The sequence below is a fragment of the Streptomyces sp. NPDC002588 genome, assembly GCF_040295925.1.
Lineage (GTDB): Bacteria > Actinomycetota > Actinomycetes > Streptomycetales > Streptomycetaceae > Streptomyces.
This window is the reverse complement of the sequence record NZ_JBEOWF010000013.1, coordinates 57672-114527: the sequence shown is the minus strand read 5'-3', so window position 1 is coordinate 114527 and position 56856 is coordinate 57672. Positions and strand designations below refer to the sequence as shown.

The 56856-nt window shown below is 71.0% G+C and carries 49 protein-coding genes, 1 tRNA gene and 1 other RNA gene (2 of these 51 running past the window's edge); 13 read left to right on the top strand and 38 right to left on the bottom strand.

The features are described from left to right. Window positions 1-311, top strand: the 3' portion of a protein-coding gene (locus ABT057_RS17010; RefSeq protein WP_352343824.1) for an ArsR/SmtB family transcription factor. Its footprint begins 283 nt before the window's first position; the window shows 311 of its 594 coding nt (coding positions 284-594); its start codon lies off the left edge, out of view; its stop codon occupies window positions 309-311. Then, entirely contained in the window at window positions 311-526 is a 216-nt protein-coding gene (locus ABT057_RS17005; RefSeq protein WP_352343948.1) for a hypothetical protein, read from the top strand. The genes ABT057_RS17010 and ABT057_RS17005 overlap by 1 nt, the downstream gene beginning before the upstream one ends. 168 nt (window positions 527-694) lie before the next feature. On the opposite strand, the gene ABT057_RS17000 is transcribed toward ABT057_RS17005, so the two are convergent. The 6 genes from ABT057_RS17000 to ABT057_RS16975 all read right to left on the bottom strand — a co-directional run bounded on the left by ABT057_RS17000 (window position 695) and on the right by ABT057_RS16975 (window position 6550). Continuing rightward, window positions 695-1495 (bottom strand): YlbL family protein, encoded by an 801-nt coding sequence (locus ABT057_RS17000; protein WP_352343823.1) that lies wholly within the window; start codon window positions 1493-1495, stop codon window positions 695-697. Between the two features lie 46 nt (window positions 1496-1541). Then, window positions 1542-2183, bottom strand: coding sequence for an IclR family transcriptional regulator (locus ABT057_RS16995; protein ID WP_352343821.1), 642 nt, complete (start codon window positions 2181-2183; stop codon window positions 1542-1544). Window positions 2184-2484: 301 nt separating this feature from the next. Then, window positions 2485-4284, bottom strand: a complete 1800-nt coding sequence (locus ABT057_RS16990) for a DEAD/DEAH box helicase (protein WP_352343819.1) — start codon at window positions 4282-4284, stop codon at window positions 2485-2487. Between the two features lie 188 nt (window positions 4285-4472). Beyond that, window positions 4473-4847: a type II toxin-antitoxin system death-on-curing family toxin gene (locus ABT057_RS16985; RefSeq protein WP_352343818.1), complete on the bottom strand. Its 375-nt coding sequence runs from the start codon at window positions 4845-4847 to the stop codon at window positions 4473-4475. After that, window positions 4844-5038: a hypothetical protein gene (locus ABT057_RS16980; RefSeq protein WP_352343816.1), complete on the bottom strand. Its 195-nt coding sequence runs from the start codon at window positions 5036-5038 to the stop codon at window positions 4844-4846. The genes ABT057_RS16985 and ABT057_RS16980 overlap by 4 nt, the downstream gene beginning before the upstream one ends. A gap of 42 nt (window positions 5039-5080) precedes the next feature. Beyond that, complete coding sequence (locus ABT057_RS16975; RefSeq protein WP_352343815.1) at window positions 5081-6550, bottom strand: MFS transporter; 1470 nt, start codon at window positions 6548-6550, stop codon at window positions 5081-5083. Window positions 6551-6771: 221 nt separating this feature from the next. Between ABT057_RS16975 and ABT057_RS16970 the strand changes: the two genes are divergently transcribed. Next, window positions 6772-6846, top strand: a tRNA-Cys gene (locus ABT057_RS16970). 76 nt (window positions 6847-6922) lie between these two features. Here the strand turns inward: ABT057_RS16970 and ABT057_RS16965 are convergent. Then, window positions 6923-8080, bottom strand: coding sequence for a DMT family transporter (locus ABT057_RS16965; protein ID WP_352343813.1), 1158 nt, complete (start codon window positions 8078-8080; stop codon window positions 6923-6925). Between the two features lie 168 nt (window positions 8081-8248). Between ABT057_RS16965 and ABT057_RS16960 the strand changes: the two genes are divergently transcribed. Then, window positions 8249-8560 carry a dsRBD fold-containing protein gene (locus ABT057_RS16960; RefSeq protein WP_352343812.1) on the top strand — a complete coding sequence of 104 codons (312 nt, stop codon included), beginning with the start codon at window positions 8249-8251 and terminating at the stop codon, window positions 8558-8560. On the opposite strand, the gene ABT057_RS16955 is transcribed toward ABT057_RS16960, so the two are convergent. Further along, window positions 8557-8781, bottom strand: coding sequence for an RICIN domain-containing protein (locus tag ABT057_RS16955; RefSeq protein ID WP_352343961.1), 225 nt, complete (start codon window positions 8779-8781; stop codon window positions 8557-8559). The genes ABT057_RS16960 and ABT057_RS16955 overlap by 4 nt on opposite strands. A 442-nt stretch (window positions 8782-9223) precedes the next feature. Here ABT057_RS16955 and ABT057_RS16950 point away from each other — a divergent pair, with 442 nt between their 5' ends. After that, window positions 9224-11650, top strand: coding sequence for a DUF8508 domain-containing protein (locus tag ABT057_RS16950; RefSeq protein ID WP_352343811.1), 2427 nt, complete (start codon window positions 9224-9226; stop codon window positions 11648-11650). 172 nt (window positions 11651-11822) lie between these two features. Here the strand turns inward: ABT057_RS16950 and ABT057_RS16945 are convergent, their stop codons facing one another. From ABT057_RS16945 to ABT057_RS16895, 11 genes are all read right to left on the bottom strand, one after another. Beyond that, a complete protein-coding gene (locus tag ABT057_RS16945; protein ID WP_352343810.1) occupies window positions 11823-13016 on the bottom strand; it encodes an SUKH-4 family immunity protein in 1194 nt (397 codons plus the stop codon). A gap of 466 nt (window positions 13017-13482) precedes the next feature. Continuing rightward, window positions 13483-15792 (bottom strand): xanthine dehydrogenase family protein molybdopterin-binding subunit, encoded by a 2310-nt coding sequence (locus ABT057_RS16940; protein WP_352343809.1) that lies wholly within the window; start codon window positions 15790-15792, stop codon window positions 13483-13485. Next, entirely contained in the window at window positions 15789-17597 is a 1809-nt protein-coding gene (locus ABT057_RS16935; protein WP_352343808.1) for a 2Fe-2S iron-sulfur cluster-binding protein, read from the bottom strand. Before ABT057_RS16935 ends, ABT057_RS16940 begins: the two co-directional genes overlap by 4 nt. After that, complete coding sequence (locus ABT057_RS16930) at window positions 17594-18487, bottom strand: FAD binding domain-containing protein (RefSeq protein ID WP_352343807.1); 894 nt, start codon at window positions 18485-18487, stop codon at window positions 17594-17596. The genes ABT057_RS16935 and ABT057_RS16930 overlap by 4 nt, the downstream gene beginning before the upstream one ends. A 274-nt stretch (window positions 18488-18761) precedes the next feature. Next, window positions 18762-20393: a beta-N-acetylhexosaminidase gene (locus tag ABT057_RS16925; RefSeq protein WP_352343806.1), complete on the bottom strand. Its 1632-nt coding sequence runs from the start codon at window positions 20391-20393 to the stop codon at window positions 18762-18764. A gap of 4 nt (window positions 20394-20397) precedes the next feature. Beyond that, the gene (locus tag ABT057_RS16920) at window positions 20398-21222 is read right to left on the bottom strand and encodes a carbohydrate ABC transporter permease (RefSeq protein ID WP_352343805.1); all 825 of its coding nucleotides are present in this window, start codon (window positions 21220-21222) and stop codon (window positions 20398-20400) included. After that, window positions 21219-22151 carry a carbohydrate ABC transporter permease gene (locus ABT057_RS16915; protein WP_502973933.1) on the bottom strand — a complete coding sequence of 311 codons (933 nt, stop codon included), beginning with the start codon at window positions 22149-22151 and terminating at the stop codon, window positions 21219-21221. The genes ABT057_RS16920 and ABT057_RS16915 overlap by 4 nt, the downstream gene beginning before the upstream one ends. 14 nt (window positions 22152-22165) lie before the next feature. Next, complete coding sequence (locus ABT057_RS16910; RefSeq protein WP_352343804.1) at window positions 22166-23458, bottom strand: extracellular solute-binding protein; 1293 nt, start codon at window positions 23456-23458, stop codon at window positions 22166-22168. A 224-nt stretch (window positions 23459-23682) separates the two neighbouring features. After that, window positions 23683-24291: a DJ-1/PfpI family protein gene (locus ABT057_RS16905; protein WP_352343803.1), complete on the bottom strand. Its 609-nt coding sequence runs from the start codon at window positions 24289-24291 to the stop codon at window positions 23683-23685. Window positions 24292-24326: 35 nt separating this feature from the next. After that, complete coding sequence (locus ABT057_RS16900) at window positions 24327-24608, bottom strand: DUF3039 domain-containing protein (protein WP_352343802.1); 282 nt, start codon at window positions 24606-24608, stop codon at window positions 24327-24329. Between the two features lie 29 nt (window positions 24609-24637). Further along, window positions 24638-25210, bottom strand: coding sequence for a YqgE/AlgH family protein (locus ABT057_RS16895; RefSeq protein ID WP_352343800.1), 573 nt, complete (start codon window positions 25208-25210; stop codon window positions 24638-24640). Window positions 25211-25497: 287 nt separating this feature from the next. Here ABT057_RS16895 and murA point away from each other — a divergent pair, with 287 nt between their 5' ends. Next, window positions 25498-26844 (top strand): UDP-N-acetylglucosamine 1-carboxyvinyltransferase, encoded by a 1347-nt coding sequence (murA, locus tag ABT057_RS16890; protein ID WP_352343798.1) that lies wholly within the window; start codon window positions 25498-25500, stop codon window positions 26842-26844. A gap of 291 nt (window positions 26845-27135) precedes the next feature. Here murA and ABT057_RS16885 read toward each other — a convergent pair whose 3' ends face one another. The 12 genes from ABT057_RS16885 to ABT057_RS16830 all read right to left on the bottom strand — a co-directional run bounded on the left by ABT057_RS16885 (window position 27136) and on the right by ABT057_RS16830 (window position 42955). After that, window positions 27136-27417 (bottom strand): HU family DNA-binding protein, encoded by a 282-nt coding sequence (locus ABT057_RS16885; RefSeq protein WP_004000874.1) that lies wholly within the window; start codon window positions 27415-27417, stop codon window positions 27136-27138. Between the two features lie 318 nt (window positions 27418-27735). Then, a complete protein-coding gene (locus ABT057_RS16880; protein WP_352343796.1) occupies window positions 27736-29154 on the bottom strand; it encodes an NAD-dependent malic enzyme in 1419 nt (472 codons plus the stop codon). 317 nt (window positions 29155-29471) lie between these two features. Continuing rightward, a complete protein-coding gene (locus ABT057_RS16875) occupies window positions 29472-31871 on the bottom strand; it encodes a HelD family protein (RefSeq protein ID WP_352343794.1) in 2400 nt (799 codons plus the stop codon). A gap of 250 nt (window positions 31872-32121) precedes the next feature. Then, window positions 32122-32901 carry an anti-sigma factor family protein gene (locus ABT057_RS16870; protein ID WP_352343792.1) on the bottom strand — a complete coding sequence of 260 codons (780 nt, stop codon included), beginning with the start codon at window positions 32899-32901 and terminating at the stop codon, window positions 32122-32124. A gap of 50 nt (window positions 32902-32951) precedes the next feature. Continuing rightward, the gene (locus ABT057_RS16865; RefSeq protein ID WP_010039908.1) at window positions 32952-33473 is read right to left on the bottom strand and encodes a sigma-70 family RNA polymerase sigma factor; all 522 of its coding nucleotides are present in this window, start codon (window positions 33471-33473) and stop codon (window positions 32952-32954) included. A gap of 337 nt (window positions 33474-33810) precedes the next feature. Next, window positions 33811-34431: a CGNR zinc finger domain-containing protein gene (locus tag ABT057_RS16860; protein ID WP_352343791.1), complete on the bottom strand. Its 621-nt coding sequence runs from the start codon at window positions 34429-34431 to the stop codon at window positions 33811-33813. A gap of 120 nt (window positions 34432-34551) precedes the next feature. Then, window positions 34552-35703, bottom strand: a complete 1152-nt coding sequence (locus ABT057_RS16855) for a uroporphyrinogen-III synthase (RefSeq protein ID WP_352343790.1) — start codon at window positions 35701-35703, stop codon at window positions 34552-34554. A gap of 127 nt (window positions 35704-35830) precedes the next feature. After that, window positions 35831-37237, bottom strand: coding sequence for a nitrate/nitrite transporter (locus ABT057_RS16850; RefSeq protein WP_352343789.1), 1407 nt, complete (start codon window positions 37235-37237; stop codon window positions 35831-35833). Between the two features lie 121 nt (window positions 37238-37358). Continuing rightward, entirely contained in the window at window positions 37359-38552 is a 1194-nt protein-coding gene (locus ABT057_RS16845) for an acyltransferase family protein (RefSeq protein WP_352343787.1), read from the bottom strand. Then, window positions 38549-40630 (bottom strand): bifunctional polysaccharide deacetylase/glycosyltransferase family 2 protein, encoded by a 2082-nt coding sequence (locus ABT057_RS16840; protein ID WP_352343946.1) that lies wholly within the window; start codon window positions 40628-40630, stop codon window positions 38549-38551. The genes ABT057_RS16845 and ABT057_RS16840 overlap by 4 nt, the downstream gene beginning before the upstream one ends. A 364-nt stretch (window positions 40631-40994) precedes the next feature. Further along, on the bottom strand, window positions 40995-41597 hold the full coding sequence (locus ABT057_RS16835) for a hypothetical protein (protein WP_352343785.1): 603 nt from the start codon (window positions 41595-41597) through the stop codon (window positions 40995-40997). A 392-nt stretch (window positions 41598-41989) separates the two neighbouring features. Then, entirely contained in the window at window positions 41990-42955 is a 966-nt protein-coding gene (locus tag ABT057_RS16830; RefSeq protein ID WP_352343784.1) for a LysR family transcriptional regulator, read from the bottom strand. A 111-nt stretch (window positions 42956-43066) separates the two neighbouring features. Between ABT057_RS16830 and ABT057_RS16825 the strand changes: the two genes are divergently transcribed. The 6 genes from ABT057_RS16825 (at window position 43067) to ABT057_RS16800 (ending at window position 50815) form a co-directional block, all read left to right on the top strand. Further along, window positions 43067-44341 carry an MFS transporter gene (locus ABT057_RS16825; protein WP_352343782.1) on the top strand — a complete coding sequence of 425 codons (1275 nt, stop codon included), beginning with the start codon at window positions 43067-43069 and terminating at the stop codon, window positions 44339-44341. A gap of 139 nt (window positions 44342-44480) precedes the next feature. Further along, window positions 44481-45779 carry an ABC transporter substrate-binding protein gene (locus ABT057_RS16820; RefSeq protein ID WP_352343781.1) on the top strand — a complete coding sequence of 433 codons (1299 nt, stop codon included), beginning with the start codon at window positions 44481-44483 and terminating at the stop codon, window positions 45777-45779. After that, window positions 45776-46723: a carbohydrate ABC transporter permease gene (locus ABT057_RS16815; protein WP_352343779.1), complete on the top strand. Its 948-nt coding sequence runs from the start codon at window positions 45776-45778 to the stop codon at window positions 46721-46723. Before ABT057_RS16820 ends, ABT057_RS16815 begins: the two co-directional genes overlap by 4 nt. Next, window positions 46720-47541: a carbohydrate ABC transporter permease gene (locus ABT057_RS16810; protein WP_352343778.1), complete on the top strand. Its 822-nt coding sequence runs from the start codon at window positions 46720-46722 to the stop codon at window positions 47539-47541. The genes ABT057_RS16815 and ABT057_RS16810 overlap by 4 nt, the downstream gene beginning before the upstream one ends. Window positions 47542-47549: 8 nt before the next feature. After that, window positions 47550-49814 (top strand): alpha-xylosidase, encoded by a 2265-nt coding sequence (yicI, locus tag ABT057_RS16805; protein ID WP_352343777.1) that lies wholly within the window; start codon window positions 47550-47552, stop codon window positions 49812-49814. Continuing rightward, complete coding sequence (locus ABT057_RS16800; RefSeq protein WP_352343775.1) at window positions 49814-50815, top strand: LacI family DNA-binding transcriptional regulator; 1002 nt, start codon at window positions 49814-49816, stop codon at window positions 50813-50815. Before yicI ends, ABT057_RS16800 begins: the two co-directional genes overlap by 1 nt. A gap of 198 nt (window positions 50816-51013) precedes the next feature. Here the strand turns inward: ABT057_RS16800 and ssrA are convergent. The 5 genes from ssrA to ftsE all read right to left on the bottom strand — a co-directional run bounded on the left by ssrA (window position 51014) and on the right by ftsE (window position 55019). Continuing rightward, window positions 51014-51408: a transfer-messenger RNA gene (gene ssrA / locus ABT057_RS16795) on the bottom strand. Between the two features lie 98 nt (window positions 51409-51506). Further along, a complete protein-coding gene (smpB, locus tag ABT057_RS16790) occupies window positions 51507-52049 on the bottom strand; it encodes an SsrA-binding protein SmpB (protein WP_352343945.1) in 543 nt (180 codons plus the stop codon). 86 nt (window positions 52050-52135) lie between these two features. After that, window positions 52136-53302: a S41 family peptidase gene (locus tag ABT057_RS16785; RefSeq protein ID WP_352343773.1), complete on the bottom strand. Its 1167-nt coding sequence runs from the start codon at window positions 53300-53302 to the stop codon at window positions 52136-52138. Window positions 53303-53369: 67 nt separating this feature from the next. After that, a complete protein-coding gene (gene ftsX, locus ABT057_RS16780; RefSeq protein ID WP_352343772.1) occupies window positions 53370-54287 on the bottom strand; it encodes a permease-like cell division protein FtsX in 918 nt (305 codons plus the stop codon). 42 nt (window positions 54288-54329) lie between these two features. Continuing rightward, complete coding sequence (gene ftsE, locus ABT057_RS16775; protein WP_057574412.1) at window positions 54330-55019, bottom strand: cell division ATP-binding protein FtsE; 690 nt, start codon at window positions 55017-55019, stop codon at window positions 54330-54332. Between the two features lie 235 nt (window positions 55020-55254). Here ftsE and ABT057_RS16770 point away from each other — a divergent pair, with 235 nt between their 5' ends. After that, window positions 55255-55449 (top strand): hypothetical protein, encoded by a 195-nt coding sequence (locus ABT057_RS16770; RefSeq protein WP_352343771.1) that lies wholly within the window; start codon window positions 55255-55257, stop codon window positions 55447-55449. Between the two features lie 100 nt (window positions 55450-55549). Here the strand turns inward: ABT057_RS16770 and ABT057_RS16765 are convergent, their stop codons facing one another. Next, the gene (locus ABT057_RS16765; RefSeq protein ID WP_352343769.1) at window positions 55550-56407 is read right to left on the bottom strand and encodes a hypothetical protein; all 858 of its coding nucleotides are present in this window, start codon (window positions 56405-56407) and stop codon (window positions 55550-55552) included. 268 nt (window positions 56408-56675) lie between these two features. Then, window positions 56676-56856: the 3' end of a peptide chain release factor 2 gene (gene prfB, locus ABT057_RS16760; protein ID WP_352343768.1), read on the bottom strand. It continues 926 nt past the right edge of the window; 181 of the gene's 1107 nt are visible here — the last part of the coding sequence; its start codon lies off the right edge, out of view; the stop codon is at window positions 56676-56678.

Genomic DNA, 56856 nt, shown 5'->3' with positions numbered 1-56856 from the left:
TCACGGACACCGACCCGACCGTACGCGGAGCGGCGGACATGTACCTGCACGAGGTCGCGACCACCCAGACCCGGGACCTGTCGACCTGGCTGGGCAACCGCGCCTCCTGGCCCGACGAATGGAACAGCGTCTGGGACATGAGCAGCGCCACGCTACGGCTTACTCCGGAGCTCACCCGCGAACTCATCGAGAAGATGCACGCGTTGATCGACTTCTACCGCGACCGTGCCACCGACTCCGACGACGCGGCGCAGGTCCGCCTGCACACCCGTGCCTTCCCGCTCCGGACAGATCAAGAGAGGCCCCAGTGATCACCCCCGAGACCCACCTCGCCCTGCACCACGCCCGCACCGCCGAGCTCCAGGCCTTAGCCGACGCCCGTCGTCTCGCCGTGGCCGCCGCCGGAGACCGTCGGGACATCCGGACCCGCCTCGGCTGGACCCTCGTGGAAGTGGGACTGCGGCTCGCCACCACGAAGCGGGCCGTGCTCGTGCCCAGTGCCGCGGCAGGCAACGTTTGCCCGTAAAGGACGGCGTCCGGCGCGTGCTCCCGGCGTGCCGGGTGCACGCCCTCGTACTGGATGTACTTGGGCTTGTGCCCGGTGCGGCGGTGGGGGCCCCTCCCGCTCGAGCGAAGTCGAGAGTGGGGGAGCGTGCCGGGCGTCGCGACGGGGCGAACGTTGCCTGCCGCGGCACTAGCAGCTAGGCACGTCGCCCTTCCCGCTCCCCAACGCCGTCAGCGCGCTCACCGCGCCCTTGAGCGTGGTCACCGGGACCAGCCGCAGCCCCTTGGGCAACTCGGACCTGGCGTCGGAGCACTCCGCCCTCGGCACGAGGAAGACGGTCGCCCCGTCACGGCGGGCGGCCTGTGTCTTCAGGGCGACTCCCCCGACCGCGCCGACCGTCCCGTCCACCCCGATGGTCCCCGTACCGGCGATGGTGCGGCCGCCGGTGAGGTCGCCGCCGTCGCCGTTGCCGTCGAGCTTGTCGACGATGCCCAGCGAGAACAGCAGGCCGGCACTGGGACCGCCCACGTCGGCCAGCTTCAGGGTGACCTTGATGCCTTCGTCCCTGCGGTCGAGGTACCGCAGCGCGGCCTCGGTCGCCGCGTCCTGGGACTCCTCCATCTGCTCGGTGTTGTGCTGCTCGATCTCCTTGGTGGTCTGCCCGCTGGGGTAGACCGAGTCGCGCGGCATGATCGCCTGGTCGGTGCGGAACCAGCCGTCGATCACGTCGGAGAGCGTGATCTGCGCGTCCGGACCGGTCGCCTCGATCGTCGTCATCCGCAGCTGCCCGGCGGTGTCCCGGGTGGGCGCGCCGGAGATGGTGATGACCTGGGTGCCCTGGTTCTCGCCGAGGACGTTCGCCGTCATGCCGGGCTGCGCCACCGAGAACGGCAACGGCGCGAACACCGCCGTCGCGAGCAGACCCACGAAGGGCACGGCGCAGACCCCGACAGCCTGGAGGCGGGTGAGACGAGAGAGGCGAGAGAGCACGAGGTCAATGTAACCGGCCCCGAGGTGCGGCCCTCGTGGAGGTGGCTCAGCGCAGGGCTTCCGCGACCTCCCGCGCCGCGTCCATCACCCTCGGCCCCACCCGCTCGGGCACCGCGTCGGCCAGCATGACCACCCCCACGCTGCCCTCGACGCCGGTGACCCCCAGCAGCGGCGCCGCGGCCCCGCTGGCACCCGCCTCCAGTTCGCCGTGCGTCAGCGTGTACCCCGGCTCGCCCGGCAGCTTCTGCCGCGCGGCGAGGATCGCCCGGCCGGCGGCGCCCCGCTCCAGCGGATGCCGGAACCCGGCCCGGTACGCCACGTGGTAGTCCGTCCAGGTCGGCTCGACGACGGCCACGGCCAGCGCCTCCGCGCCGTCCACCAGGGTCAGATGGGCGGTCGCCCCTATGTCCTCGGCCAGCGACCGCAGCGCGGGCAGGGCGGCCTCCCGTACCAGCGGATGCACCTGGCGACCCAGCCGCAGCACTCCGAGCCCGACCCGGGCCCGCCCGCCGAGGTCACGCCGTACGAGCGCGTGCTGCTCCAGCGTGGCGAGCAACCGGTACACGACGGTCCGGTTCACGCCCAGCTTGTGGGAAAGCTCGGTGACGGTCAGACCGTGGTCCGTGTCGGCCAGCAACTTGAGGACACGCAGTCCCCGGTCGAGCGTCTGGGAGGTCTCCGCGGTCACGACGCCCACTCCTTAGTGGTGAGGTCGGCAGCCCCCGTCGCGGCGGATGCATCACCGAGTCCCGTCAGTGACGCGCTTCCAGAGGCCGCCGATCGGCAGACGGGCCCGGCTTGTCCGGGTCCTGTCGCTTCACGGCTGCGCTCCGCGGCGGCGCTGCCACGGGGCGTGTGCGTAGCGGGACAGTAGCGAAACGGGTTCGCTGAGCGGAAGAGAACGTCCAGAATCCGGTCATGGACCGGTACGGACTACTAGGATTTGCCGCGCTTTTGCCCTGATACGTCACAGCACCTCGGGGGTGGTGTCACTTCATCCGGGTCGCCCACTCCTGCACCTTGGCGATGCGCTGTCGCAACTGCCCCGCCGTCGCCTCCGCGCTCGCCGGCCCGCCGCACACCCGCCGCAGCTCGGTGTGGACGACCCCGTGCGGTTTGCCGCTCTGGTGGACGTACGCGCCGACCATCGTGTTGAGCTGCCGGCGCAGCTCCATCATCTCCTTGTGCGAGACGACGGGCCGCCGCTCGGCCGGCACCTCCAGCAGGTCCGCCTCGCTGTCGGGCTTCTTCCTGCTGTGCGCGATCTGCTTGGCCTGACGCTTCTGCAGCAGCAACTGCACCTGGTCGGGCTCCAGCAGCCCCGGGATGCCGAGGTAGTCCTGCTCCTCCTCGCTGCCCGGGTGGGCCTGCATGCCGAACTCGGCGCCGTTGTACATGACCCGGTCGAAGACGGCCTCGGACTCGAGGGCCTCGAAGGCGAACTGCTCCTGCTCGCCGGTGTCCTCGTCCTGCTGTTTCTCCGCCTCCTGGAGAAGCTTCTCCTCCTCGGCGTACGGGTCCTCCTCGCCCTCCTTCTTGGGCTTGTCGAGGACGTGATCGCGCTCCCGCTCCATCTCGCCCGCGAAGCCGAGCAGGTCGGGCACGGTCGGCAGGAACACGGAAGCGGTCTCGCCGCGCCGCCGCGACCGCACGAAGCGGCCGACGGCCTGCGCGAAGAAGAGCGGCGTGGAGATGGTCGTCGCGTACACCCCGACGGCCAGCCGCGGCACGTCGACGCCCTCCGACACCATGCGCACCGCGACCATCCACCGGTCGTTGTTGCCGCTGAACGCGTCGATGCGGTCGGACGCGCCGGTGTCGTCGGAGAGGACCAGGGTCGCCTTGTCCCCGGTGATCTCCCGGATCAGCTTGGCGTACGCACGCGCCGAGTCCTGATCGGAGGCGATGACGAGCGCCCCCGCGTCCGGGATCGCCTTCCTGACCTCCGTGAGCCGCTGGTCGGCGGCGCGCAGCACGCTCGGCATCCACTCACCGCGCGGATCCAGGGCCGTACGCCACGCCTGACTGATCGCGTCCTTGGTCATCGGCTCGCCGAGCCGGGCGGCGATCTCGTCACCGGCCTTGGTCCGCCAGCGCATGTTGCCGCTGTAGTTCAGGAAGATGACCGGGCGGACGACGTTGTCGGCGAGCGCCGACCCGTATCCGTACGTGTAGTCGGCGGAGGACCGCCGGATCCCGTCGGCCCCCTCCTCGTACGTCACGAAAGGGATCGGGTTGGTGTCGGACCGGAACGGGGTGCCCGTGAGCGCGAGTCGCCGCGTGGCCGGTTCGAAGGCCTCGAGGCACGCCTCGCCCCAAGACTTGGAGTCGCCCGCGTGGTGGATCTCGTCGAGGATGACCAGGGTCTTGCGCTGTTCGGACCGGTTGCGGTGGAGCATGGGCCGTACGCCGACGCCCGCGTACGTCACGGCGACACCGTGGTAGTCCTTGCTGAGCGGTCCGGCGCTGTACTCCGGATCGAGCCGGATCCCTATCCGCGCGGCCGCCTCCGCCCACTGTTTCTTCAGATGCTCGGTCGGCGCGACCACGGTCACCTGCTGCACGACATGGTGGTGCAGCAGCCAGGAGGCGAGGGTCAGCGCGAAGGTCGTCTTGCCGGCGCCGGGGGTGGCGACGGCGAGGAAGTCGCGCGGCTGCTCCTGGATGTACTTCTCCATGGCCCCCTCCTGCCAGGCCCGCAGCTTGCTGGCGGTACCCCACGGGGCGCGGCCGGGGAAGGCGGGAGAGAGGTGGTGGGAGTGGGAGGAGGTGGCGGCGGTGGTAGTCACGGTCTCCGGGTTCGGGGTCGAATCGGGGGGCCGCGCGCAGCGCGTCCGGCAGGGCGGTGGTGGGCGACGGGTGGGTGGCTCGGCTGGTGATCAGGACTCGGGTACGTATGACAACCGGGCCACCCTACCGGCGGCCCCGGACCGTCGACGCGCCAACCAGGCCGGGTCGCCGCCGGTTGGGATCCACGTCACAGCGCCCGCAGCCGCTCCGCGATCACCCCGATGTCCGACTCCGCACCGGACGCGACCTCGATGACCAGGTCGTACGCCGCGTCCTGGTCGCAGCCCGCAAGGTCCACTCCGTGCAGCGCGAGAAAGGTCACGGCGGCGAGCCACGCGGTCCGCTTGTTGCCGTCCACGAAGGGGTGGTTCGCGGCGATGGCGTGCAGCAGCGCGGCGGCCTGCTCGTGGAGGTCGTCGTAGGCAGCCCTACCGAACATCCGGGCCCGCGGCCGGTACACGGCGGAGACCAGCAGTTCCGGGGCCCGCTCCTCGGGCGGTCGTCCGCCGAAGGCGATCCGCGCGATGCCGGTGACGTCGGCGACGGTGAGGTGGCGGGTCATTCGCCGAGCCTCCGCAACAGCTCGCCGTGGGCCCCCGCAAGCCGCTCGGCGGTGTCCCGCACCCGTGTCTCCTCCTCCCGCAGCCGCGCGCGTACGGCGTCCAGCGCGATGTCCTCCGGAAGGCGGCCGGTGGCATCGGCGAGGTCGGCGAGGGATTCGCCGAGGTCGGGGGGAAGGCTGAAGGACCGCATGGGAAAAGAGGTTAGGAGCGAGCCGTCCGGCGGGCCAGCGGTTTACGGCTTCCGCTCCCGCAAGCGGGTGGTCACCCAGGCCCCGACCAGGGCCACGGCGGTCATCGGCAGGAAGACGGCGGCGAAGGCCGCCGGATCCGGAGCCGCCCCACCCGCCGTACCGGCGCCATGCGCCACGCTCCCCCCGCCGAACGCCGCGAACGCGGCACCCCCGGCGGCCAGCAGCAGCACATTGGACAGGCCGTCGGAGATCTGCAGGGCGGCGGAGTTGGTCCCCGCTTCCTCCGGAGCGGACAACTGCAGCATGAGCACGCTCGTGGAGGAGATGACGAGCCCCATCCCGAAACAGCCGAACCCCCAGGCGACGGCCACGGTCCAGACCGGCACGGAGTGGATCAGCACACTGGGCACGGTGGCGATGGCCGCGGCCACGAGCACCATCCCCACGGTCATCAGCCGCTCCCGGTACGGCTCGACCCGCGGCCGCGCCTGCACCCACGACCCCAGCGTCCAGGTCCCCCCGCTGGCCGCGAGCGAGAACCCGGCGAGGGTCGGGCTCAGCCCCCTCTCCGTCACCAGCATCAGCGGCACGAACGACTCCGCGGAGATGAAGGCACCCGCGGCCACCCCGCGCAGCAGCACGACGGAGGGCAGCCCCCGGGCCGCCCGCCAGGTTCCGCGCGGCAGCAGCCCGAGCACGGCGGGCCCGAGCAGCGCGAGCCCGGCGAGGGCGGGCAGCGCGGAGAGCGGCCGCAGATCCTGGGCGGCGTACTGCAACAGACCGGCGCCGGCGGAAATCCCGAGCGCGAGCCGGATCCGCCGCCGGTCGAAGGAGGGCGCGTGGCCGTCGGCGCTGTGCACGGGCCCGCCGGCCCGCCGCCGTATCCGAGGCAGGGCGAGCACCAGCGGCAGCAGAACGAGTACGGGCATCCCGAGGAACACCCACCGCCACCCGAGGCGCTCGGTCACCACGCCCGCGGCGAGCGGCCCGACGATGGTCGGCACGATCCAGGCGGCGGCGAAGGCAGCCATGATCGCGGGCCGCAGCCGCTCCGGATAAGCGCGCCCCACCACCACGTACAGGGCGACGATGACCAGCCCGCCTCCCAGCCCCTGCACGGCCCGCCCGAAGATGAACACCCACATGTTCCCGGCACTGCCGGCCAGGACCAGTCCCGCCCCGAAGGCCCCGATCCCGCAGCTCAACGCCCCGAGCGGCCCCCGCCGATCCGACCACTGCCCGGCGAACACCATGCCGAACAGGCTGGTGGTGAAGTACCCGGAGAAGGCGAAGGCGTACAGGGACAGCCCGCCCAGCTCCCGGGCCGCCACCGGCATGGCGGTCCCCACCGCGGTCGCCTCGAAGGCGATGAGCAGCACGACGGAGACGATCCCGACGGTCAGCGCAAGAAACTCCCGTCCGAGGACGGTCTCCTCGGCGGCCGAACGAGGACTCTCCTGCCCGACCGCCTCCTCTGCGACACCGGTGTCACGGGGTTCCAGAGCAGCCATGCCCGCCAGAGTAAGGTCCACCACTGACATTGACCCCTGTCAGGAGTCGGATCTCCCTCTGAGCCTTTGGTCGTACGCCCCACCGCCGCCGCCTCCGCCTTCACCGCTTTCATGAACGGCGTATGGCAGTCCCGTTGCACCCCACCCGATGTGCTTGAGCCTGCCTCCACCAGGCCCGTACGGTCGTTCCACCGGTTCAGAGCGAACAGAACCCGGTGAACGGCCGTGTGCCCGAGTGGTTCAGGGGCTCGCCTGCAAAGCGAGTTACGTGGGTTCGATTCCCGCCACGGCCTCCAGTGGTCTCGGTTCCCGTCTCACCCCGCGTCCTGGGCGTGAGCGAGTCGGGTTCCCGCAAGCACCGCATCCACCGGGCTACGGCCGCCCGGGCTCCTCGTTCCGCGCGGGCCGCGGCCGACGCAAGGTCAGGGTGTCGAAGGCTCCCGCGCCGTGATAGGTGAGCGTGATCGTCGGAGTCTCGCTCTCGGAGTACCTCGACCAGATCACTCTGGGATCCCGTGCGGGACTGCGGCGGAGCGTCAAGGTATCGGATGGGAAGTGCGGTAGGGGTATGGACGGCGCGTATGCCGGATACGGCGGTATGACCACGCGGGGGTCGTACTGACGTTCCCCGCTGCCGCTCGTCACCGCCACCGTGACGCCGATGATGATCAGCGCGAGCCCCGGTATGGTCCCCGGCTTGATGCCCTGGTCCATCAGCCACCACGCGGCGAGCGCGGCCACGGGCGTCTCCAGCAGGAGGAGGACGCTCGTCGTCGTCGCCGATGTCCTGCCGAGGACGAAGTTCAGCGAACCGAGCCCCAAGATCTGGGGAAGGATGAGCAGCCCGAGCAGCGACAGCTGGGTGGATCTGTCGAAACCCGTCAGCGGGATGCCGGCCAGCCAGCAGACACCGAGGAGCTGTACACCGCAGACCAGTGACGTGAACGCCGAGTACAGGGGTGTGCTCACGTCCGCGCGGGACTTCTCACTCAGGGCCGTGTACCCGGCCTGCGAGATCGCCCCGAGGAGGGCGAGCAGGTCTCCCACCAGTGCCGTACCGCCGGACCGGATGTCGAGCCCCGCGGCGGCGGCAGCCCCCACCACGGCGAGCGTGAGCCCCACCCGGGCCCTGCGGGCCGTCCGGACGCCCTGAACCGAGGCGATGAGGGCCTGCCAGACGGGCTGCGTGGCCACCAGGGCCGTGGACATGGCGACCGAGGTCAGCCGGGTGCTCGTCATGAAGGATGCGAAGTGGAGGGTGAGCGAGGTCGCCGCGAGGAAGCCGAACACCAGGGGCCGCCACTGCTCCCGGCGCAGGACGCCGCGCTCACCGCGCGCGACCCGCGCCACCTCGCGGCGGCGCAGCAGCAGCAGGAACGGCCCGAGCACTGCGAAGCCCAGGCAGTTGCGCCAGAAGGCCATGGCCAGCGGCGAGGCGGAGGCGTATGCAGTGAGGGGGGCCGTCGCCGAGATGGCGACGATCGTGACCGTCATGGCCGCTGCGGCGAGCGGATCGAACCTTGATCTCAACGTACTCATAACATCGTTTGCGCTGTGGGTTTTGGCCTCAACTCCAGTGGCTCGTACGGCATTCGGCAAGATCTCAGCGACTGATGAGCCTCGCAGGACAGGAATCGTGCCCCGCAGGTCCGTGGTGGTGCCCCCACCCTGGAAGCAGATCTTCCGAAGGTGTCCGTCATGACGGACACCGTTCTGGGACAGCACGTCGAGGTCGAGTCCCAGGAGGGCAACCGGCGTACCCGGGCTGCCACGCCGGTGCGGCTGCCCGAGGGCACGGAGGTACGCACGCACGGACACACCAGCCGCCGCCGCGTCGACGTGAACCAGCCGAAGACCGGGCCCAAGTACCGAGGGTTCGCCAGGACATCGGCGCGGGGATCTCGTTCTGACAGCGCGCCGCGGCCGGCCACTCGTGGGGTGGCCGGCCGGGCGGTCTTTCTGCTGCGCCGGCGGGGAGTGGACGTCGCGGCGGGTGAACGGGCGGGCTAGGTGTATTGACCCGCAGGGTTGTTGACACGGGTGATCGGTGGCTGGCCGCCGAGTGCGGTGTGGGAGCGGTGGGGGTTGGTGGCGACCCTCTGGTACTCCCAGCCCTGCGCGATGCCGCCGTCGCAGGGCTTCTGGACGATCGCCGCGAACAGATCGGTGGATCCGTTCTCCGGCTGGAGGCACATGTTGCTGCCGACGTTCTTGCGCAAGGTGAGACGCATGATGTCGAGTACTCCTTCGGGATTGGGGACCGGACCAACAGCCGTGAGCCCTGGCGCGGTACCAGTGACGTCCGGTGGAGCGTTTTCCGGGCTCCTGGCCCGTAGGTCCCTACGAGAGTCCCCCGGCCGTGGCGCCCTGGCGTGAGTAATCGGTACTCAACCGTTCATCCCGGCCGATGTCGGACAGGTCCTGACGCTGCGGCGGCCACTCCTGCTCCAGGCCGTGTCCGCGGCTTCCGTGGTCATGCCACAAGGTGAACGGCGCGGACCCGGGGGCCGGCGGGCCGGGCCGCCCTCGCCCGGAAAGAGCGTCAATCGCCGTTCTGTTCCCCGGAATTAACCTGCGACCTCTTGGCGAGCCCATCTCTACGCGCGTAACTTGAGGCGGCCTCCCCCCACACCGACCCGGCCGTACATCACGACGTACGAGGAGACCGCCAGCGTGTCCAGACCCGCAGGTAGCAGAGCCCGCCGTACCGCCTACGCCCTGATCGCCACCGGTGTGGCGAGCGCGTTCGCCATCACCTCACTGCCCGCCGCGTACGCGACACCGTCGGCCTCGGTGGTGATCTCCGAGGTGTACGGCGGTGGCGGTAACTCGGGGGCGACCCTCACCCGGGACTTCGTCGAGCTCGGCAACGCGGGATCGGCGGCCTATGACCTGGCCGGGTACAGCGTGCAGTATCTGCCGGGTTCGCCGTCGTCCTCCTCGACCTGGCAGGTGACCGCGCTGAGCGGGTCCGTCGCCTCCGGCGGGCGGTACCTGGTGGCCGAGGCGGCGGGGACGGGAGGTACGACCGCTCTGCCCACCCCGGACGCCACCGGCTCCATCGCGATGAGCGCCACCACCGGCACCATCGCCCTCGTTTCCGGCACCACCGCCCTGACCTGCAAGACCGCCGCCGACTGCGCGGCCGACAGCCGGATAGTGGACCTGGTGGGGTACGGCACGGCCGTCGTGCGGGAGGGCAGCGGGCCGGTCACCGGGGCCTCCAACACCGCTTCCGTGGCGCGTGGTCCGGCTCTCTCCGACACCGACGACAACGCCGCCGACCTCGCCTCCGGCACGCCGTCCCCCGTCAACTCGGCCGGTGAGAGCCCCGGTTCGGGCGACGGCGGCGGCGACGGGGGCGGTGACCCCACCGAGCCCGGTACCGTCCGCGTCCACGACATCCAGGGCACCACCCGTCTCTCCCCGCTCGCCGGACAGACCGTCACCCGGGTCCCGGGCATCGTCACCGGTGTGCGGACGTCCGGGTCGAAGGGGTACTGGATCCAGGACCCGTCGGCCGACGCCGACCCGCGCACCAGCGAAGGCGTCTTCGTGTACACCGGGTCCGTCACGCCCACCGTGGCGGTCGGGGACTCGGTGCTGGTCAGCGGCAAGGTCAGCGAGTACTACCCGAGCAGCACCAGCCAGTCCGTCACCGAGCTGACCGGGCCGACGGCGACCGTGCTGTCCAGCGGGAACGCCCTGCCGGCCGCCGTCACCGTGGCCGCGAGCAGCGTTCCGGACGCCTACATTCCCACCGCCGGCGGCGGCAGCATCGAGTCCCTTCCGCTCGAACCGACCGTGTACGCCCAGGACTTCTACGAGGCGAACGAGGGCATGCGGGTCGCGTTCTCCGACGCGCGGGTCGTCGGCGCGTCCAACTCGTACGGCGAGACCTGGGTGACCGTCAAGCCCGACGAGAACCCGACCCCGCGCGGCGGCACGCTGTACTCGTCCTACGACCAGCCCAACACCGGCCGTCTCGAGCTCGTCCCCCTCGACGGCTCCTCCCCCGCCGCCAACGTCGGCGACGAGCTGTCCGGCGCCACCGCCGGCCCGCTCGACTACTCCCTCTACGGCGGCTACGTCGTCCAGGCCACCCAGCTCGGCACCCGCGTCGACAACGGGCTGAAGCAGGAGGTGACGCGCCGCCAGAAGGGCGACGAGCTGGCGGTCGCCACCTACAACGTGGAGAACCTGGACGCGCTGGACGACCAGGAGAAGTTCGACCGGCTCGCCCAGGGCGTCGCGGTCAACCTCAGCTCCCCCGACATCGTCGCCCTGGAGGAGATCCAGGACGACAACGGCGCCACCGACGACGGCACGGTCACCTCGGAGGCCACGCTGAAGCGGTTCACGGACGCCGTCCGCGCGGCCGGCGGGCCCCGCTACCAGTGGCGCTACATCTCCCCGGCCAACGACCAGGACGGCGGCGAGCCCGGCGGCAACATCCGCCAGGTGTTCCTGTTCAACCCGAAGCGGGTGTCGTTCACCGACCGGGCCGGCGGGGACGCCACCACGGCCACCAGCGTCGTGAAGTCCCGGAAGGGGGTGCGGCTGAGCTACTCCCCCGGCCGGATCGACCCGACCGGCGACGCCTGGGACAACAGCCGCAAGCCGCTGGTCGGTGAGTTCGTCTTCCAGGGCGAGAGCGTCTTCGTGATCGCCAACCACTTCACCTCCAAGGGCGGCGACCAGCCCCTGCACGGCCGCTACCAGCCGCCGGCCCGCAGCTCCGAGACCCAGCGTCAGGCGCAGGCCGCCGAGGTGAACACCTTCGTGAAGTCGCTGCTCGCGGCGGACAAGAACGCCAAGGCCGTGGTGCTGGGCGACCTCAACGACTACGAGTTCTCCCAGACGGTGACGACACTCACCGCCGACAAGGTCCTCACACCGCTGATCACCACCCTGCCGGCCGACCAGCGCTACACCTACGTCTACGACGGGAACTCGCAGACGCTGGACCACATCCTCACGAGCCCGTCCGTCACCCGCTTCGACTACGACGTGGTGCACCTGAACGCCGAGTTCGCCGACCAGGCCAGCGACCACGACCCGCAGATCGTGCGGATCGACGTCGGCAGGTGCCGGCGCTAGTGCCGCGGCAGGCAACGTTCGCCCCGTCGCGACGCCCGGCACGCACTCTCGCCGCACCGGGCACAAGCCCAAGTACATCCAGTACGAGGGCTTGCACCCGGCACGCCGGGAGCACGCGCCGGACGCCGCTCCTTGACGGGCAAACGTTGCCTGCCGCGGCGCTAGGACCCGGCTAGAAGTCGGCGCACAGTCCGCCGCCCGGCTCGTCCTCGAACATCCCCGGCCAGTAGCGCCAGCCGTCGTCGGTGGGGGTGTTCGGGGTCGGGTCGCAGGCTACGGGGTCGACCGCGGCCAGGGTCCGGGACATCGTCTCGGCCAGCTGGTCGTAGGCCTCGGTCAGTTCGAGCACCGCGTCCAGCGCCCGCTCGCGGCGTATCAGCCAGAGGGTGAACGCCAGGGTCGACACGTCGGCGTTGAGCGGGCGCAGACAGAGGTCGGGCTCGCTCCAGCTCAGCACGGCTCCGGTGGCGCCGTCCACGACGAGGCTGGTGTCCTCCAGCAGGTGGCCCAGGCGGATCAGGCTGTCCGCGTTCGCCGGGAGCTGCTCCCGGGTGAAGACTCCCTCGCGGGCGTCCGCGCAGTACTCGGCGAGGGTCTGCAGGGGCATGTCCGTCTCCAGCGCGAACCAGACGACCTCCTCCGGCAGGCCCACCTCGCGCAGGAAGCGACGGGTCGCGGCGTGGGTGAGCGCCTTGGGGCAGTCGACGTCCTCGAAGCGGACGACCTCGCCGGTGCCGAACTCGTCCTCCAGGAGGCGGGACGGCAGGTCCAGGGCCAGACCGGAGAGGGTGCCGGGGCCGGCGACCAGGGCGAGCGGGCGGATCACCGCGGCCAGCTTCCAGAAGAGCTCCGCCTCGCCGTCGGCAGCACCGTCCTCGAACACGGCGAGCAGCTGACGGCTCGCCTCGGCGACCGCCTGCGGGCCCAGCCGGCCGGCGTAGGAGGCGAACTGGCCGCGCAGGGCCGCCAGTTCATCGACCGCCGTCGCGCAGCGCACCAGCTTCTCCAGGGAGGGCGCCAGCGGGCGGGTGTCCATCAGGTCGGGGCGGTCGTGCAGGAAGTACGTCGTCGAGATCTCGCCCGTCCTGCCGTCCAGCAGGACGGACTCGCGCTCCTGGCCGTCCGTGCCCAGGATGCCGCCTATCACCAGGCGGTCGCGCAGCTCCGCCGCGAGCCGGCCCTCCGGGTCGCCGGTGGAGTCGCCGACCGTGCGCAGGCCGTCCGTGCGCAGGGCCTCGAAGGTCAGCAGGCCGCCCTCGACCGGCAGTCCGGGGCCGGTCAGCCAGCGGCGTGTCGGGGCGTGCGTGATGTACGGGCTCAACTCGGCCTCGGTGAGAATGATCGTGGTGGTCCTGGTCGTGCTCATCGGTCCCCCGTGCGTGAAAAGTGCCTGCGCCGTCCCACTGCTTCGCAGCCTACGCGGCACCACTGACAACGGCTCCGACCTGCGACGACGCCCGGCGGCACCAGCCGCCCACTGAGGAAAGACGTCAAAACGGTCTCGCGCGTTGCCTTCCCGCGAGGATCGCCTCCACCGTCTGCCCCACCGTCAGCTCCGTCGCCACAGTCCGAGGCGCGGGTACGTGTCCGGGTACGGCCGATCATCCGGCGGAACACGTCCCCACGCACGTGGGGACGCCGAGGGCGGCCGCTCGGCGGGTGCCTGCGCGACCGTCGGCTTCCCGGACGCCCTGATTCCCGTGACGAGGACGACACCCCTCACGTCAGATAGACGCCGCCCACCACCACAGCCAGTGCCGCCAGCACGAACAGCAGGATCCACAGCAGCAGTTTGCCCGCGCTCGGCGGGGGTTCGTAGCGCTCGGGCCCGCTCACTGCGAGGTCACCACCGCGGCCTGGGGGCGGATCGGCAGCCGGTTGACGGGGCGGCCGGTCGCGGCGCGCACGGCGGAGGCGATCGCCGCCGGGGACGTCACCACCGGGACCGCGCTGGCCGCCTTCGCCCCGAAGGGGGCGACCACGTCGCGTTCCTCGACCAGTTTGACGATCCGGATGTCCGGGGCGTCCAGGGCGGTCGGGAGGGCGTAACCCGTGAGGTCGGGGTGGCGGACCAGGCCGCGCGGGGTGCGGAGGTTCTCGGTGAGGGCGATGCCGACCCCCTGGGTGACGCCCGCCTCGATACGGGCCGTCAGCTGTGCCGGGTTGAGGACGCGGCCGACGTCCTGGGCGATCGCCAGTTCCACCACCCGGACCGAGCCCAGTTCGATGTCGACGTCGACCACCGCGCGGATCGCGCAGAAGGCGAGGCCGACGAAGGCGTCGCCCTGGCCGGAGGAGTCGAGCGGCTCGGTCGGGTGCGGGCGGCACTGTGCCGTCGCCCACAGCTCCTTGCCGTGCAGTTCCTCGGTGACCGTGGTCGACAGGACTCCGTCGTACGAGGTGATCTTGCCGTCGGTGATCTGGAGCAGCTCGGTGGACATGCCGAACTTGTGCGCCAGCGGCTGCAGGAGCTGGGTGCGGACCATCTTCGCCGCGCGCTCCACCGCCCCGCCCGAGACCCAGGTGTGCCGGCCCCGGCAGCCCGCGCCGGCGGGCGGCTGGTCGGTGTCCACGGGCGCCACGTGCACCTCGTCGACGCCGAGCGTCTCCTGGACGATCTGGCGGGCCAGAGTGGTGAAGCCCTGGCCGGTCTCCACCGCCGCGCACAGGACGGTCGCCACGCCGTCCAGGACCTTCACGGTCGCCGTGGAGACCTCGTCGGCGCCCTCCGCGCCGAGCATGTGCACCATGCCCAGGCCGTAGCCGACGCCGCGGCGCACCGCGCCCGGTTCGCCCGCGCCCTCGGGGCCGCCGGGCAGCAGCCACTCGTCCTCGGAGGTGTCCTTGGGCAGCGGGGGGAGCGGGAACTCCTGGACGGCCTGGAGGAGTTCGGCGACCGGCGCGGGGCAGGTCACCGTCTGGCCGGTGGGCAGGACGTCACCGGTCGCCATGACGTTGCGCAGGCGCAGTTCGGCGGGGTCGAGGCCGAGTTTCTTGGCGAGTTTGTCCATCTGCGCCTCGTAGGCGGCGCAGACCTGCATCGCGCCCTCGCCGCGGACGTGGCCCGACGGGGGGTTGTTGGTGCGGACGGCCCAGCCCTCGATGAAGGCGTTGGGGACGACGTAGGGGCCGCAGGCGAAGGAGACGGCGGCGGCGAGGGCCTCGGCGGAGGTGTCGGCGTAGGGGCCCGCGTCCAGCAGGATCTGGGCCTCGACCTTGACGAGGCGGCCCTCGGCGTCGGCGTGGTGGCGGTAGCGCAGCAGCGTGGGATGTCTGTGGCCGTGGCCGAGGAAGGACTCCTCGCGGGTCGCCGTCAGTTTCACCGGGCAGCCGGTCTTGAGCGCCAGCAGGCCGAGCGGGAGCTGGAAGCCCTGGTCCTCGCGGTCGGCGGTGGCGCCGGGCACACCGGTGACGACGATCTTCACGCGGTCGGGCGCGAGGCCGAAGACGGCGGCGGCCGTGTCGCGGTCGGCGTGCGGGTCGGTGGAGGCCAGGTAGAGCTCCACGCCGCCGTCGGGCCGGGGCACGGCGAGACCGGCCTCGGCACCGATGGGGGCCGGGTCGGCGCGGCCGATGCGGTACTGGCCCTCGACGACGATCTCGCCGGCCGCGGACGGGTCGCCGTGGTGCAGCGGGATGTGCCGGATCAGGTTGCCCTCGGGGTGCAGGGCGTCCGCCTCGAAGGCCTGTTCGGGGTCGGTCACCGGTTCGAGCACCTCGTACTCGACGATGACGGCCGCGGCGGCCATCCGCGCGGTGTCCGGGTGGTCGGCGGCGACGGCCGCGATGGGCTCGCCGTGGTGGCGTACGACCTCGGAGGCGAACACCGGGCGGTCTGCCTTGCCGCGGCCGTGCAGCGGGCTGCCGGGGACGTCCTCGTGGGTGACGACGGCGCGCACGCCGGGCATCTCACGCGCGTGCGACGTGTCGATCGACACGATGCGCGCGCGGGGGTGCGGTGAGCGCAGGACTGCCGCCCAGAGCAGGCCCTCGGCCCACAGGTCGGCCGCGTAGGGGAAGGTGCCCTCGGTCTTCGCGCGCGCGTCGGCGGGCTGCAACGACGCGCCGAGGCCGTGCGGGATCGGCTCGGGGGCCGGGGCGGCCTCCGCGGTGGTCGTCGCGGTGGCTGCTTCGTTGGTCACGCCTGGCCTCCGTCCTGGCCCTGTCCGTACACCGGGTCGTGCGGGTGGGGCTGTGCCGGGTTCTCGAACGCGGACGAGTGGACGCCGCCGGCGCCCGGGCCCGCCTGGTGCGGGATACGGGCCTCGTCGCCGTCCGCCTCGGCGTCCGCGGCGGCCTGGGCCTCGCGTTCGGCGACGACGTCCCTGACGGCCCGCAGGACGCCCTTGTAGCCGGAGCAGCGGCACAGGTTGCCGCACAGGGCCTGGCGGGCCTCCAGCTCGGTGGGGGCGGGGTTGCCCTCGAGCAGGTCGTGCACGGTCATCGCCATGCCGGGCACGCAGAAACCGCACTGCACCGCCCCGCACCGGGCGAGTGCCCGCTGCACGTCCGAGGGCTGCCCGTCGACGGCGAGGCCCTCGACGGTGCGGATCTCGCTGCCGGCGGTGGTGACCGACGGGACGAGGCAGGAGGCGACGAGCCGGCCGTCGACCTGGACGTTGCAGGCGCCGCACTCGCCCTGTGAGCAGCCGTCCTTGGCGCCGGCGAGGCCGAGGCGCTCGCGCAGCACGTAGAGCAGCGACTCGCCGATCCAGGCGTCGGTGACGGGGCGGTCGGAGCCGTTGACCCGCAGGACGTAGGAGGCGAGCGGGTGTTCCTCCGCCGGCGGCGGGGGAAGTTCGTCGGGGGCGGGGGTCTCCTCCGCCTGGGCGGCCTCTTCGGTTCCCTCGGCGGCCTCGTCCTCCACCCGCGCGTGGTCGGGCGTGTCGGCCGGGGCGGAGGGCGCCGGTTCGGTCGGATGTGCGGTGGGGGTCCCGGCGCGCCCGTGAACGGCCTCAGCGGCCTCGTGGGCGCCTTGCGCGTTCCGGGCGGCCCCATCGGCCCCGGAGGCGCGCTCGGCCGCCTCCGGGCCTTCCACGGCCTCTGTGGCCGGTGTTTCCGCGAGTGCCACCCCGTACGCGGGCGTGCCGTCGTGTCCGTGCGCGGACGATCCGTGAGCGGCCGAGAAGTCGGTGTCGTGCGTCGGCGTGTCGTGCGTCGGCGTGCCGTCCGACCCGCGGGCCGACGTGAAGTCGGTCCCGTGCGCGGGGGTGTGGTCGAAGGTGTGCGCCGTCTCGTGCGCCGTGCCGTGCTCCGGCGCCCGGTCGTACCCGGGCGCGTCCTGCGCCGGTCGGGCACCGGTGGGTGCCGGCGGGTGCCCGGTTCCGGTCGGGTCGTGGACACCGGGGTGCGCCACGCCGGTCGCGCCGGACGCCTCCGCCTGCTGCGCCCAGGACTGGCCCGCGCCGTTCGTGCCGCCGGTCGCCCAGGGCGCGGGCGCGCCGCCCGGCAGGGTGGCCGGCGGGGTACCGCCCCACTGTTCGACCAGGGCCGAGGTGGTGAACTCACCCGACTCGTCGGGCAGGTCGCCGCCCGCGACCGGGATGGACCACTGCCCGGTCACGTCGTGGCCGGGGGCGGGCGCGCCGCCCCCGTGGCCCGCGGAGTTGTCGGTGAAGGCCCACTGGCCGGTCGCGCCCGGGTGGTACGTGAACCGGTCGCCCCCGGAGGTCTCCGGCGGCAGCTGCGGGGCGGGCCACTCGGCGCCGCCCGCCGGGGCCGCCCACGTCCCGGTGCCGTCCGGCGCGGGGGGCGCGGCCGCGATCTGCGGCGGCACGTACCCGTGGCCGGGCGCGGCGAGCGGGGTGTCGCCGGCCAGGAGGGCGTCGATGCCGCCCTCGGGGAGCTTGACGAAGGCGGTCGCACCGTCGTCGTAGTCGCCCTGGGGCAGCGGGTCCCAGCGGCCGCCGCTCTGGGGTGTTCCCTCTCCGTGCTGGTCGTCGGTCACGACAGCGCCCTCCCCAGTGCTCGTCGGGCCAGCGCGGCGACGGTGCGCCGCAGGTGCAGTACGGCGGGCGGGAGCTCGGGGACCGAGCCGTCCACCCCCGGGGTCGGGTCGGGGATGCAGGCCGCGGCGACGTACTCGCCGAAGGCGCTCAGCGCCTCGGGGACGATCGCGCGGTTGTTGTCCCAGTCGATGAGCCGGGCCACCCACTGTTCCGCGTCCAGGGGCCGCAGCGGCATCGGCGCTATGGCGCCCACGGCGCATCTCACTCCGCGCCGGGCGGGGTCGAGGACCACGGCGACGGAGGCGACGGCGCGCCCGGGGCCGGTGCGGCCGGTCGCCTTCAGGAAGACCTGGGGGGCGTGCAGCAGCGGCACGCGCACGTACCCGATGAGTTCGCCGCCGCGCAGCATGTCCACACCGGCCAGCAGGTGCGACACCGGGATCTCCCGGCGGGCGCCGCCCGGGCCCGCGATGATCAGCGTCGCCTCCAGGGCGGCCAGCACGGGCAGCGCGTCCCCGGTGGGGGCGGCCGTGGCGATGTTGCCGCCCAGGGTGCCCGCGTTGCGGATCTGCGGCGGCCCCGCCGCGCGGGCGGCGGCGGCGAGCGCCGGGATGAGGGCGGCGAAGTCGGGGCGGCCCATGCGGGCGTGGGTGAGTCCGGCACCGAGCAGGGCGTGGCCGTCCTGGTACTGCCAGCCGCGGATCTCGCTGATCCGGCCGAGTCCGACCAGACCGGCGGGCCTGAGCTGTCCGGAGTTGACGGCGGCCATCAGGTCGGTGCCGCCGGCCACGGGCACGGCGGCGGGCATGGCCGCGAGGGCCGCCACCGCCTCCTCCAGCGTTGTGGGCAGCGTGACGGCCTGCGCCGCCTGCGGTGCGTGCGTGCTCAAAACCGGCTGCCCCTTCCCGCTGCCCCACCTGGTCCCACGTGGTCCCGCCTGTGCTGCCGTACGGTACGTGCTGACAGGGCGGACGTGGCAACTCTGGCACATGTTCGCAACGCCCGAAGACGGGGGTCCGCTAGGAGGCATTCGCCCACCTCACCCAGGAGATGTTCCGTTTTCGTACGGCTTCACCGGTGCGCGCGAATTGCCACTCTTTGGTGACCCTGCCGGGTTTTTTCCGTGACGCGCGCACCGGCCGCCGTACGCCTGCCGCCGCGGGCTACCGGTTCGGCGGCACGCCGTCGATCGGGCGCCCGAGGACACCCGGCCGCCGCTGCCACGGGCGCGGCCCCTCCGGCGGGCGGTAGCCGACGCCCAGGGCGTCCAGCCGGCGGTAGTGGGCCGCCATCCGTCGTTCGAAGCCGGCGAAGTCCCGCTCCGCGGGGGCGGGCAGGCCGCTCCAGGCGATCTCGGCGAAGGCGGCGAGCCGCGGGAAGGCCTGGTAGTCCACGCGCGCGGAGTCCTCCATCACCTCGGTCCACAGGTTGGCCTGGGTGCCGAGCACACGGCCGGCCTCCTCGGGCGTCAACTCCGCGGGAACGGGCTCGAACCGGTAGACGTCCTCCAGGGTGCGGACGTAGCCGATGGGCACGGGCTCGTCCGGGCCGCCGTCCTGCCGGTGGTCGAAGTACACCCGCTGCTCGGGGCACATGACGACGTCGTGGCCCGCGCGCGCGGCGGCGATCCCGCCCGCGTAGCCGCGCCAGGACGACACGGCCGCGCCCTCCGCGAGCCCGCCTTCGAGGATCTCGTCCCAGCCGATGAGCCGACGCCCGCGCGCGGAGAGCCACTTGTCGAAGTGCCGGATGAACCACGACTGCAGTTCGTCCTCGTCGGCGAGCCCCAGTTCCTTGATGCGGGCCTGCGCGGCGGCCGACTCCCGCCACTGGTCCTTGGGACATTCGTCACCCCCGACGTGAATGAACGCCGAGAACGCGCCCGCGTCCGCGGGGAACAACTCGAGGACTTCCTCGAACACCCCCTCGTAGAAGCGCAGGGTGTTGTCGGTGGGGGCGAGTACGTTGGGGTTGATCCCCCAGGTGTCCCAGACGGAGAGGCGGGTGGTGTCGATGACGTCGGTGTTGCCGAGTTCCGGATACGCGGCGATCGCGGCCTGCGAGTGGCCCGGTACGTCGATTTCGGGGACCACGGAGATATGCCGCTCGGCGGCGTAGGCGACGATCTCGCGGATGTCGTCCTGGGTGTAGAAGCCACCGTGCGGCTTCTCGTCCCACAGGGGTGAGGCACGGTGGCCGAATTTCGTGCGGGCCCGCCAGGCGCCGACCTCGGTCAGCCGCGGGTACCGCTCGATCTCGATCCGCCAGCCCTGGTCGTCCGTCAGATGGAAGTGGAAGACGTTCAGTTTGTGCGCGGCCATCAGGTCCAGGTAGCGCAGGACGCCTTCCTTGGGCATGAAGTGCCGGGCGACGTCGAGCATGAGGCCGCGCCAGCGGAAGCGGGGTGAGTCCTCGACGGAGAGCACCGGCACGTCCCACTCCCGGCGCGGTCGCAGGGGAGCCCTGCGGAAGGCGTCGGGGCCGAGGAGCTGCCGGAAGGTCTGCGCGCCCCAGAAGACGCCTGCCGCGCCGCCGCCCTGAATACGCATCGCTTGTCCGTCGGCCACGAGCCGGTAGCCCTCGGGGGGCAGTTCCGGATCGATGCTCAGCACGATGCGGTTGTCGGCGTTGTCACCCTCGCGCAGGGGGAGTCCGGTGGCCGCGCCGACGGTCGCCCGCAGCCAGCGGGCGACGCCCTCGGTGCCCGGGCCGGTCTCCAGCTGGGTCTCCTCGTCCAGCACGTCCCGGCCGGGCGAGTTCGGGAAGATGCGCCTTGGCGCCGGAATGAGTTCCATCACGTCAGTCCTTCACCGCTCCGCCGAGGCCGGAGACAAGTCGTCGTTGTACGAGTACGAAGAACACGAGCACCGGAATCGTCATGACCGTCGAACCCGCCATCACGCCGCCCCAGTCGGGATCGTCCGGCTTGTAGAAGACCAGCAGCGCCATGGGGAGGGTCGACTGGGATGTGTCGCTGATGATGAAGGACTTGGCGAACAGGAAGTCGTTCCAGGCCGAGATGAAGGAAAACACGCTGGTGGCCACGAGACCCGGAAGGACGAGCGGAAAAAGGATCTGCCACAGAAAGCGTGTACGGCTCGCTCCGTCGAGGTGGGCGGCCTCCTCCAGGGCCTCCGGGACGCCTTTCACGAACCCCCTCAGCATCCAGATCGCGAACGGCAGCGAGAAGGCGATGTGGGGCAGGATCAGGGAACCCAGGGTGTTCAGCTGGCCGAAGTCCCGCATGAGGAAGAACAAGGGGATCGTCAGCGCCTCCACGGGCACCATCTGGGCCACCAGGAACATGATCAGCAAGGTGGTCCGGAAGCGGAACCGGAATCGTGTCACGGCGGTCGCGGCGAGAAACGCGATCAGCCCGGAGGCGATCACCACCACGCCCGCGACGACAACGCTGTTGAGGAAGTAACGGCCGAATTCCTGCTGCCCGAACACCCGCCGGAAGGAATCCAGAGAAGGGGCGAGAGTCCATGGCCTCGGCTCGCTCGACTCGATCTCCCCGGCCGGTCTGAAGGCGCTCAGCACCATCCAGTAGAGCGGAAAGGCGACCACCGCGGCGACGAGCAGCGCCACCGCGTCGGGCAGCCGGCGTCGCAGGACGTTCACAGCTCCTCCTCCCCCTGCCGCCGGAGCAGTCGCAGGTACACCAGGGTGACGGCGAGCAGGATCAGCAGCATCACGACGCCGATCGCGGCGCCCAGGCCGTACTGGGAGGACGCGAAGGCCTCCTGGTAGGCGTACACGTTCAGGACCAGGTTCTGCCCGGCGATCCCGCCGCCGTTCGTCATGACGTAGATCTGGGTGAACACCTTGAAGTCCCAGATGACCGACTGGATGGTGACGACGGTCAGGATCGGCCGCAGCATCGGCGCGAGCACGGACCGCCAGATCCGCCACTGCGAGGCACCGTCCAGGGCGGCCGCCTCCAGCACCTCGGAGGGCACGGCGCGGATCCCCGCGTAGACGGTGACCATCACGAACGGGAAGGAACACCAGACCACTTCGAGGAGGACGAGGAAGAAGGCGCTGTAGCGCCCGTACGTCCAGGAGTGGTCGCCGATCCCCAGGATCCGGTTCACCGGGCCGAAGTCGGGGTCGAACAGGAACAGCCAGACCGTGGAGCCGGTGACCGCCGGGGTGGCCCAGGCGCCCAGCGCGGCCAGCATCAGGGCGAGCCGGGGCAGCGCACGCACACGCGTGAGGAGCACGGCGAGCGCGCAGCCGACGGCGAGCGTGGAGAGCACACAGGCCGCCGCGAACACGACCGTGGACAGCAGCACCTGCCAGAACCGGCTGTCGGCGAAGACGTCGGCGTAGTTGCCGAAGCCCCTGAAGACGGTCGGTTCGCCACCGCTGACCTGGGCCTGGGTGTAACGGAACAGGGAGATCAGGCCGAGCTGGTAGACGGGGTAGGCGAGCAGCGCGGCGAGGACGACGAGAGCGGGGGCGAGGTAGAGCCAGGGCGTCCAGCCGCCCCGGTTCCGCCTCCTGGGGGGCGGGGTCGTGGAGAGCGGGGATCCCTTCTCCACGACCACCGTGTCGGTCACGGTCACCCGGCGGAGCCGAACGCGTCGTCCATCTTCTTGGCCGCCTCCTCCGAGGCCGCCGCCACGTTCTTCTTGCCGCTGATGACCTCCTGGAACATGGTCGGCAGGACCAGCTGGGAGTCGATCTGGGACCAGGCGGGCGAGGCGGGCACGAACTTGGTGCCGGAGGCCAGGGTCTGCACGAAGGGCTTCACGAACGGCTCCTTCGCGGCGGCCTGGTCACGGACGTCCGTGAAGGTCGGCAGGAAGCCCATCGCGTCGAAGAGCCGCGCCTGCGTCTTCTTCGAGGCCAGGGCCTCCATCAGCTGGATCGCGAGCGTGCGGTGCGAGGTGCTCTTCAGGACGCCGAGGTTGTTGCCGCCCGCGAAGGCCGGTGCGATCGAGCCGGAGGTGACGCCGGGCAGCGGGACGACGGCGTACTCGCCCTTGACCTTGCCGGCCTCCACGGCGGTGTGGCTGAAGTCGCCGCCGATCGCCATGCCCGCCTTGCCGGCCGCGAACGCGGTGACGGTGTCGTTGCCGCCCATCCCCGCGCACTTCGCGGCCGGACAGTTGTCGTCGGAGAAGAGGGAGGTGTACGCCTTGATGCCCTTCTGGGCGGCCGCGCTGTCGATCTCGGCGGCGTACGAGCCGCTCTTGCCGGTGGCGATCTCGCCGCCGTTGGCCCAGACGAACGGCATCGCGCCGTAGGTGTAGGCGCCGCCGACGGCCAGGCCGTACAGGTCGGGCTTCGCGGCGCGGATCCTGCGGGCCGTGGACGCGAGTTCGTCCATGGTCTTCGGGACCGCGAGGCCGAGTTCCTTGAACACGTCCGTGCGGTAGTAGAGGGCGCGGACGCCGACGTAGAAGGGGGCGCCGTACATCTTGCCGTCGACGGTGACCGACTGCTTGGCCGTGGGGTCGGTGTCCTTGGCCTCGTTCCAGTCGCGGAAGTCCTTGGTGACGTCGAGGAGTCCGCCGTCGTGGACGTAGCCGGCCGTGTCGGTGTTGCCGTACTCCATGAGGTCGGGGGCGGACTTGGGGTCGTTGAAGGCGGCCTTGACTCGCTGGGCGCGGGTGTCGACCGGGATGTACTCGACGTCGACCTTGGTGTCGTCGTGCGCCTTCTCGAAGGCGGCCACGACGGAGTCGACGACCTTCTGTTTCGGCGTGTTGCCGACTTCCTGGAAGAGCCAGACCCGCAGGGTGCCGCTCTTGTCGTCGGTGTCCGAGGAGGAGTTGGAGGAGGTCTGGGGGGCGCAGGCGGCGGTGAGGACGAGGGCCGCGAGGGCGGTGAGACGGACGGACAGCTTCATGGGGAGGTGCCTCCGCTGGGGGGGTGTTGCAACATGCGCAATGACGGTTTCGCTGTGCACAACACCCTGGAGGCTAGGGACTTCATGAACACGACCACAAGAGGTCTCAACCACTCTGTGACGTCCGGACGCACTCCGTGCAACGGCAGGACAACACGAAGGCTCCGGGAGTGCACTGCGGTGCACTCCCGGAGCCTTCGGGAACGAGCCTTCGGAAATCTTTCTCAGCGCGGCGCGGCCGCGCCCGCCCGGACGGCGCGCAGGGCGCGCTCGACGGTTTCCCGGCTCTCGCCGACCGGAGCCACGTAGCCGACGACGTCACGCGCGGCGTCCTCCCCGAGCGCGCGGGTGATCACCCATGTGGCGAGGTACTGGGACGCCAGGCAGCCGCCCGCCGTGGCGATGTTCCCCTCGGCGTGGAACGGCGCGTCCAGCACGGTGACTCCGCGGGCCTCGACGAAGGGCCGGCTCTTCACGTCCGTGCACACCGGCATGCCGTCCAGCAGTCCGAGCCGGGCGAGCACCAGCGCGCCGGAGCACTGCGCACCGATCAGCTGCCGCGACGGGTCGAGCGGCAGCCTGGAGACCATCCGGTCGTCGGCGACCACCTCGCGTGTCCGCACCCCGCTGCCGATCAGCACGACGTCGGCCTCGGCCACGAACTCCATCGGGCGCTGCCCGGTCACCTCGACGCCGTTCATCGACGTCACCACCGGCGCCGGCGTCGTGACGAAGGCCTCCAAGCCGTCCCCGCGGCACCGGTTGATCAGCGCGGAGGCGATGAAGCTGTCGAGCTCGTTGAATCCGTCGAAGGTGACCACGGCTACCTGCATCAGCACCCCTCGGGCTCGGCATCGGCACTCCGGACCTACTTGTCGCCCTTGCCCTTGCCGTCGTCGCCGCCCGCCATCGACTCGAAGATCTCCTTGCACATCGGGCACACGGGATACTTCTTCGGGTCGCGGCCGGGCACCCACACCTTGCCGCAGAGCGCGACGACGGGCGTCCCGTCGAGGGCGCTCGCCATGATCTTGTCCTTCTGGACGTAGTGCGCGAAGCGCTCGTGGTCACCGTCGCCGTGCGACACCTGGGGTGTCGGTTCTACGAGGGTCCCCGTACCGGTGCCGCGCTCGGGCTCGAGAGTGCTCATGCGCACCAGGGTACTGAAGCTCACACGGATCAGTTGAGCGAAGGGTCGTCCGGATACGTCGCCACCATCGCCAGCTCGTTGCGCTGGCGGCGCAGGACCTCGCGCCAGAGTCTCTCCGGGGAGGGCGAGGAGACGTCCCCGGGCTCGGACTCCACCACGTACCAGGCGCCCTCCACCAACTCGTCCTCGAGCTGACCCGGCCCCCAGCCCGCGTACCCGGCGAAGATTCGCAGCGACCCGAGGGCCGAGGCGAGCAGCTCCGGCGGGGCCTCCAGATCGACCAGGCCGATCGCGCCGTGCACCCGCCGCCAGCCCAGCGGCCCGCGGTCGCCGTTCGGCTCACCGGGGATCACCGCGACGCCCAGCGCGGAGTCGAGCGACACCGGGCCGCCCTGGAAGACCACGCCAGGTTCCCCGGTGAGGTCGGCCCAGCCCTCCAGGATGTCGCCCACGCCGACCGGCGTCGGACGGTTGAGGACGACACCGAGGGAGCCCTCCTCGTCGTGGTCGAGAAGGAGCACCACCGCACGGTCGAAGTTCGGGTCCGCCAGGGCGGGCGTTGCCACGAGCAGCCGCCCTGTGAGCGAGGACACCTCGGTCATGCCAGACATGATCCCCCATCTTCCCTTGAAGTGGGGAGACAACGGGGGCACGGCGTGCGGGGCAGGTCGGGCGCACGGATGCGGTTCGGGCGCACGGACCCGGGAGGCGTCGCCCGGTGACCCCGCGTGGCCGCCACGGAACCGTTCGTGTTGTGACACAGCTATGACGTTCCTGGGCACACCTTGGGCTTACGGCAGGGGCCCCGGTGGCGATTACCCTGTCTCCTCTGGCCCTTGCACCGATTCAGGCCCAAGCCCAAATCCACCACCCATGGAACGCGAGATACATGACCGTCAACGGCTCTGACGACGTACTGCTTGTCCACGGCGGAACCCCGCTCGAGGGCGAGATCCGTGTCCGCGGTGCGAAGAACCTCGTACCCAAGGCCATGGTCGCCGCCCTGCTGGGCAGTGAGCCGAGTCGGCTGCGCAACGTTCCGGACATCCGTGACGTGCGGGTCGTACGCGGTCTGCTGCAGCTGCACGGGGTGACGGTCCGTCCGGGCGAGGAGCCTGGCGAGCTGGTGCTCGACCCGACCTACGTCGAGAGCGCCAACGTCGCCGACATCGACGCCCACGCGGGGTCGAGCCGTATTCCGATCCTGTTCTGCGGGCCCCTCCTGCACCGCCTCGGGCACGCCTTCATCCCCGGCCTCGGCGGCTGCGACATCGGCGGCCGGCCGATCGACTTCCACTTCGACGTGCTGCGGCAGTTCGGCGCGAAGATCGAGAAGCGGGCCGACGGCCAGTACCTGGAGGCGCCGCAGCGGCTGCGCGGCACGAAGATCCGGCTGCCGTACCCGTCGGTCGGCGCGACCGAGCAGGTGCTGCTGACGGCGGTCCTGGCGGAAGGCGTCACCGAGCTCTCGAACGCGGCCGTGGAGCCGGAGATCGAGGACCTCATCTGCGTCCTGCAGAAAATGGGCGCGATCATCGCGATGGACACCGACCGGACGATCCGCATCACCGGTGTGGACAAGCTGGGCGGCTACAACCACCGCGCGCTGGCGGACCGGCTGGAGGCCGCCTCGTGGGCGTCCGCGGCGCTCGCCACCGAGGGCAACATCTACGTCCACGGCGCCCAGCAGCGCTCGATGATGACGTTCCTGAACACCTACCGGAAGGTGGGCGGTGCCTTCGAGATCGACGACGAGGGCATCCGCTTCTGGCACCCGGGCGGCCAGTTGAAGTCCATCGCGCTGGAGACGGACGTGCACCCCGGTTTCCAGACCGACTGGCAGCAGCCCCTCGTGGTCGCCCTCACCCAGGCCACGGGCCTGTCCATCGTCCACGAGACGGTCTACGAGTCCCGCCTCGGCTTCACCTCCGCGCTGAACCAGATGGGCGCCCACATCCAGCTCTACCGCGAGTGCCTGGGCGGCTCGGACTGCCGCTTCGGGCAGCGCAACTTCCTGCACTCCGCGGTCGTCTCGGGCCCCACCAAGCTCCAGGGCGCCGACCTGGTCATCCCCGACCTCCGCGGCGGCTTCTCGTACCTGATCGCGGCTCTCGCCGCCCAGGGCACCTCCCGCGTCCACGGCATCGACCTGATCAACCGCGGCTACGAGAACTTCATGGAGAAGCTGATGGAGCTCGGGGCGAAGGTCGAACTCCCCGGCAAGGCGCTCGGCTGACCCCGGCCTCCCGGCCCCGGCCCACGACAGCACCCCCGGCCGGGGGTCCGGGGGTTGTCCCCCGGGCAGGCACGGCATGGAGAAGCTGATGGAACTCGGAGCGAAGGTCGAACTCCCCGGCAAGGCGCTCGGGTAGTTTTTGGTACGACGATGGGGCGGTCCCTGGGTGTAGGGGCCGCCCCGTCGTCGTTCTCCGCGCCCGCTGCGGACGCGCCCCGAAATGGGGCGCGGGGAACTGCGCGACCAGCCACAGACGGCCGGCAGTCGCCCACGGCGCTCTCGGCGGAGCGCTTACTTGCCCTTGGCCGCTTCCTTGAGCTTCGAGCCCGCGGAGACCTTGACGCTGTAGCCGGCCGGGATCTGGATCGGGTCACCGGTCTGCGGGTTACGCGCGGTACGGGCGGCACGGTGGGTGCGCTCGAAGGTCAGGAAGCCGGGGATGGTGACCTTCTCGTCGCCCTTGGAGACGATGTCGCCGACAACCTCGGCGAACGCGGCCAGCACGGCGTCGGCGTCCTTGCGAGTCACCTCGGCGCGGTCGGCCAGCGCGGCCACCAGCTCACTGCGGTTCATGTTGTTACTCCCGTGTTCTTCTTGCTGTTGCGGCGTGCCACGCGGCGGAGGCCGCATGTTGGGCACAGCGAAAAGTCGATGTGCTCGCGCCCAGAGACGCATCCTGCCCCCACCTGCGGCGGGAAAGCCAATCCGGCACCCGCAGGAGTCGTGAGAACACCCTTGGGAGTCACACGAAGAGAGCCGGAGCCCGGCCGTCACGATAAGGCTCACCACTCACAGGGCGTTCCGCGACGCGCCGTGGCGGGGATCGTGGTGATCCTCACAATCCCCGCACAGTACGCACCTCAGACTACGACGGGCCGGGCCGCGGCGGGGCTACGGCGCCGTCGCGCCCGCCGCCTTCGCCGCGTCGCGCACCGCGCCCGCGACGGCGCCCGCGACCTTGTCGTTGAAGACGCTCGGGATGATGTAGTTCGCGTTCAGCTCGTCGGCGCTCACCACGTCGGCCAGGGCCTTCGCGGCCGCGAGCATCATCTCGGTGTTGACCGTACGGGACTGGGCGTCCAGCAGGCCGCGGAAGACGCCCGGGAAGACCAGCACGTTGTTGATCTGGTTCGGGAAGTCGGAGCGGCCGGTGGCCACCACGGCGGCCGTCTGGCGGGCGACCGCCGGGTCCACCTCAGGGTCCGGGTTCGCGAGCGCGAACACGATCGCGCCCTCGGCCATGGCGGCCACGTCGTCGCCGTCGAGGACGTTCGGGGCCGAGACGCCGATGAAGACGTCGGCGCCGCGCACGGCCTCCTTGAGGGTGCCGGTGAGGCCCTCGGGGTTGGTGTTGTCGGCGATCCAGCGCAGCGGGGAGTCGGCGTGGGCGCTCACCAGGTCCTCGCGGCCGGCGTGCACCACGCCGTGGATGTCGGCGACGACGGCGTTCTTCACGCCCGCCGCGAGCAGCAGCTTGAGGATGGCCGTGCCGGCGGCGCCGGCCCCGGACATGACGACCCGGACGTTCTCGATGCCCTTGTCCACCACACGCAGGGCGTTCGTCAGGGACGCGAGGACCACGATGGCCGTGCCGTGCTGGTCGTCGTGGAAGACGGGGATGTCGAGGGCCTCGCGCAGGCGGGCCTCGATCTCGAAGCAGCGCGGGGCGGAGATGTCCTCGAGGTTGATGCCGGCGAACCCGGGGGCGATGGCCTTGACGATCTCGACGATCGCGTCGGTGTCCTGGGTGTCCAGGCAGAGCGGCCAGGCGTCGATGCCGGCGAACCGCTTGAAGAGGGCCGCCTTGCCCTCCATGACGGGCAGGGCGGCCTTGGGGCCGATGTTGCCGAGGCCCAGCACGGCGGAGCCGTCCGTCACGACCGCAACGGAGTTGCGCTTGATGGTGAGGCGGCGGGCGTCCTCGGGGTTCTCGGCGATCGCCATGCAGACGCGGGCCACACCCGGCGTGTAGATCATCGACAGATCGTCACGGTTGCGGATGGGGTGCTTGGACTGCATCTCGATCTTGCCGCCGAGGTGCATCAGGAACGTACGGTCGGAGACCTTGCCGAGGGTGACGCCCTCGATGCCGCGCAGCTGTTCGACGATCTCGTCGGCGTGGGAGGTGGAGGTGGCGGCGATGGTGACGTCGATGCGGAGCTTCTCGTGCCCGGACGCGGTGACGTCGAGGCCGGTCACCGAGCCTCCGTGGGACTCGACGGCTCCGGTGAGCTGCGAGACCGCGGTTCCGCTCGCGGGCACCTCCAGCCGGACCGTCATCGAGTAGGAGACGCTGGGCGCCGTTGCCATGGCCGACTTCCTCTGCACTGCTGGGTGGGTCGCGGGATTGCCGTCCGATCGTCGCACCTACTGATGAGTACGTGAAAGCCGCCCCGGATTGCGATCGTTTTGTTCTCAATGAACTCAATGGAAGAGGCCCACATCACAGAGTGATGTGGGCCTCTTCCACGTTCATGACACCGACCCGCCATGCTCGCCTCGCGGCAAGTGGTCGCTCGTAGCGACGAAGGTTGGGCCCGGGGGCTTGGATCGGGCCGGTGTCACACCCAGGCTAACAAACGGATCGCCGAAGGCCATTCCCGTCCGGGCCACTTCACAGGAAACGTTCAGTCCCTGAGGAGGTCGGGGACCCCCTGTGCGTCCGGCTCGTCACGCTCCCCCGACACCACGGTGAGCTCCTGCGTGGCCCGGGTCAGGGCGACGTACAGCACCCGCAGGCCGGCCGGTGACTCGTCGGCGATCTCCGCCGGCGAGACGACGACCGTCGCGTCGTACTCCAGGCCCTTGGCCTCCAGGCTGCCGAGGGCGACGACCCGGTCGCCGAGTCCGGCGAGCCAGCGGCGGGCCTCCTCGCGGCGCTGCATCGCGACGACGACGCCGACGGTGCCGTCGACGCGGTCGAGGAGGCGGGCGGCCTCGGCGCGCGCGGTGGCGCCCAGCGATTCGCGTGCGCCCGTGCCGTGTCTCTGGTTCGTTCCCACGAAGCGGGGGACGACCCCCGTCGACCTGACCGCCTTCGGGGACTCGGCGCCCGGCATGGCGAGCGCCAGCACCTTCGCCGCCAGTTCGGCGATCTCGGCCGGGTTGCGGTAGTTCACGGTCAGCTGGAAACGGCGGCGGGGGCGGGTGCCGAGGGCCTCGTCGCGGGCCTCGGCGGCCTCGTCGGGGTCCGACCAGGAGGACTGGGCGGGGTCGCCGACGACCGTCCAGGTGGCGTGCCGGCCGCGGCGGCCGACCATGCGCCACTGCATCGGGGTGAGGTCCTGGGCCTCGTCGACGATGACGTGCGCGTACTCGGTCCGCTCGGCGGCCAGCCGTTCGGCCCGCTCGCGCTGCGACTCCTCACGGACCGGCATCAGCTCCTCCAGGCCGGTGAGCTGGTCCAGCGGGTCGAGTTCGCGCCTCTTCCGCTTCGGGCGGGCCGGGGCGCCGAGGATCGCCTGGAGTTCGTCGAGCATCGCGATGTCGTGCACGGAGTAGCCGTCCCGCTTCAGGGAGCGGGCGACCTTGCGGACCTCGCCCGGGTTGAGGATCCGGCGGGCCCAGCGGCCGAGCCGCCGCTCGTCGGACATGGCGGCGAGGACGGCCTTCGGGGTCAGCTCGGGCCACCAGGCGTCCAGGAACCCGATGAACGAGTCCTCACCGGTCACGTCCTCGTCGAAGGAGGAGCGCAGCTCGGCGGCGAGCTCGGGGTCGCTGTGCCGGCCCGCGGCGCCGGAGCGCTCCCACAGGGCGTCAAGGAGGAGCTTGCGGGCACGGGGGCGCAGCAGGTTGACGGGGGCGGTGCCGCCGAGGGCGGACTGCCGGACGCGGTCGAGGTCGGCCGCCTCCAGCTCCAGCCGCCGGCCGAAGGCGACGACCCGCAGCCGGGTGGGTGTCGTACCGGACGTGGCGGGGCCGTCGTCGAAGGCGAGCTGTCCCGCGCCGCCCTGGCCGCCGCTCCGCCCGCCGCTCTCCAGCGCCCCGCGCGCCGCCTTCCGCAGGACCTTCAGCATGCGGTACGAGCCCTTCGCGCGGGCCACCGACGGGGAGTCGTACAGGGTGGCCTCGGCGCCGGCCGCCTCGTCGGCGAGGGAGCCGATGGCGCGGATGGCGACCTGGCCCTCCTCGCCCAGGGAGGGCAGGACGCCCTCGGTGTAGGCGACCAGCAGCGGGGTCGGCGAGACGATCAGGATGCCGCCCGCGTACCGGCGCCGGTCCTGGTAGAGCAGGTAGGCCGCCCGGTGCAGGGCGACGGCCGTCTTGCCCGTGCCAGGCCCGCCCTCGACATAGGTCACGGAGGCGGCGGGGGCGCGGATGACCAGGTCCTGTTCGGCCTGGATGGAGGCGACGATGTCGCGCATGGTGTGGCTGCGGGCCTGTCCGAGGGCGGCCATCAGGGCGCCGTCGCCGATGACGGGCAGTTCGCCGCCGTCGAGGAACGCCCTCAGTTCGGGGCGCATCAGGTCGTCCTCGACGCCGAGGACGCGCCGGCCCTTGGAGCGGATGACCCGGCGCCGTACGACCCGTCCCGGGTCGACGGGGGTGGACCGGTAGAAGGGGGCGGCGGCGGGGGCCCGCCAGTCGATGACCAGCGGGGCGTAGTCGGAGTCCAGGACGCCGATGCGGCCGATGTGGAGGGTCTCGGCGATGTCGGCGGAGTTGTCCTCCCGCACCGCGCCTTCGGCGGGCTCCACGGCGGTGTAGGCGCCGTCGGGTCCCTTCTTGCCGTCCTTGCCGAGGAGCAGGTCGATCCGGCCGAAGAGGAAGTCCTCGAACTCGTTGTTGAGGCGGTTGAGGTGGATGCCGGCGCGGAAGACCTGGGCGTCCCGTTCGGCGAGGGCGCCGGGCGTGCCGACCTGACCGCGCTTGGCCGCGTCGTTCATGAGGAACTCCGCCTCGTGGATCTTCTCCTCGAGGCGCCGGTAGACCCGGTCCAGATGTTCCTGTTCGATGCTGATCTCGCCGTCCCGGACCGAGTCCGGTGCGGCGCCGACCGCGGATTCCTGCTGAGCCTGTGCGGCCACCGGGCCCCCTTCTGACGTGCTGGGCAGCCGTCAACCGTACGCGAAGGGGGCCCCGGGAAGCGAGGGGGCTGCCCGGCGGATCCTGTCACAGACGCGGAGCCCGGCACGCGCATCTGCGGCGTCGTCGTCGGGTGCCGACGCTCCGCGTCGACGCCCTCCTCCGCCTTGCAGCTGCCCGCACCAGGCTCCGTTCACCTGAGCTGACTGGAAACCGCGGCTGTCCTCTGACCGGATCCGCCGGGGCAGACCCCTAGGCCTCGACCTGGACGATCTTCTTGCCGTCGAAGGTCATGATCTCGAAGTGGTCGATCTCGTTGGCCTTGAAGGCCGCGCCGCCCGTGACGTAGAGCGGGTTCTTGGCCTGTTCGGTCTTGGCGTTGGGGATGCCGTAGCCCCACTCGGGGACGGACCAGGACGAGACCGTCTCGCGCTTGCCGTCCTTGCCGACGGCGATCAGCGAGCACTTCTCCGGGCCGGTCACGTTCTTCAGTTCGAGGCCGACCTCGGTGCCCCACGCCTTGTCCGCCGTGGCGACGGTCGCCGTGACGTTGCTGGAGGAGTCGGTCGCCGAGACCTTGTCGGAGAGCGTCTCGAAGGTGGACTTGGCGGGGTTGGTGGTGCTGCTCGCCACCGGCGCCTTGGTCCCGTTGTCGCCGCCGGTCACCGCCATGACGCCCACGGGGCCGCCGACGATCAGCGCTGCCGCGGCCGCGACCAGGTAGAACGAGCGGCGGCGTTTGACGGCTCGGCGCTCGGACACCTCGTCGACCAGCTTCTCCACGAGGCGTGGAGAGGGGCGGGCGGACAGGGAGTCGCCGATCGCCGGTGTGCCGGATCCGGGCAGGTCCGCGAGTGCGGCCAGCATCGGTTCCATCCCGGCGAGCTCGTCGAGCTGCTGTGCGCACCACTCGCAACCGGCGAGGTGCATTTCGAAGGCGGTCGCCTCGGCGTCGTCGAGGATGCCTAGGGCGTAGGCGCCCACTGTCTCGTGTTCGCTCGGACTCGGAGATCCCTGCATAGATCCCTGCATGGGGCCAGACATACCCGCACCACCTGCTCCGAATCCCCCGTAAGTACTCATCACGCCGTCACCCCCCGCTCCTCAAGAGCCAGCTTCATCGACCGCAGGGCGTAGAACACCCGAGAGCGGACGGTGCCACTGGGAATGCCCAGCGTCTCGGCCGCCTCGTTGACGGTACGCCCCTTGAAGTACGTCTCGACGAGCACCTCCCGGTGGGCCGGGGTCAGGTCGTCGAGCGCATCGGACAACGTCATCAGCCACAGCGCCTTGTCGATCTCGTCCTCCGCAGGAATGACCTCCAGCGGCGACGGGTCGACCTCCTGCGGCCGGGCCTGCCGGCTGCGGTGGCCGTCGATGACGATGCGGCGAGCGACCGTCACCAGCCAGGGGCGTACCGATCCGGTCGCTCGATTGAGCTGACCGGCGTTCTTCCAGGCACGGATGAGTGTCTCCTGCACTACGTCCTCGGCACGCTGCCGGTCTCCGGCAACCAGGCGCAGGACATACGCAAGCAAAGGTCCGGCATGCTCCCGATACAGAGCACGCATCAGCTCCTCGTCAGGTTCCGAGGGCTGGGACATGCGATGTCGGGCCCTCGATCCACGTTCATTGGCCACGGCCGCATCCTTGCGCACGCCCACCTCCGGTGTCCGGGGGTTCCCCCAGTCAGTCGCTCGCAGACAGGTACGGAGGAGGCTCGCGGTGTGTTCAAACAGAGCAGACACTTTTCTTCGGGGTGTCATGACGAGGGGGACATGGCGGCACATTCCCACCGCTTCTTCTTCACATTTTCACCACATGAGCGCGATTGCGCGAGCTGCCCTTACCCAGACATGGGCAAACATGATGTTGTCGAAATCACTTCGACAATTCTTCGACAACGCTGTCCCGCGACGCTGTGCAATTCCTGTCAGCTCGTCAGAGAAGGCGTATACCGGGCAGTTGGGCACGAGCGAGCGCGGCCCGCCTGCGATGCCGTGCCACGCGTTCCCTGTTGCCGCAGACCTCGCTCGAACACCACCGCCTGCGCCGCCCCCGGGACGTGTCGACGTACACGATCGGGCAGTTGTCCCCCTCGCACTGCCTGAGTCCCTCCCGCGCGACGGGATCGGTGAGCAGCTCCACGGCGTCCCGCGCGACCGCGGCGATCAGCGCGGCGCACTCCGGGCGCCCGTCCAACTCCCGTACGAGCGTGCCGTCCTCGTCGCGTACGGCGCGGGGGACGGGCGGCGCCACGCGGGCGGCCTCGTTGAGGCGGGCGAGATCGGCGTCGTAGCGACCGGGGTTGTGGCGTACGAGCGTGCCGTGCACCAACCGGCCGATGTCGCCCCGCAGTTCCCGGAAGGCGATCGGCCAGGAAACGTCGGCGTGGGTCAGCGGCGTGTCCGGCGGGACGAGTCCGGCGCCGCGGATCCACGCGCACAACGGGGCCACGGCGTCCAGATGTTCATGGGGATGACTGGTCGCGAGGAGGTCGAGACAGCTCCGTCCCGAGTCGAACCGCAGCTCGTAGGGATCCGTGGCCGTACCCATCGCCATGCGCCACCGCCTAGGGCTTCCTGCCGAATAACGCCGAAGAACGCCGAAGAACGCCGTCCCTCTCACAGTGCCCTGAGCGCCGCCCCTGCCGGAACCCCCCGTACCGGAGGGGGGCGCAGGTCACACGTCCGCGTACTTGGTGTCCGCCGCCGGGTCGAGCGCCAGCCGGTAGCCCCGCTTGACGACCGTCTGGATCAGCTTCGGCGCGCCCAGCGCCGTCCGCAGCCGGGCCATCGCCGTCTCCACGGCGTGCTCGTCCCGGCCCGCGCCGGGCAGCGCCCGCAGCAGGTCGGACCGCGGCACCACCCAGCCGGGCCGCCGCGACAGCGCCCGCAGCAGCGACATGCCGGCCGGCGGGACCGGCCGCAGACAGCCGTCGACCAGCACCGCGTGCCCGCGGATCTCCACCCGGTGCCCGGCGACCGGCAGTGCCCGCGCCCGCCCCGGAAGTTCCTGGCACAGCAGCTGTACGAGCGGCCCGAGCCGGAAGCGTTCCGGCTGGACGGTGTCCACGCCCTGGGCCTGGAGCGGCAGGGCGGTGACCGGTCCGACACAGGCCGGCAACACGTCGTGCTGGAGCGCGGTGAGCAGTTCCGGCAGCAGTCCGCGCTCCTCGGCGCGAGAGAGGAGGGAGGCGGCGGCCGGCGCGCTGGTGAAGGTGACGGCGTCCAGGCCGCGCGAGACGGCCGCGTCGAGGAGCCGGTCGAGCGGCGAGATGTCCTCCGGGGGCATCCACCGGTACACCGGCACGCCCACGACCTCGGCTCCCGCGGCCCGCAGCGCCTCCACGAACCCGGGCAGCGGCTCCCCGTGCAGCTGTACGGCGACCCGGCGCCCGTCCACGCCCTCCTCGAGGAGCCGGTCGAGCACCTCGGCCATGGACTCGGACGACGGAGACCACTCCTCCGTGAGGCCGGCGGCACGGATCGAGCCCTTGACCTTGGGCCCGCGGGCCAGCAGTTCGACCTCGCCGAGCCGGGCGAGCAGCGCCTCCCCGAGCCCCCAGCCCTCGGCGGCCTCGACCCAGCCGCGGAAGCCGATGGCCGTGGTGGCCACCACCACGTCCGGCGCCTGGTCGATGAGTCCCTTGGTCGCGGCGAGCAGTTCACCGTCGTCGGCGAGTGGCACGATCCGCAGGGCGGGGGCGTGCAGCACCGCCGCCCCACGTCGCTGAAGCAGCGCACCGAGCTCCTCGGCCCGGCGCGCGGCCGTCACCCCCACGGTGAACCCGGCGAGTGGCCCGTGTTCCGGTCGCTGCTGTTGCTCGTACATGGCTCTCCTAGGACCTCTTACGGATCCTGCCGGGGCCGAAGGAAAGGCCCTGGCCGGCCCGCATGCCGACCGAGCCTGTCAACGGTGCGTGACAGGCTCGGTTCGGCTTGATGTCGCCGGTGTTACGTCACACCTCGGCGTAGCTGAGTTGGGGCTTTGCCTCCGATGCGGTGCTCATGGCCGCGATCCGTCCGGCGGACCGGCGAAGGTATACGGCCCAGGTGACCACGAAGCACAGGCCGTAGAAGGCCAGGAAGGCGACGAAGGCGCCGGTGCCGGAGCCGTAGGAGAGGAAGGACTGCCGGAAGGCGAGGTTGATGCCGACGCCGCCGAGCGCGCCCACCGCACCGATGAGCCCCATGGAGGCACCGGAGAGCCGCCGGCCGTAGGCGGCCGCCTCTTCGCCCTGGAGCCCCTTGGCCAGGGCCTTCGTCTGGAAGATGCCGGGGATCATCTTGTACGTCGACCCGTTGCCGAGCCCGCTGAGCACGAACAGCACCACGAAGACACCGACGAACAGCGGCAGCGACTTCTGCATGCTGGCGAAGATCAGGACGGAGGTGGCGGCGGCCATGCCGACGTAGTTCCACAGGGTGATCTTCGCGCCGCCGTAGCGGTCGGCGAGCCAGCCGCCCACGGGCCGGATCAGCGAGCCGAGCAGCGGACCGATGAAGGTGAGGTAGGCCGCCTGCAGGGGCGTGCGGCCGAACTGCACCTGGAGCACCTGGCCGAAGGCGAAGGCGTAGCCGATGAACGAGCCGAAGGTGCCGATGTAGAGGAAGGACATGATCCAGGTGTGGGCGTCCTTCGCGGAGTCGATCGCGGCGCCGGTGTCGTTCTTCACGGACGAGAGGTTGTCCATGAAGAGCGCGGCGAGGACGGCGGCGATCACGATCAGCGGGACGTAGATGCCGAGCAGTACGCGCGGCCCGCCGCTGGCGCCGATGATCGCGAGGGCGACCAGCTGGATCACGGGCACACCGATGTTGCCGCCGCCGGCGTTCAGCCCGAGCGCCCACCCCTTCTTCCTGAGCGGGAAGAAGGCGTTGATGTTGGTCATGCTGGAGGCGAAGTTGCCGCCGCCGATGCCCGCGAGCAGGCCGATGACGAGGAAGGTGTCGAAGGAGGTCCCCGGCTTCATCACGGTGAACGCGGCGATGGTGGGGACGAGCAGCAGACCGGCCGAGATGATGGTCCAGTTCCGGCCGCCGAAGATCGCGACGGCGAAGGTGTAGGGCACCCGGACGACCGCGCCGACCAGCGTCACCATCGACGTCAGCAGGAACTTGTCGGCCGGGGTGAGGCCGTACTCCGGGCCCATGAAGAGCACCAGGACGGACCACATCGTCCAGACGGAGAACCCGATGTGCTCGGAAAGGACGGAGAAGACGAGGTTCCGGCGGGCGATCTTCTCGCCCTTCTCGTTCCAGAAGGCCTCGTCCTCGGGGTCCCACTGGTCGATCCAGCGGTTCCCCTTCTTCGCGGAGGGGGGTGCGGGGGACGGGGGTGCGGGGGCTGTACCAGGGGCTGTCATGAACGCCTCCACGTGCTCCGGGGCTCGGGTGTTTCGCGGTGATGAGCGGTGATGAATCCCGAAGGTAGAAAGGACGCGTTTCCGCACTGTGCCTGTGGGTGACCGGAAGGGAACGTTGCTCTCACCTTCGGCGGGAGCCGGGTGAGAGGTTTTGGGCAAGGGTACGGGAGCGGTCCGGCCACAGCCGGGGCCGTCGCCCGGCCGCCAGGTCCTCCACCCAGCCGAAGCAGACCACGCACAGCGCGGTGAGCAGCCAGACCGCCGGCAGTTGCGGCCAGGAGCTGTTCAGCAGCCAGGTGGCGTGCTCCTCCAGCCAGACGATCCCCCACAGCCGGTCCCACAGCGCCTCGACGACGTCGATGCAGACGTTGTGCCACAGGTAGATCGTCACGGCCCGCGCGTTGAGCAGGGTGACCAGCCGGTCCAGGCGGCGCAGCGGGCCGGGCCACTCGCTCCAGGACGGGCTGAGGTGCAGCAGGAGCAGGACCGCGGCGAAGGACCACAGGGACTGGGCGAACGGCATGTCGTCCAGGTCGTGGCCCTCCCGGAAGCCGTGCCCGAGGGCGTACCAGAGGCCGGTTCCGGCCACCGCCGGGGCCAGCGACGGGACGACGTACCGGGGCAGCCGGCGCAGTACGCCCTCCTGGTGCGCCATGCCGAGCAGCCAGCACGCGCCGAACGTGCCGAAGTCGCTGAGCCCGGCCTCCAGCCGCCAGCCGGGCACCGCCACCGCGCCGGTCTCCAGCACCGCGGACAGGGCGAGGGGCGCGAGGACCGTCGGCCAGGGGGCGGCCCGCAGGGCGCGCAACAGGAGCGGCGAGAGCAGGACGAACCAGAGGTAGGCGCGCAGGTACCAGATGGGCACGCCCAGGTCGACCGCCCAGCCTTCGGTGATCAGGCCGTGCACGCCGGGCACGTTCTCGTCGAACGGCGGGTCGCTCAGCGGGAGGATCCAGAAGGTGAGGTGGAGCCACCACCAGCCGGGGTGTCCGTCGTCGTCGGGTCCCCAGCCCGCCGCCAGCATGCCCGTCACCCCGACCGCGCCGAGCAGCCACAGCGGGGGCAGCAGGCGGCGCAGCCGGCCGCGTACGACGGTCGGCGCGCGGCCCTTGGCCAGGGAGCGGGCCATCAGGTTGCCGGCGAGGGCGAACATCACGCCCATCGAGGGGAAGACGACGGGCAGCCAGGCCCAGCCCATCAGGTGGTAGAGGACGACACGAAACAGGGCGATGGCGCGCAGGAGGTCGAAGTAGCGGTCGCGGCCCTTCGCGACGGGGACCGGGACGGTGACGTCGGCCGGCTGGGTGGTCGTCATACGGCGCCCCCGCCCACGGCCGCGCCGGCCGGCTCACCCGGGGGTGCCGCGACCTGTCCCTTCCTCCTCAGTTTCTGCCAGCGCAGCCGGCCGCCGGTGAGGGCGGTGATCCAGGACTGGAGGAGCACGATGTACATCAGCTGGCGGTAGAGGAGCTGCTGCAGGGGGAGGGAGACGAGCGGCGTGAGGCGTTCGCGGTCCAGGACGAAGGCGTACGCGGCGCAGCCCGCCTGGACGGCGAGGACGCCGAACCAGGCCGCGATCGTCTTCCCGGTCGGTCCGAAGAGCAGGCCGTAGACGAGGAACAGGTCGATGAGGGGGGCGAGGAGCGGGGCGACGACCATGAAGAGGGAGACCAGCGGCAGACCGACGCGGCCGAAGCGGCCGGACGGCCCGCGCTCCACGAGCGCCCGGCGGTGTTTCCAGATGGCCTGCATGGTGCCGTAGCACCACCGGTAGCGCTGCGACCACAGCTGCTGCACTGACTCGGGGGCCTCTGTCCAGGCGCGCGCGTTCTCCGCATAGACGACCTTCCAGCCGTCCCGGTGGATGGCCATGGTGATGTCGGTGTCCTCGGCGAGGGTGTCGTCGCTCATGCCGCCGACCCGGTTCAGGGCGCTTCTCCTGAACGCCCCCACCGCTCCCGGAATGGTCGGCATGCAGCGCAGGACGTCGTACATCCGGCGGTCGAGGTTGAAGCCCATGACGTACTCGATGTGCTGCCAGGCGCCGATGAGGGTGTCCTTGTTGCCGACCTTGGCGTTGCCGGCGACGGCGCCGACCTTCGGGTCGGCGAAGGGCTGGACGAGTTCGCGGACGGTGGCCGGTTCGAACACGGTGTCGCCGTCCATCATCACGATCAGGTCGTGTCCGGCGTTGGCGATGCCCCGGTTGAGGGCGGCGGGCTTGCCCGCGTTGAGCTGGCGTACGACGCGTACGCCGGGCAGGGCGAGGCTCTCGACGATACGGGCGGTGCCGTCACTGGAGCCGTCGTCGACGACGATGATCTCGATGGGGTGCTCGCTGCGGATGAGCGAGCGGACGGTGTTCTCGATGCACTTCGCCTCGTTGTACGCGGGCACGAGCACCGACGCCGGTTCGGTGACGGGCCCGTCGGGTCCCCAGGCGAAGCCGCGACGCCGGGTGCGGCGGGTGTGGATCGCGGAGAGCAGCAGCATCAGGCCGAAGCGGGCGAAGACGAGGAAGCCGATGACGGCGAGCCCGACGACGAGGACGCCGGTGATGTCGTCGGACGCGGCGACCAGGAACACCCAGGCCTTGCCCTTCCACAGTTCGGCGCCTGTGACGGGGGTGTGCGCGCTGGGGGCGTCGAGGGCCTCGGTGAGGTTCTGGAACCGGTACCCCTTCTTCTGCAGCTCGGGCAGGTAGTCGTCCAGGGCCTGGACCGTCTGGTGCCGGTCGCCGCCGGAGTCGTGCATGAGGACGATCGCGCCCCTGCCGCCGCGCGGAGTGGCGTTGCGGATGATCTGCCGCACGCCGGGCCGCCGCCAGTCCTCGCTGTCGGCGGTGGTGAAGACGGTGAGGTAGCCGCGGGTTCCGACGTACCGGGTGACGGGCCAGGAGGAGTTGTCCAGGGCGTCGGCGGAGGAGGAGTACGGCGGCCGGAAGAGGGAGGTGCGGATGCCCGCGGCCCCGGCCAGCGCCAGCTGGTTCTGGGTCAGCTCCCAGTCGATGCGCCGGTCCGACTGGTAGGAGAGGTCGGGGTGGTTGAAGGTGTGCAGCCCGATCTCGTGGCCCTCCGCGACCATCCGGCGGACCAGGTCCGGGTAGCGGGAGGCCATGGTGCCGGTGACGAAGAAGACGGCGTGCGCGCGGTGCTTCTTCAGGACGTCGAGGACCTCGGGGGTCCATCGGGGGTCGGGGCCGTCGTCGAAGGTGAGCACGATCCGCCGGTCCGGCACGTCCAGGCTGGTCCGCTGCCCGCCACGGGTGTCCACGACCGGTCCGCCGTCGAGGATCTTCCGCGGCACCCGGTCGGCGGGGGCCTCGGGGCGGACGCGGTGGTCGGCGAGGATCTCGCTGTGGACGTAGCCGCGCAGCATCAGCATCGCCATCATCGCGAACAGGACGAGGAGCGGGAGCAGATGGCGCAGCCGCACCCGCAGCGGCACGAGGCGCCGGCGCGCGCCGGAGTGCGAGGGCGGTCCGTCCGGGGTGCCGGACGCCGGGGTGCGTATCCGTCCCCGGGTCTGCCGGGATCGGGAACGGCCCCCCGTGGACGGGTGCGCGGAAGTCCCGGCGTGACCGGCCTGCCGGGCCGAACGCCGGTTGGTGCGTGGTGACATGAGAGGTCGTACTCCGGGGACGGGAGACAGCGGAAGGACAGAGGAGACGAGGAGAAAAAGGAGGAAAGAAGAAGAAAGACGCGGAGGGGGAGGGTGAGGGGAACGGACGGAGCCGTTCGGCGGCCTCGGTGCCGCCTCACGCCCCCGGCGCGCCGGAGGTGACCGGCGAGGGCCCGTCGGAAGGGCTCGCGGTGGGCGAGGACGCCGGGGGCGGTGTGGTCGGGGGGACCCCGACGACCGGGCTGGTGGGACCGTCTGCGGAGGCGGACGTGCTGGGCTCCGGGCTGGAGCCGGTGCCTGCGGAGCCGCTGGGCGAGGGGCGGGCGGAGCCGTCGGCCGGGGCCTCGGCGCTCTTCGACGCGTCGGGCCCGGTGCGCTCTCCGGGCCGGGCCGGGCCGCCGGCCGAGGCGGAGACGCCGGGGCCGCGGGGCGCCGCGAAGCCCGGGGAGCCGGTCGTGGCCGTGGCGGAGGCGCTCGGTGCCCGGCTGGTCTCGACCCGGCCGGCCGGCGGATCGTCGTCGTCCTGGCCCGGCACCGGCAGCCAGGGCGCCCCGGCGTGCCCCGACAGGAGCGTGGCGACGATGACGACGGCGTAGGCGCCGCAGGCGAGGCCGACCAGCATGCCTATGCGGCGGAAGGTACGGCTGCGGCGGCCGGACTCGTCGACGAAGACGGGGGCGTCGGAGGCGCCCGGGCCGCCTCCCCCGGCCGGGTGCGGGGTGTCGAGCTGGACGGTCACCTCGAACGCGTCGCCGCCGTCGCCGGAAGTCTCCGCCCACGGGTCCCGGAGTCCGCTCGAACGTTCGTTTTCGGACAGTGCGTTCGATGCGACTATTCGACCGCTTTCAGACGGAACATCCACGAGTAACCGGTATGGATCCTCCCCCACTCCCACGACCGGCACATCCCGGGTCGGAGGGGCGGCTTCCGGCCATCCCGAACTCTCGGTTTTGTCGCTTTTCTTCCAGTTCTCCACGCACACACTTCCCCCCACGGACGGTTCAGGGTGCGCCGACGCCTCCGAGCGCGCGTCGCCGGACCGGGCCCCCACCCAGTCCTCGCGCCCCTTTTATCCCACTGCGCTCGGGTCGATGAATCTAGCGCAGGGGTGGGGGCCATGTTCGCGATGTGTCATTTGTGGTCAGAAGTCATGTTCATGTCCATGGCTGGAATCCATCCCCCGGAAGGCCGTAGAAGCCACCCTTCCGCGCTCGCGATCTCGCCCGCGGCCCGTCGGAGCGCGTCGAGTCCCGGATGGACCAGCCCCTTTCGCCACACCAGTGACACGGGGGACAGCGGCACCGGCTCGATCAAGGGCCGGGTCACCGTCCCAGGCATGGCCGGAAAATCCACCACCGCGAGGACCGGATTGCCCGTCTTCGCCATGAGGCGCTGGAATTCCTCGTCCCCCACGGCCAAGGGCGCCGGCGGCGCGACCGCGATCCCCCGCCCCTCGAACAGCAGCCGGGCCAGGCCGGTCCACTCCGGCGTGCGCGGATTGCCCGCGCCCGCGTACACGCTCTCCCCCGCGAGCGCGGCCAGCGGCACCCTGGGCAGCGAGGCCAGCCGGTGCCCCGCGGGCAGCACGACCGCCATCCGCTCGTACCGGACGAACTGCCGCTCCAGCCCGCCGCGCAGCCCCGGCTCCAGCCCCGCGTACCGCCCGAACGACGCGTCGAGACGGCCCGCGACGATCTCGGCCGCGGCGAAGGTGAGCCCGCTCTCGTAGCGGGCCATCAGTTCCTGCTCGGGGGCGAGTTCACGGGCCCGGTGCAGCACCCGCCGACCGGTGACCAGGCCCGGCGAGTTCAGATCGACCAGCAGCGGGCGGGCCCGGCCGAAGGCGGCGAGCAGGTCGTCCTGGGTCTGCAGCACCCGGCGCGCGTACGGCACCAGCCGCTCCCCGTCGGCCGTGAGCGTCACCTGCCGGGTGGTCCGCACGAACAGTTCGGTGCCCAACTCCCGCTCCAGCCGCCGCACATCACGACTGAGCGCCTGCTGGGCGACGTAGAGCCGGGCGGCGGCCCTGGTGAAGTGCAGTTCGTCGGCCACGGCGAGGAAGGCGCGCAGGAGTCGGGGGTCGAGGTGGGCGGGCATCCGGCGAACCTACAACGCGGGTGCGTGAATCCGAACTCACAACGCGGGTGCGTGAATCGGCGCCGAGCAGGTGTTGGACCCCGGGATCGGTCCCGGGCGACGGTGTCGCCCATGCCGCAGCCGCCCCGGAACCCCGCCGAGACCCTTTACACCGTCACCGCCGACAGCCTCGTGGCCGTCGACTTCGCCCCCCGCTCCCGCCCCCGTCCCGCCGGCCCCTACCGCCGCCTCCTCACCGCCCCCGGCGCCCGTGCCTTCACCGCCGGAAGCCTGCTCGCCCGGCTCCCCGCGGGCATGTTCGGCGTGAGCGCGGTCATGATGATCGCCGGTGCGCGCGGCTCGTACGCGCTGGCCGGAGCCGTCACCGCGACCGGCCTCGCGGCGACCGCCCTCGTCGCCCCCTGGACCGCCCGGCTCGTCGACCGGTACGGCCAGGCCCGGATCGCCGTACCGGCCACCCTGTTCGCCGCGCTCGGCAGCCTCGCGCTGCTGCTCTGCGTCCGCCACGGCGCCCCGGACTGGACCCTGTTCGCCGCGTACGCCGCCACCGCGACCACCCCCAACACCGGCGGGATGTCCCGCGCCCGCTGGAACCACCTGCTGCGCGGCGACGCGGCCGCCCTGCACACCGCGAACTCCCTGGAACAGGCCGCCGACGAGCTGTGCTTCATGCTGGGCCCGGTGTGCGCGGCCTTCCTGTGCGGCACGTTCTTCCCGGAGGCGGGCACCCTGGCCGGCGTGCTGCTGCTGGTGAGCGGGACCGTCGTGTTCGCCGCCCAGCGCGCGAGCCAGCCGCCCCCGCACCCCCGCCCGAGGTCCGGGTCCCCGCTCCGCGCCCCCGGCATCCCGCCCCTCCTCGCCGTCTGCCTCGCCCTGGGGGCCGTGTTCGGCGCGACGGAGGTCGTCACGATCGCCTTCGCCGACGAGCAGGGCCACCGCGCGGCGGCCGGGGTCGTCCTCGCCCTCCAGGCGGCCGGGTCCTGCGCGGCCGGCCTGGTCCACGGGGCCGTACGCCCCACCGGGTCCGCCGCCCGGCGCCACCCCCGGTGCGTGGCCGCGATGACCGCGCTGCTCGCCCTCCCCCTCCTGGCCGCGACCGCCGCCGGCTCACTCCCGCTCCTGGCCGGGGCGCTGCTGACCGCCGGGACCGCGACCGCTCCGACGATGGTCACCACCATGGCCCTGGTGCAGGAACGCACCCCGGCCGGCCGCCTCAACGAGGGCATGACCCTGGCCGTGACGGGCCTGCTCGGCGGCATCGCCTGCGGCAGCGCGACGGGCGGCTGGACGGTCGAACACACCTCCCCCGCGGCCGGTTTCGCGATACCCGTGGCGGCCGCGGCCACCGCCCTGCTCGTCTCCCTCATTTCTCGCAGGCCCCATTGACGCACTCGCGCCCGCCGCCTACCTTCCCCCGTCGAAGCGCTTCGACGTCACGCATCGAAACGGTTCGACGACCTCGTCGAACACCGCGTGGCGGCTGTTCCTGCCCGGAGAACCATCCGAACTCCCCCGGAGGCACAGGATGTTGACGGCAAGAAGGCGTGCGACGGCGAGCGCGGCGGCGGCCCTGGCGGGCGCCCTGCTGCTGGCCTCCTGCGGCGGCTCCGACAGCGGCGGCTCTTCCGACGCGAAGACCCTGCGACTGTGGCACTACGAGGCCCCGAACAGCGCGATGGGCGCGGCCTGGACGGCGGCGGTCAAGGAGTTCGAGGCCAACCACCCCGGTGTGAAGGTGAAGTTCGAGGAGAAGAGCTTCGAGCAGATCCAGAAGACCGCCCCCATGGCCCTGAACTCCTCGGACGCGCCCGATCTGCTGGAGTACAACAAGGGCAACGCGACGGCGGGCCTGCTGTCCAAGCAGGGCCTGCTGACCGACCTGACCGCCGAGGTGACCGCACGCGGCTGGGACAAGCTGATGAGCCCGGGCGTGCGCACCACCAGCCAGTACGACACGGACGGGGTCATGGGCTCCGGCAAGTGGTACGGCGTGACCGACTACGCCGAGTACACGATGATCTACTTCAACAAGGACCTCTTCGCGAAGTACAGGGTGCCCGAGCCGAAGACGTTCGACGACCTGGTCACGGCGATGGACACGTTCGTGGAAAACGATGTCACCCCGCTCGCCAACGCCGGCGCCGAGTACCTCGCCCAGCAGTACCTGTACCAGCTGGCGCTGTCGAAGGCAGACCGCTCCTGGGTGGACACGTACGAGCTGTACGACGGAAAGGCCGACTTCCACGACGCGGCCTGGACGTACGCGGCCGAGACCTTCGCCGACTGGGTGAAGAAGGGCTACATCGGCAAGAGTTCCACCAGTGCCAAGGCCGAGGACGCCGGCGTCTCCTTCCTCCAGGGCAAAGCGCCGATCCTGTTCTCCGGCAGCTGGTGGTACGGCCGCTTCCAGGACGAGGCGACGTTCGACTGGGGCACCACCCTGTGGCCCGGCTCGGACCTCACCCTGGGCTCCGGCGGCAACCTCTGGGTCGTCCCCAAGAGCGCGAAGAACAAGGAACTCGCCTACGACTTCATCGACATCACCCTGTCGAAGAAGATCCAGAACCTGCTGGGCGAGAAGGGCGGCGTCCCGGTCGCCGCGGACACCGCCGCCGTCACCGACCCGAAGGCCAAGGAGCTCATCGACCACTTCAACACCCTCTCCGGCCGCGACGGTCTCGCCTTCTACCCCGACTGGCCGGTCCCCGGCTTCTACGACGTCCTCGTCTCCGAGACGCAGAAGCTGATCACCGGGAGCGAGAAGCCCGACGACTATCTCGACAGTCTCCAGAAGGCGTACGACAAGGGCGTGCCGAAGCGATGAAGGTGCGCGGCGCCCGCGACTCCCGCCCCGGCCCCCTTCGCACCCACCCCCGCGACTCCTACGCCCTGTTCCTGCTGCCCGGCGCGCTCGCCTTCCTCGCCGTGGTCGTCGTGCCGTTCCTGATGAACACGGGGGTGAGCTTCACCGACTGGCAGGGCGTGGGCAGCCCCGAGTGGTCCGGGCTCGCCAACTACCGGGAGCTGATGGACGATGCGGAGTTCTGGGCGAGCTTCCGGCACAGCCTGTTCATGGTCGTCGCGATGGCGGCGATCCCCACGGCCCTCGGACTGGTGCTGGCCGCGGCCCTGTTCGACCACGTCGACAAGTACTTCGGCAGCCGGGTCACGGCCGCCTTGCGGGCCTGCTTCTACCTCCCGCAGGTGCTGCCGGTCGCGGTCGCCGGCATCGTCTGGAGCTGGATCCTCGCCCCCGACGACGGCTCCCTCAACGCGCTCCTGAAGGCGGTCGGGCTCGGCGGCTGGCAGCAGGACTGGCTGGGCGACCCCGACCTCGCGCTCTACAGCGTGATGGGCGTGCTGGTCTGGGTGCAGCTCGGCTTCCCGCTGGTCGTCTTCATGGCCGGACTGCAACGCCTCGATCCCCAGCTCCACGAGGCGGCCGAACTGGACGGCGCCGGCTGGTGGCGCCGCTTCCGGCACATCACCCTGCCGCAGCTGCGCCCGGAGGTCTCCGTCGTCCTGACCTGGTGCACGATCGCCGCGCTGAAGGTGTTCGGCGCGGTGTACGTCCTGACGGAGGGCGGCCCGGGCGGCGCGACGGACGTCCCGTCCTACTTCTCCTTCACCACCTTCTTCGAGAAGACCCAGGTCGGCTACGGCGCCGCGGTCTCCACCGTACTGACCGTGATCATCCTGGCGCTGTCCCTGGCCGGTCTGCGCCTGCAGAGGCGCGCCGAGGACGCCGAGGAAGGGGGACACGCATGAGAGCCGTCCGCCGCTACCCCGTCCTGATCGCCCTCTGCGTGGCGGCCCTCTTCATGGTCGTGCCGTTCCTGATCGTCGCGGTGAACGCGGTCAAGTCCCCGGCCGAGTACGCGCAGGACGGCCCGCTGAGCCTGCCCGACGGCCTCTACCTGGACGGCCTGAAGGACTTCTGGGAGCGGGTCGACTACAGCCGGAAGCTGCTGAACTCGGTGGTCATCAGCGGTTCGGTGGCGGTGGGCGCGGTCGTCCTGTCCGTCCTGAACGCGTACGCGATCGGCATCGGCCGCATCAAGGGCCGTACCTGGGTCCTGGCCTTCTTCGTCCTGGCGAACATGCTGCCGCAGGAGGCGCTGGTCTACCCGGTCTACTACCTCAGCAAGCAGGCGGGCCTCTACGACACCCGGCTCAGCGTGATCACCGTCTTCACCGTGATCCAGGCGGCCTTCGGCACGTATCTCCTGTCCTCGGTGCTGGGGCGGTTCCCCCGGGAGATCCTCGAGGCGGCCCGGATCGACGGCGCCGGAAAGTGGCAGGTGCTGTGGCGGATCGTCGTCCCCGTCAGCCGCCCGACCCTCGGTGTGCTGCTCGTCTTCTTCTTCGTCTGGACCTGGAACGAGTTCCTGCTCCCCCTGGTCATGCTGATCTCCAACGACAACCAGACGGTGTCGGTGGCCCTCGGAGTCCTCCAGGGCCAGCGTCTGATGGACGCCACGATGACCAACGCCGCCGCCCTCCTCGGTGTGCTCCCGGCCCTCGTCTTCTTCCTCGTCTTCCAGCGCACGCTCACCCGCGGCATCGCGGTGGGCGCGGTGAAGTAAGGAGCCCCATGAAGTTCAGCGACGGTTACTGGCTGCTGCGCGAGGGCGTCACCGCGGCGTACCCGGCCGGGGTCCTCGACGTCACCGGGACCGACGGCGGCGCGCTGGAGATCCACGCGCCCACCCGGCCCGTCCGCAGCCGCGGCGACCTGTTGACGGGACCCGTCATGACGATCACCGTCCACACCCCCATGCCGGACGTCATCGGCGTGACCCTGACCCACTTCACCGGCGAGCGCCCCCGCGAGCCCGCGTTCGAACTCTCCGGAACCGATCCCTCTCCCCGGCTCTCCCACGACGACCGGCACACCACCCTCACCTCCGGCGCGCTGTCGGTCCGGGTGGCCCGCTCCGGCCCCTGGCGGGTGGAGTTCCTCGCGCACGGCCGCACCCTGACCACCAGCGGCCCGAAGGGCATGGCCATCCTGCGGGACGCGGCCACCGGCGGCCACTACCTGCGCGAACAACTGGGCCTCGGGGTGGGCACGTCCGTCTACGGCCTCGGCGAACGCTTCGGCCCGCTCGTCAGGAACGGCCAGGTCGTCGACGTCTGGAACGCCGACGGCGGCACCGCCACCGAACAGGCCTACAAGAACGTCCCCTTCTATCTCACCGACGCCGGCTACGGCGTCTTCGTCGACCACCCGGGCAAGGTGAGCTTCGAGGTCGGTTCGGAGACCGTGTCCCGCGTCCAGTTCAGCGCCGAGACCCAGCGGTTGACGTACTACGTCATCCACGGCCCCACCCCGAAGGAGATCCTCCGCAGATACACCGCCCTCACCGGCCGTCCGGCCCTCCCACCCGCCTGGTCCTTCGGCCTGTGGCTGTCGACCTCCTTCACCACCTCCTACGACGAGGAGACGGTGACCTCCTTCATCGACGGCATGCGGGAGCGTGAACTGCCGCTGTCCGTCTTCCACTTCGACTGCTTCTGGATGCGCGAGTTCCAGTGGTGCGACTTCCGCTGGGACCCACGGGTGTTCCCCGACCCGGAAGGCATGCTGGCCCGGCTGAGAACGAAGGGCCTGCGCGTCTGCGTCTGGATCAACCCGTACATCGCCCAGCGCTCCCCGCTGTTCGCGGAGGGCAGGGACCTCGGCCATCTGCTGAAGCGCCCCGACGGGAGCGTCTGGCAGTGGGACCTGTGGCAGCCCGGCATGGCACTGGTCGACTTCACCAGCGCCGCCGCCCGCGACTGGTACGCGGGAAAGCTGGAGGCGCTGCTCGCGCAGGGCGTCGACTGCTTCAAGACCGACTTCGGCGAGCGTGTCCCGCTCGACGTGGAGTGGTCCGACGGCTCCGACCCGGAGCGCATGCACAACTACTACACGTACCTCTACAACCGCACGGTCTTCGACGTGCTGCGCAAACACCGGGGCGAGGGGGAGGCGGTCCTCTTCGCCCGCTCGGCGACCGCCGGCAGCCAGAAGTTCCCCGTCCACTGGGGCGGCGACTGCGAGGCGGCCTACGAGTCGATGGCGGAGTCGCTGCGCGGCGGGCTGTCGCTCGGCCTGTCGGGCTTCGGCTTCTGGAGCCACGACATCGGCGGCTTCGAGGGCACCCCGACCCCCGCCCTGTTCAAACGCTGGATCGCCTTCGGCCTCCTGTCCTCCCACAGCAGACTGCACGGCAGCTCCTCCTACCGGGTGCCCTGGCTGTTCGACGAGGAGTCCGTGGACGTCCTGCGGCACTTCACCCACCTGAAACTGCGGCTCATGCCCTACCTGTACGAGGCCGCACGCGTCGCCCACGAGGAGGGGCTGCCGATGATGCGGGCCATGGTCCTGGAGTTCCCGGACGACCCCGGGTGCACGCATCTCGAACGCCAGTACATGCTCGGCCCCGACCTGCTGGTCGCGCCCGTCTTCGACGACGAGGGGGAGGTGACGTACTACGTGCCCGAGGGCACCTGGACCCACTACCTCACCGGGCGGACCGTGACCGGGCCGCGCTGGGTGCGCGAACGGCACGGGTTTCGCAGCCTGCCGCTGCTGGTGCGGCCCGGCGCGGTGCTCCCGGTGGGCGCGCACGCCGACCGGCCCGACTACCCGCACGCCGACGGGGTCACCCTGCGGGCCTACGGTCTGGAGCGCGGCGCGCAGGTGACGGTGCGGATCGGCGAGGCGGTCTTCACCGTCGTACGCGAGGGGGACACCCTGCGGGCGTCGGCGAGCGATCCGTCGGCGCCCTGGGCGCTCGCGGCAGGCGAGGGGGTCGCGCGGGCGACGGCCGGCACGGGCTTCCTGACGCTGGAAATCCCGGAGCCGCACTGATGGCGAAGATCACGGATGTGGCGCGGCGGGCCGGGGTCTCCCCCAGCACGGTGTCGTACGCGCTCAGCGGCAAACGCCCGATCTCGGCGCAGACCCGGCAGCGGGTCGAGGCGGCCGCGCGCGAACTGGGCTACCGGCCGCACGCGGGCGCCCGGGCCCTGGCGAGCAGCCGCTCGAACGTCCTGGCCCTCGTGGTCCCGCTGCGGGCCGGCATCCATGTCCCGGTGGTGATGCAGTTCGCGGTGTCGGTGGTGACGGCGGCCCGGCGCCACGACCACGACGTCCTCCTGCTCACCCAGGAGGAGGGCGAGGACGGCCTGCGACGGGTCGCCGACGCGGCTTTGGTGGACGCCCTGATCCTGATGGACGTCCAGCTCCACGACCCCCGTCTGCCGCTGTTGCGCTCCCTCGGCCGGCCCTCGGTGATGATCGGCTTCCCCCGCGACTCCACCGGTCTGACCTGCATCGACCTCGACTTCCGGACGGCGGGCGAGCTGTGCGTGGCACATCTGGCGCAGCTCGGGCACCGGGTGGTGGCGCTGGTGGGGTCGCCGCCGGAGGTGTATGTGCGGGGGACGGCGTTCGCGCAGCGCGTGGTCCAGGGGTTCACCGCGGCCGCCGACCGGGGCGGGCTGGCCTCGGCCGTCCACCCCTGCGAGGCGAACCCCGCGGCGGCCCGCCGGGTCGCCGAACGGCTCCTGCGGGAGCAGCCCGCGCTGACGGGAGTGGTGGTCCACAACGAGGCCGTCCTGGAGCCGCTGATCGACGCCTTCGGACACCTCGGTCTGCGCGTCCCCGGCGATCTGTCGGTCACGGCGATCTGCCCGGACGAACTGGCCGAGCGGCTCCGGGTCACCTCCGTCGCACTGCCGTCCGCCGAGGTGGGCGGGAGAGCGGTGGAACTGCTGATGGAGAAGCTGGCCGGCGGGGCCGTACCGGAGGCGACTCTGCTGCGGCCGAGGCTGACCCGCCGGGAGAGCACGGCGCCGCGTCCCGCCTGACGTGTGACGGGGTTCGGCCGTGCCGGAGCCGGGCGACGGACCGGCGCACGACACGTTCCACGGACAGCACGAGGGCCCCGTCGCGGTTCGCGACGGGGCCCTCGTGCACATGGGATGAGGAGGTCCGGGGGGCATGCCCACGGACCTGGGCGAGGTGACCCGGGCTCGCGCTTTCTGCGAGCACAGGACACCTCCATCTCGTGGAGATGGCGGGAATCGAACCCGCGTCCAACGGTGCGGAATCAGGGCTTCTCCGTGTGCAGTTCGCTGTGATTTTCTCGGCCCCGGCGATCACGCGAACAAGTCGCCGACGGGCCCAGTCACTGTTTGTTTTCCCTCTTCACCCCGTGACCGGGATCAAGGTTTAGTCCCCTAGCTGATGCCAGGATCCGGGTCGGGAACGAGCCCGGGCTGACACTCCCATGAAGGAGCTAAACGATCACTACCTGATCAGGCAGCGAGAGCGTAGAGCTCGGGAGAATCGCTCTTGGAATTGGCGATTATTTTTTGCGACATATGGTTTACGAGATCATTGCCGCTTCCTCGACACGCTTCCCCTGCTTCGACAGCCGCTGTCGAAACCGATCATCCCCATGTTGATTTTTCAATCGCTGCACCCTCGGTGGGATGCGATGCCATCGTACGTGACCAACGCCCGCCGATGCCACTGCATTCCCGCGGGCCCGCCCGGCTACACCGCCCGCTGCTTCCGCTTCGCCGCCGCGATCGCGCGGTCGCTCTCCCGCCGGTCCTGCTTCTCCCTCAGGGTCTGCCGCTTGTCGTACTCCTTCTTGCCTCGGGCGAGCGCGATCTCCGCCTTCGCCCGGCCGTCCTTGAAGTACAGGGCGAGGGGCACGATCGTGTGACCCGTCTCCTCCGCCTTGACCGCCAGCTTGTCGATCTCCTCGCGGTGCAGCAGCAGCTTGCGCTTGCGGCGCGCGGAGTGGTTGGTCCAGCTGCCCTGGCTGTACTCGGGGATGTGCGCGTTGTACAGCCACGCCTCACCCCCGTCGATCTGGACGAACCCGTCGGCCAGCGAGGTCCGCCCCTGGCGCAGCGACTTCACCTCGGTGCCGGAGAGGACGAGCCCGGCCTCGTAGGTGTCGATGATCGCGTAGTCGTGGCGGGCCTTCTTGTTCTGCGCGACGATCTTGCGCTTGCCGCCCTTCTCGCCGTCCTGCGCCTTGGCGGCCGCCCCGCCCTGCTTGGGCTGGGACTCCTTCGGTACGTACATTCCCTTGCTCATAGTCCCGCCATTTTCGCACCTGGAGGGGGTCGGAGGGAAAGCCGATTACCCACCGGCGGAGACGGACACATGCGTCAGGAGGCGTCGCCCAGGCCGCCGAGCACCGTCTCGGCGCGCTCCAGGACCTCGTCCGTGGCGTCCAGGTCCGGGGTGATGCCCTTGCCGTCGACCGTGCGGCCGGAGGGGGTGCGGTAGTGGCCCACGGTCAGTTCGGCGACGGAGCCGTCGGGCAGCCGGCTCGGCATCTGGACCGAGCCCTTGCCGAAGGTGCGGGAGCCCACGACGACCGCGCGGCCGCGGTCCTGGAGGGCGCCGGTGAGCAGTTCGGCCGCGCTCATGGTGCCGCCGTCGACGAGCGCGACCAGCGGTCTGGAGGTGTCACCGCCGGAATCGGCGTGCAGGGCGCGCTGGTCGCCGTCGACGTCGTAGGTGGCGACCAGGCCGCCGTCGAGAAAGACGGAGGCGGTGGCGGTGGCCTCGGCGACCAGGCCGCCCGAGTTGCCGCGCAGGTCCAGGACGATGCCCGCCCCGGCGGGGGCCTGCCGTACGGCGGTGCGGACCGCGTCGCCGACACCCTTGGTGAACGCGGCGATCTTGATGACCCGCGCTCCGTCGGCGAGCGCGCGGACGGTGACGGAGTCCGAGGACAGCAGGGCGCGGTGCATCGTCTCGCTCCACGCGCGCGTGCCGCGTTCCAGGCCGAGCGTGACGGTCGTACCGGCGGGCGCGTCCGTGGCGTCACCGCGCAGTAAGGAGACGACCTCGGTGACCGGGCGGCCGTCCACGTCATGGCCGTCGACGCTCCTGAGCAGGTCACCGGCCCGGATCCCGGCGTCGGCCGCGGGCGAGCCGGCCCGTACCCGGGTCACCTCGATCCGCCCGTCCGGCTCCCGCCGCGCCCACAGCCCCACCCCGGTGTAGCGGCCGTCGAGGGACTCCTCGAACTCCTCGTACTCGCCCGCGGAGTAGACGGCCGCCCAGCGGTCCCCGCTCCGGCTGACGGCGCGTTCGGCGGCCTCCATGGGGGACTTGCCGACCGCGGCGGCCTCCTCGGCGGCGCGGGTCACGTTCTCGGCGTGCCCGGCGGACGCCTCACGCACCGCACCGGACGCGGTCCGGCGGCCCTCCCCCGGCAGCGAGCCGGTCGCCGCACCGGCGACGAGGACGCTCGCGAACACCAATGTCAGGGCGGCCCCGCGGCCGAAACGGCGGGGCTGACAGAACAGGTCGCGGCCTGACATGGCGGTGAGTCTAGGGGAACCCGAAGAACCACACGGTCGGTTGACCGGACGGCGCGGGGGGCGTGTGTCACACCTTCAGGTACTTGCGCAACGCGAAGAACGCGGCCAGGGCGGGCATCAGCAGGCTGGTGGCGAGGATGAGCGGGAGCTTCGTCAGTACGGCGTCCCAGCCGATGAAGTTGATCAGGTTCAGCTTCTCGGAGAGGGCCAGGCCGTGGTCGATGATGAAGTACCGGGCGATCACCAGGAATCCGCAGGCCACCGTGCCTCCGATGAGCCCGGCGACGGCGGCCTCCGCGATGAACGGCGCCTGGATGTAGAAGCCGGACGCGCCCACCAGCCGCATGATCCCGGTCTCCCGCCGGCGGCTGAAGGCCGACACGCGCACGGTGTTGACGATCAGCATCAGCGCGACCACGAGCATCAGCGCCATCACCGCCCGCGCCGCCCAGTTCATGCCGTTGAGCAGGCCGAAGAGGTTGTCCAGGATCCCCTTCTGGTCCTGAACGGACTGCACGCCGTCGCGCCCGTCGAAGGCGGTCGCGATGACCTGGTACTTCTCCGGGTCCTTCAGCTTGATCCGGTACGACTCCTGCATCTGGTCCGGGGTGAGCGAGGCGGCCAGCGGCGAGTCGCCGAACTGCTCCTTGTAGTGCTTGTACGCCTCGTCCTGCGACTCGTACGTCACCGTCTGGACCACCGACATCTTGTCGAGGTCGGACTTGATCTGCTTCTTCTGGTCGTCGGTGACCGCGCCCTTGGCGCAGTTCGGGTCGGACTCGGCGTCGCTCTTGTTGCAGAGGAAGATCGAGACGTTGACCTTGTCGTACCAGTAGCCCTTCATGGTGCTGACCTGGTCGCTCATGAGCAGCGACCCGCCGAACAGGGCGAGCGACAGGGCCACGGAGACGATGACGGCGAAGGTCATCGTCAGGTTGCGGCGGAGACCGACACCGATCTCGGAGAGTACGAACTGGGCACGCATGGCGTGTACTTGAGGCCTTTCCGGGAACGTCTGCGGGGCGGGTCAGTGCTGGTAGCCGTAGACGCCGCGCGCCTGGTCACGGACGAGGCGGCCCTGCTCCAACTCGATGACGCGCTTGCGCATCTGGTCCACGATGTTCTGGTCGTGCGTGGCCATCAGCACGGTCGTGCCCGTCCGGTTGATCCGGTCGAGCAGCTTCATGATGCCGACGGAGGTCTGCGGGTCGAGGTTGCCGGTGGGCTCGTCGGCGATCAGCAGCTTGGGCCGGTTGACGAAGGCCCGCGCGATGGCCACGCGCTGCTGCTCACCACCGGAGAGCTCACCGGGCATCCGGTCCTCCTTGCCGCCCAGCCCGACGAGGTCGAGCACCTGGGGCACGGACTTGCGGATCTCGCCCTTCGACTTGCCGATGACCTCCTGCGCGAAGGCGACGTTCTCCGCCACCGTCTTGTTCGGCAGCAGCCGGAAGTCCTGGAAGACGGTCCCCAGCTGGCGGCGCATCTGCGGCACCTTCCAGTTGGAGAGGCGTGCGAGGTCCTTGCCCAGGACGTGCACCTGGCCTTGGCTGGTCCGCTCCTCGCGGAGGACCAGTCGCAGGAAGGTGGACTTCCCGGAGCCGGAGGACCCCACGAGGAACACGAACTCGCCCTTCTCCACCTCGAGGGAGACATCCCTGAGTGCGGGGCGGGTCTGCTTGGGGTAGACCTTGGAGACGTTGTCGAATCGGATCACGGGTGCACCACGGGTCGCCGGGGGTAGATGAGCGTGACCATACGCGAACCGGGTGCACGAGCGCAGGCGCCGGGAGGGGTTGCGGCAGGCTTGTGCGTTTTTGTACGGGACTTTGTCGGGCTCCGCTCTTCCGGCGGGCCGCGCGGGCCGGTCGGGAACCTGGCAGAGTGGAGGGGGAACGTTCTCGGTTTCGTGAGCGTTGTGTACGTGGAACCGGTGCTAGGAGGGCGAGCGCATGACGTACGACCGGCTGGTGTGCGCTAACTGCGCGGCGCCCGTGAGCGAGGGCCGGTGCCCCGTGTGCCGTGCGAACCGCGAGCGGCTGCAGCAGGAGAACAACTTCTTCGCGGGGCTGAACCCGATGGCGCTGATCGCGCTGCTGGCGGTCCTGGTGGCGGCGGTGGCCCTGCTGGCCCACCAGACCGCGTGACCGCGGGACCGACCCGACCTACGACGCCGAAGGGGCCCGGAGCTTCACAGCTCCGGGCCCCTTCACGCGTTGCGTACGTCACGTACGGGCGCGGCTACCCTCAGGCAGCGGCCCCGCCACGGCCCGCGACGAGGCGCGGCAGCACACGGAAGCCGATGCCACCGGCGATCATCGTGGCGGCGCCGATGATCAGGAACGTGGTCTGGCCGGCACCCGTCTCGGCGAGCTCCCCGCCGCTGCCCTGAGCGGTGGTGTCGGACGAGGTGGTGTCCGAGGTGTCGGTCAGCGCGGAGCTGCCCTCTTCCTGGGTGGTGGTGCCGTCGGTGTCGGTACCGGTACCACCGGCGGCCTCGGAGCCCGTGCCACCGTCGACGCCGGTGCCGCCGTCGTCACCGGTGCCACCGTTGTCGCCCGTGCCGCCGTCGTCACCGGCCCCGCCGTCGTCACCGGTGCCACCGTTGTCGCCCGTGCCGCCGTCGTCACCGGCCCCGCCGTTGTCACCGGCACCGCCGTTGTCGCCCGCACCACCGTTGTCACCGGCACCACCGTCGTCGCCGGTACCACCGTCGTCACCGTTGCCCTGCACGGTGCCCTCGGCGGTGTTGCCCTGGACGGTGCCCTCGGCGGTGTTGCCCTGGACCGTGCCCTCGGCGGTGTTGCCCTGGACCGTGCCCTCGGCCGTGTTGCCCTGGACCGTGCCTTCCGCGGTGTTGCCCTGGACCGTGCCCTCGGCCGTGTTGCCGCCGTCCTCACACGTGGGGTCGACGGAGATGTCGCACGGGTCGGGGTCGGCGGGGTCGGCGGGGTCGTCGTCACCGGCCACGGTCGAGACGAGCCCGCTGAGGCCGCCCTCGTCGGTGTCGGCCGAAGCCACGCCCGCGACCGTCAGCGAGGCACCCGCGGCGATCACGGCGCCGGCGGCTATGCGCGCGACCCGGATCCGCGTCTTCTTGGTCATATGGTTGCTACCCCCAGTAGCTGATCGTCGATAGGCCGCGTTCGGGGCGGTGATCGACGGAGGTAGCTGAGATCTAGCTGAAGCCCCCGGTTCACATGCGCCCCAGAGATACGCATGCCACAGTGCACCCTCCCGACTTTTCAAAGGAACGTCAAGGTCGTTGCGTACGCAATGTCCAAGTCAGGGGTCTTTGGGCGATGTTGGAGCTGTGAATGTGACGTAAAAGGTAACCGCCCCTGATTCAGGGGCGGTTACCTTGTCGACAAACCTACTTCTCCTGCTGCTTGCGCCAGCGAATCCCGGCTTCCAGGAAGCCGTCGAGCTCACCGTTGAACACGGCCTCGGGGTTGCCGACCTCGTAGTCGGTACGGAGGTCCTTGACCATCTGGTACGGGTGCAGGACGTAGGACCGCATCTGGTTGCCCCAGGAGTTGCCGCCGTCGCCCTTG

Excerpts from the sequence above, each read along its gene's own strand:
- ABT057_RS16895 (WP_352343800.1), bottom strand. The coding sequence starts at position 25,210 with ATGACCGAGGTGTCCTCGCTCACAGGGCGGCTGCTCGTGGCAACGCCC.
- ABT057_RS16900 (WP_352343802.1), bottom strand. The coding sequence starts at position 24,608 with ATGAGCACTCTCGAGCCCGAGCGCGGCACCGGTACGGGGACCCTCGTA.
- ABT057_RS16815 (WP_352343779.1), top strand. The coding sequence starts at position 45,776 with ATGAAGGTGCGCGGCGCCCGCGACTCCCGCCCCGGCCCCCTTCGCACC.
- ABT057_RS16975 (WP_352343815.1), bottom strand. The coding sequence starts at position 6,550 with ATGGCTGCTCTGGAACCCCGTGACACCGGTGTCGCAGAGGAGGCGGTC.
- ABT057_RS16885 (WP_004000874.1), bottom strand. The coding sequence starts at position 27,417 with ATGAACCGCAGTGAGCTGGTGGCCGCGCTGGCCGACCGCGCCGAGGTG.
- ABT057_RS16820 (WP_352343781.1), top strand. The coding sequence starts at position 44,481 with ATGTTGACGGCAAGAAGGCGTGCGACGGCGAGCGCGGCGGCGGCCCTG.
- ABT057_RS16925 (WP_352343806.1), bottom strand. The coding sequence starts at position 20,393 with ATGGAACTCATTCCGGCGCCAAGGCGCATCTTCCCGAACTCGCCCGGC.
- ABT057_RS16810 (WP_352343778.1), top strand. The coding sequence starts at position 46,720 with ATGAGAGCCGTCCGCCGCTACCCCGTCCTGATCGCCCTCTGCGTGGCG.
- ABT057_RS16910 (WP_352343804.1), bottom strand. The coding sequence starts at position 23,458 with ATGAAGCTGTCCGTCCGTCTCACCGCCCTCGCGGCCCTCGTCCTCACC.
- ABT057_RS16855 (WP_352343790.1), bottom strand. The coding sequence starts at position 35,703 with ATGTACGAGCAACAGCAGCGACCGGAACACGGGCCACTCGCCGGGTTC.
- ABT057_RS16960 (WP_352343812.1), top strand. The coding sequence starts at position 8,249 with ATGACGGACACCGTTCTGGGACAGCACGTCGAGGTCGAGTCCCAGGAG.
- yicI (WP_352343777.1), top strand. The coding sequence starts at position 47,550 with ATGAAGTTCAGCGACGGTTACTGGCTGCTGCGCGAGGGCGTCACCGCG.
- smpB (WP_352343945.1), bottom strand. The coding sequence starts at position 52,049 with ATGTACGTACCGAAGGAGTCCCAGCCCAAGCAGGGCGGGGCGGCCGCC.
- ABT057_RS16840 (WP_352343946.1), bottom strand. The coding sequence starts at position 40,630 with ATGATGGCGATGCTGATGCTGCGCGGCTACGTCCACAGCGAGATCCTC.
- ABT057_RS16785 (WP_352343773.1), bottom strand. The coding sequence starts at position 53,302 with ATGTCAGGCCGCGACCTGTTCTGTCAGCCCCGCCGTTTCGGCCGCGGG.
- ABT057_RS16850 (WP_352343789.1), bottom strand. The coding sequence starts at position 37,237 with ATGACAGCCCCTGGTACAGCCCCCGCACCCCCGTCCCCCGCACCCCCC.
- ABT057_RS16865 (WP_010039908.1), bottom strand. The coding sequence starts at position 33,473 with ATGTCCCAGCCCTCGGAACCTGACGAGGAGCTGATGCGTGCTCTGTAT.
- ABT057_RS16945 (WP_352343810.1), bottom strand. The coding sequence starts at position 13,016 with ATGAGCACGACCAGGACCACCACGATCATTCTCACCGAGGCCGAGTTG.
- ABT057_RS16980 (WP_352343816.1), bottom strand. The coding sequence starts at position 5,038 with ATGCGGTCCTTCAGCCTTCCCCCCGACCTCGGCGAATCCCTCGCCGAC.
- ABT057_RS16830 (WP_352343784.1), bottom strand. The coding sequence starts at position 42,955 with ATGCCCGCCCACCTCGACCCCCGACTCCTGCGCGCCTTCCTCGCCGTG.
- ABT057_RS16860 (WP_352343791.1), bottom strand. The coding sequence starts at position 34,431 with ATGGCGATGGGTACGGCCACGGATCCCTACGAGCTGCGGTTCGACTCG.
- ABT057_RS16905 (WP_352343803.1), bottom strand. The coding sequence starts at position 24,291 with ATGCAGGTAGCCGTGGTCACCTTCGACGGATTCAACGAGCTCGACAGC.
- ABT057_RS16845 (WP_352343787.1), bottom strand. The coding sequence starts at position 38,552 with ATGACGACCACCCAGCCGGCCGACGTCACCGTCCCGGTCCCCGTCGCG.
- ABT057_RS16880 (WP_352343796.1), bottom strand. The coding sequence starts at position 29,154 with ATGGCAACGGCGCCCAGCGTCTCCTACTCGATGACGGTCCGGCTGGAG.
- ABT057_RS16770 (WP_352343771.1), top strand. The coding sequence starts at position 55,255 with ATGACGTACGACCGGCTGGTGTGCGCTAACTGCGCGGCGCCCGTGAGC.
- ABT057_RS16955 (WP_352343961.1), bottom strand. The coding sequence starts at position 8,781 with ATGCGTCTCACCTTGCGCAAGAACGTCGGCAGCAACATGTGCCTCCAG.
- ABT057_RS16765 (WP_352343769.1), bottom strand. The coding sequence starts at position 56,407 with ATGACCAAGAAGACGCGGATCCGGGTCGCGCGCATAGCCGCCGGCGCC.
- ftsX (WP_352343772.1), bottom strand. The coding sequence starts at position 54,287 with ATGCGTGCCCAGTTCGTACTCTCCGAGATCGGTGTCGGTCTCCGCCGC.
- ABT057_RS16800 (WP_352343775.1), top strand. The coding sequence starts at position 49,814 with ATGGCGAAGATCACGGATGTGGCGCGGCGGGCCGGGGTCTCCCCCAGC.
- ABT057_RS16985 (WP_352343818.1), bottom strand. The coding sequence starts at position 4,847 with ATGACCCGCCACCTCACCGTCGCCGACGTCACCGGCATCGCGCGGATC.
- murA (WP_352343798.1), top strand. The coding sequence starts at position 25,498 with ATGACCGTCAACGGCTCTGACGACGTACTGCTTGTCCACGGCGGAACC.
- ABT057_RS16870 (WP_352343792.1), bottom strand. The coding sequence starts at position 32,901 with ATGCAGGGATCTATGCAGGGATCTCCGAGTCCGAGCGAACACGAGACA.
- ABT057_RS16825 (WP_352343782.1), top strand. The coding sequence starts at position 43,067 with ATGCCGCAGCCGCCCCGGAACCCCGCCGAGACCCTTTACACCGTCACC.